Source organism: Flavobacterium sp. RNTU_13, from assembly GCF_046614455.1.
In the GTDB taxonomy this organism is placed as follows: Bacteria; Bacteroidota; Bacteroidia; order Flavobacteriales; family Flavobacteriaceae; genus Flavobacterium.
Map to the genome: position 1 here is coordinate 1,036,388 of NZ_JBKJHB010000001.1, position 57,468 is coordinate 1,093,855.

The window sequence follows — 57,468 nt, forward strand, 5'->3', positions numbered from 1 at the left end:
GCTATTTTAGCGCGGTCTTCCTCGTACGACGCCAGTATCTTTTTTTCTTCGCCGCTTATATTCAGGCGATCTATGTTAGCCTTTTTAAGGGCGTCTATTTCCTCCTGGGTAAACTTTTTTACCTTCATCATTTTCTCAGCGTAGGCAGCACCTTGGGCTTGCAGTTGGTCTAACTCTGTTTTGCTGAGGCCTTTGCCCAGTGCGGCACTGGTTACCGCATTATTGTATGCGTCCTGGCTTAGTTTTTTACGCTCCTGCAGGTTTGCCGTTTCTAGTTTATGGGCGTCGTCAAGGGCTTTAAGGCGTTCCTGTTCTGTTTTGGTTTGGTCTTTAGCCACCTTCATTAACTCATCTATGCTTTGTTTTGCCTTTAGGTTGCGTTCTTCCTGAACGCTCATGGCAGCACTTAACTTTTCTTCGCTATTTTTAAGCGCCTCTTTGTCTTTAGCCAATTGTTGTGCGGCGCGGCCTGCTTCGGTGCTGGAGCCTACAAAATCAGCAAAGCCTTCTATAACCCACGCAATGCCTTTTGCCAGCAGCTGCATGGGCATGGTTACAATATCTATTACCGGGCCCAGTGCTGCCATGGCCTTTTCTACTGCCTGGGTTACGGGCGGAAAACTCATAAGTTTTTGTATTAGCGGGCCCAGCACGCTCAGCAAAATCCCCAGGGGATTAGCGGCTATGGCCTTGCCTACACCCGCTATACCGGTTTTCATTAACGAAAAAGAATCAGAGAGCAAATTACCCACGCCCCCTGCCGCCTGGGCACGACTTATAAAACCACTGATGCCGCCGTTAAATACGTTAATGCTATCAAAGGCTTCGGTTACCTTGTCTTTGTAGTAGCCCATGGTAAGCGTACCATTAGTTTGCAGCTCGTTAGCCTCGGCTATTTTTTCGTTGTTTTGTTCTATCTGTGCGCGTATGCGCTCCAGGTTGTCAAGGTAGTTATCGTCTGTAGCCCGAAGCTTTTCGCGAATGCGTATCAGGTCTTCGTTTTGGTTTTGGTAACTGCGCTGCGAATTAAGGTTGTCGTTCAGCGTTTTTTCCAACTCCTTATTAGTATTGATGCTTTTTTTGTGGGCATCTTCCAGGTTATCCAGCTCTTTTTTGTAGTCTGATACGGCTTCTTTTTGCTCTTTTAATTCGGCTTTTAGATTTTTATACTCATCGGTATTTTTTTTATTTTCGTCCTTTAACTCTGCCATTCGGTCTTTCAGTTCCTTTACGGCGGCCTGGCTTTGCTTAAGGTTTTCGTTAGCTTCCCGTGCATCGGCACTTACTTTTAATAAAATTTCTTGTTTACTGCTCATGGTCAGGGTATTGGCAAATATTGGCGCAAGCTAAAACTCAGGCTACCCGTACCATCTCGCAGGTTGTGGGTTTTCCGGGTACGTAGTTGGTTATCTTATTCATAACAAAATTGCCTCCCAGCTGGGCTATATAGTATTTCTTTTTAAAATCGAAATTAGCCACATCGGCTTCAGACAGCCAAAGTTGCGCGCTTACCACAATAGTTTTTTCCAGTATGCGTTGCAGCGGTGCATAGTAGGTTTGCAAAATCTGGCTAAACGGAAGCCCCGTATAATCTTCGGTAAGGTAGCTTGTACAGGTGCCGTTTTGCTGCGGGTTAGCGTTACTTTTTACAAAAACCGACGTGTTTTTTCGCTCGGCACGCATAAGGTAATAGCGCTTATCCAGCGGCTTGTATTTAATAGGAGCTTCGCCCTCTGCCGGGTTTTCTTTAATCTCTTTATCCCACAGTTTGTACACGTTAGTAGTGCGCCCCAGGTAGGTTACGGTTTGTTTTTCGGGGCTGTATATCCTTGATTTAAATAAATCGGTGCTATCGTTAAGGTTGGCATTCAGTACGGTAAGGTAGCCATCGTTATGCGATTGCTCTTTGTCGTTATACGCATACCTAAACCAGTTTTGCTGGGCATAATTGCCGGTTACATACTCTTCCTGAAGTTTTTTTACAAACTTGCTGCTCCAGTCTGCCACGGTACCGGTTTCCAGCAGCTCGTGCAGGGTAAGAAATTCGTAATGGTTTTCATACCTGCGCTTGTACATGGTAAGCCCAAAGCGCTGCACAATCTCGGTAAGGAAATCGCGGATGGAAAAATCAGCAAACGCCTGCGAAAAGTCGATCTGAGACGGATCTCTCTTGGTAATTTTTAGCGTAACTATACTGTTGTTATTGTTTATGTAATACGCGTTTTGCGAATAATTTGGCGCGCCAAATACCACTGTAAGCGTGGTGCCTGCCGGCAAATCCATTTCCTGGGCAAAGATAAATGCGTTTGGGACATTTGGTTTCGGGTTAAGGCTTATACCGTACGGTATATTTTGTACCGGTTGGTTTTGTACATTTAAAGCCAGGAACACATTAGTAGCCGAAACCGGTGAGTGGTAAAAGTCGCTGCCCTGAGAGGCATTTACCGTAGCCGAGATTTCTATGTAGTAGCGCCCTGCCTGGTTAATTTTTATGTAGCTGGGGCTGCTGGCGTTTATAATATCATTCGGGTCAGGGTCCGGGTCTGTGCGGGTATCGGCAAACGCGCCCAGCCAGCGGTGTGGCACGGTGTTAGGACCCTGCACAAACCAGCCGTGAGGCGCATCAAACAACACAGGGTTTTGGTCAGAAAGGTTTGGTACCCCTTTCGGAAACGTGAGCCACAGGTTTTTAAAGTCATCCGAATTAAACACGCTGCCCGACCAGCTAAAGCCGTAAGTGCCAAATATTTTCTCCCAAAGGTAGCTTACCTTAACGGCCGGCACCAGGTAGTCAAAATTTACACTTAGCCCCGTTGCGGGCGGATTTGCTACGGTATTATCGCCATTATAGTCGGCCAGTATGTAGGCGTATTTGTTGGTGTTTTCAAGGCTGGTATCCCAGGAGTCTTTTATGGCGGCAAAGGTTTTTTTATGGGTAAGATCGTCTAGCCCCAGTGCCGAAAGGTTTTTGTTTTCCACGGCCTTGTACAGGTCTATAATACCATCGTAAATAACCACGTCGTAGCTGTCGCCACCATCGGTAACCACCGCCCAGCCGTTGAATACAAAGCATTCGCCTGTAGTGCTGTACAGGCTGCATTCGTTTTTTTGATAAGGTATGTTGCTGGTGTTTCCGGTAAGGGTAAGGTAGTTCATTATCCGCACGTTGTTAGCGGTTTTGGGCAGGCTAAACTTGTTGGTATAACTTGCCTGGCGGTCGTCTAAGCTGTTAAGGTCGTTTACCTGCCGGGTTTGTGCTATTACGGTATTGGGCGACAAATCAGCCACCGAACCGTTTATGTAGAGGATTAAAGACAAATGTTTTTAGGGTTTTAGCAGAAATATTTTTTGTCGGAGGTCGGAGGTCCGATGAAGGGTATGAGTAAGCATTCCCCTCCTGCGGAGGGGTGCCCGCAGGGCGGGGTGGGTGTACGGTTTTCAGTCTCAGTTTTCAGGTCGGATGTCGGATGTCCGAAGTCCGATGATGGATATGAGTGAGTAACTTTGCACGAGGCGTAAGCCGAACTGGCGCAGCAAACCACAAACCACCAACCATCCACCGTTCTGTCATGGCGAGCGGAGGTACGGAGAGCGGCCATCTCATTAGTTTTCAGTCTCAGTCTCAGTTCGGAGTAAGCAACTGAAAACTGTGACTGCGACTGTAAACTATTTTCTTGTCAGCTTTGCATACGCTGCTTCCACTTCGTTTTGGGCTTTTATCTGTGCCAGCAGGCTAAAGATTTCGCCGTAGGGTTTTCTGCCCAAATCGTAAGGGTATTGCCCAAAGGTTTTACCCAGCTGAATCAGGGGCAGGGTATCGCTAAAAACGTTTAGCTTATCGGCACCCGCCATGTGCCACAGGTGGCTGTCGGTGCTCAGGGTGTGCAGCAGCTTGGTTTCGGTGGCTATGAGACATTTAAACTCTGAAATCAAAAACTTGCGCGCGGCAAAGTACTCCGCCACCCGAACGTTGTAAAACTGCCTTTGGGTTACGCCAAAGCACACGCTAAAGAGCTCCTGCACTTGTGGCCAACTGTTTAGTTTACCCAGCAGGCGGATGCAGTACTTTACATTGGCATAAGGCATTTGCTGCAGGTTCAGGGTTTTGCCGGCAAAGGTGTTTTTGGGCGGGAGCGTTTCCAGCCAGGCATCGTACAGGGTGGTATCGGGCAGGCGTGCGTAGTATTTTATGCGGATGTTTTTCATGTTTTTAAATTGAAAAATTTAAAGATTGAAGCAATGAAAGATTAGGCATCTTTGCGAGGGATTTGTAACACAGAGGTGCAAGGAGAAGGCACAGAGACGCACGGAGTTTCTTTGAGGTGTTGTAGCCCGAAGATTCTCAAAGCAAACGCAGAGATTCCCAAAGTTTTTGTTCTGGGGTAAGCACGCAAAGCATTCCTTCGGAATGTAAAGAGATCGCGGAGGCTGGATGTCGTATGTCCGATGATGGATAAGAGTAAGCATTCCCCTCCTGCGGAGGGGTGCCCGTAGGGCGGGGTGGGTTTTCAGTTTTCAGTCACAGTCTCAGTTGTCCGTTCCGCCTGTCATGGCGAGCGGAGGCACGGAGCGCGGCCATCTCATTAGTTTTAGGTTACTATTTTGTGTACTTTGTACATTCCGCAGGAATGCTTTGTGTGCTTTGTGGTAAAATCTCTGAGCATCTTTGTGTTACAAAAATGAGATAGCTTCGTACCTCGCCATCTGGCGCAAGGGGGAGACTGAGACTCCGTGTACTTTGTACATTCCGCAGGAATGCTTTGTGTGCTGTAAAGAGTAGTTTTCTTAGGGTTACTTTGTGAAAAAACTTTGAGTGCTTTGTGGTAAAATCTCTGTGCATCTCCTTGTTACAAAAATGAGATAGCTTCGTACCTCGTCATGACAGGCAAACTATAAACCACAAACCATAAACTACAAACCCACCCGCACCCTTGCCGAATAATCTTTCCTAAGCGCAAACCAGTAGCGCATCATAATGCTGTCCCATTCATCCGGACTGCGGCCTATGAGTTCCTTAACACGGTCTTTGGGGATAATGCCCTGCTTGCCGTCGCGGTCTATGTCCTTTAGTTTTACCTGTTCCATTTCTTCGGTAACGGTTTGCATAAGGGTGGGGTCGTGGCACAGTTCGCCTGCGTGGCGATTAGTTATCATCTCGGCCATTTTAATGCTGCACTGGCTTTTAAGGTTGTCAAAGTTGGGTTTTACGTAAGTGTCGCCCTGGCGCATTTCCAGCGGAGCCGAATTGTTTACAAAACCCTTGCACCGCAAAAAATCGACTACCCCGCCGCCCACCCCGTCTTCGTCGGCTAGAATGTTGCTCAGCGCAATGCCGTATTTGGATTGCAAAATTTTGGCCCTGCCCACCACTTCATCCAATCCCGAACGGGCTATGGCATAGCGGGCAATACACACCCAGCCGTGCCATACGCGAAACACGGTTTTATCCCTGCCCTTGCGCGCCACGTCTATGGTCATGTACTTAACGCCTTGAGGGGTAAGGTGCGCGGGGTTAAAATAATCGGTTATGGCATCGTGGTCTATAAGCGTTGCAGGATCGTCGTCGTACTCCCAGTTGCCGTAATACAGGCGCTCCCTGCTGTTTTTATCGAGCCGTAAAAGCGACTGTAAGTAGCTGTGGTGCAGGTGCGGGTTATCTGCCGGAAGGCTTTGTATAAACCTGCGGTAGGCGGGGAGCTTGCCCTCGCGCCAGTGCTTGTAAAACTCCTTGTACGCCCAGTTTTTTACAGGGTTACAACTGCCCAAAAGTTTGGGTATCAAGCCAAATTCGGTGAGTTTGTAGCGGATGCGGCTCTTTACAATTTGCCATGCCTGATAGGCCACCTGGCTGCATTCGTCTATAAAAGCACCGGTAATTTCGAGCGAACCCAGGCTGTCAAAATTTGGGTCAGATGGGTAATGGAACAGGTCTTTCAGCAATATCTGGCTGCCGTTTTTCCAGTAAATAATGTTTTCGGTGGGTTTGTAATGAAACTGCGGACTCAGCTTAAGCATGGTGGCCAGCTCAAAGAAGGTATTAAGCGTAGTTTCCTTCAGGGTTTTGAGCTTGCTGCGGCCCATAAGCCAGCGCGAACCGGGGTATTTTTGGCACATTTCCATAAGCCAAAGGCAGCCCAGGGCGCTTTTGCCGCCGCCTGCCGCCCCGCCGTACAGGAGTTCTTCGGTAACGGAATCTTTAAGGTACCAAATGGCGTGTTGTTGTTTAGGCAGTAGCTTCATCATCCTGCAACGGATTGTGGCCCTCGCCCAAATTAAGCGTTACCCCGCGTGGGATGTCGTAGGTATCGTCGCACTTTTCGTTCCACTGCTTGGGGTTGCGGTTGCGCAGCCAAAACTGCTGGCTCCTAAAATCGGCCGGAATGTGTTTTTCTACCTCCACTATTTCCACGCGTTCTTTTTCTACGCGTTTGCCGTTTTCGTCGTAATACACCTCCTTGCATTTTATGGCTTGCTTTACGGTAATGATCCGGTCTAGCGTGGCCTGGTAGAGGGATGCCGCCACTTCTATATCGGCGGTTTTTTTGCCGCGCACAAGGGCATCTTTAAACTCGGGGTACTGCTTTTTCCAGTTGAGTACGGTATCCCGGCTTACGCCAAAACACGCCGCCAGTGTGGCATCGGTAGCGCCCAGCAGGCAGAGTTTTTGGGCCTTATCGGCATACTCGGGTTTGTATAGGGTGTTCTTGGTTTTCCTGGGTACCGAAGCAGGGGTTACTGCTTTCATGGTGGTGTGGTTAGGGGAATATTAGGGGATTTATTTCAATAAGTAAAATAAATAATTACAAAGCAAGTAATAGCAAAAAATAATGTTGAGTAAAAACTTCCTCTAATGTCATTTTTCATTATCTTAATTTTTAAACGTTTTTCGGAGTTAGATTTCTCAATTTCAACTTTTTCTGTGGGATTTATATCCTCTGTAATAGGCTTAAAAATTTTATTATAAATAATTAATCTCAAAATACTTGATGTTGTTACTGATATGCCTATAATGGTAAAGCATATCAATAACTTTAGAGCAATTCTAGAAAGAAGGTTATAATCCAATAAAATACTGCTAGGATCCCACCAAGTATAAAACCAAAGGCTAAATAGTAGAACTACAGATATAAAATCTATTGTTGTGGTGTCTTCATCTAGGTAGGAGTATCTGAAATTTATATTATTTATATTTGAGTTGGGGATTTTAAAAACAGTACTGTGGATCTCTTTAAATTTCTTTTGTGTTTGATCATATATTTGAGTTTCTGTTAACACTATATAGTCAAGATTCCCGTTGTGATCCAAATCATAAGAAGTCAAAATACCACTATATAAATTATTTCCGTCTTTTTCAGACTTTACAAGAACATCAACAGTTGTAGCATTACATTTTCCTTTCTCTAAAGAGAAATCTTTAAAATCTTTTATTTCGCCTTTAAAATAATAGTGCCAATTATTTGAAAATCTTAAGGGTGCAAAATATCTGTCTAATTTAAAGTTTCTTACAACTTCATAAATGAACCAACCTAAAAATATTGAAACAAAATATAATATAGCCAAGTATTTGTAAACACTTTCAATGCTAAAAAGATTTAAATCCTTTTTTTCGATTTTTTCTTTTGTAAGTGAATTATAAAAACTTAGACAGTATGGATAATTTATCTTTTGAAAAAGATATTCATAGCAATAGAATCCAGCAAAATTGATGAGTATTCCAAATAATGCACTATAAAAAATTGAGTGTGACCATGATTTAGAATCAAATTGTTGTGAGAAAGGTCCTTGAAAATAGACTCTTCTAAAAAGAAACCCTGGCACTAAAATAAAAATTATTAATACCAGGGTTTTTAATGCTATGTCCATATTATTTTTAGGAGAATTTGACCAATGTTATCTTTTCACCATTTTGTTTTGTGAAAGTTTTTTCGACCTTCATTTGAGTATGCGTTTCAGACCTTTTTCCATCTGAATCGATTCCTGTAGTAAACTCAATGAAATCTTCTCGAGTTGTGGGATCATTAAGAAGGTCAACAGCCTGTTTGCTCATCAAAGTATTTCGAGTAAAAAATACTGATTCTATCTTCGAAAACATTAAACTAATCATAGATAGAATTCCCATAAATAGATTATTTGTTCTCATTTTTTCTAGCTTTATATAAAAGTAAACAAATTTTATTCCACTTGTATCTAAATTACCTTTTTTTTTAGATACTGAAAAAGGAGTGCAAACTTATAAATTACGTTCTTATTTTGCAACATAAATATTCTCACATACAGCACCTCCTGCATCAGCATTAACAGCTAATGCAGGAGCTACCATATAAAATTTTCCAGTATGTCAAAGAACACGAGTAGTCTTAAAGTCGAAGGTCAAAAGTCATAAAGCCAACAACCAGCAACCATCAACTGTTATTCCACTTCCTGCGCAGGTTGTTGCTTACGTTAAACTCACCCCTACACATAAAATCATCGTGGCGCCGGCGGCTTTCGTCTGCTGCGGCAAGGCAGCGTTCTTCAAAGTAATCGCGAAAAAAACTCAGCACCTTAGGTATGCTCAGGCTTTCGTAAAACTCCCCGTACTGCCCCGCTATTATACGGCGAAACAGGTAGGTGAGGTCGCTCATTTTTAACGATGGGTATAGCGTAATAACCTCCTGGGCACACAGGTCTATCTGGTCTTCGGTCATGGGTTTGTTAAGGTTCAGCAGGTCGTTTAGGTACACCAGCCAACCCATAACCAGCGCTTGCGAAAACCCCCTGCCCTTCTCCCGGCTTATGGCCGCCAGGGTAGGGGCGGTGGTGTTCATGGCGGTGGTAATATCGGGTAGCTTACCGGCGTGCTTAAGGCAGTTTGCCGGTCCGTAAACGCTCAGCAATTTTTCGTTTGAAAGCGTCGCTATACTGTACCCTGCTTTGTCCGGCAGGTGGTTTGTTTCCATGCTCTGGAGTTAATGCAAATAGCCCTTTCCAGCCCTTGCCCATGCTTTGGTGCAGTATGGCTATGGCGGTGGTTTGGCAGGCATTGCTTAGGGTGGCCAGTTCCAGCAGGGCTGCCTGTTCGCTCTCCGGGCTGCGGTAGGTGCGGTGGTGTTCGGTTTGGCGGTAGCGTTTCCAGGCGGTCCACTGGGTGGCAAACTCTGGTCCGGCAAACGGTGGCACCACATGGCCGATAGCCACAGCAACGTCGGGTTTTTCTCCCATACCCTCTTTTCCGTTTTCATGTTCATTTATATTTTCATTTTCATATTCACTTTCATTTTCTAAAGGCTTTTTCTGGGTTAGGTTTTGGGTTTTTATTGGGTTTTCTTCTTTTATTTCTGTTTGATGGTTATTAGATGTATTATCTTGTTTGTTACCAGTGGTTTTACCCTTTGGCCTGCCGCCTTTTTTACCGTTCTCGGTTTGTTTACGTTTGTAATCGGCACGGCGGCTGCGTTCTTCTTCCAGGCGGACGTTGGTTAAAAAACCCGTTTCAGATTCTATAAACTTAATAGCCACGGCCTGCCAAAGAGTTTCCCAACCCGAACCCAAAATTAACCCAAGCCTGTCTTTTGGGATTTTTCCGTGTGCCCACTGATAACTCAGCAGCGTAATGTATATACCCCGTTCGGCCATGGTAAGGTGCATTACCCCGGTTAAGAAGTCTTGTGCGTAAAACGGAAATGCAGGATCTTTCATTGGGTTGGTATTTGGTTATAGGGTTATGTGGTTATTCGGTTATAGGGTTATGCGTTATGTCCGGGCTTCGGGTTGCTGATTGCCAAATAACCAAATCCACAAATAACCGAATAACCCTAAAACTACACCCTCACCAGGTTATCTATAATTACGTTGTTGTACGTGCCTTTGCTGCCGCTAATGTGAAATTCCAGCTCGGCTACATCGCCGGGAAGCAGTTCCTGCAGCAGGTCTATCTTGGTGCCCAGTGCCGAAGGATAAAACATACGTCCGTTTTCCTGCTCAAAATGCAGTTGCTGCACCGCAGTGCCCAGTTTGGTGGTTTTTACATCGCCTATGGCGGTTATAATGCCTTTTATTTTGTAATTCATTTCTTTTAAGGTTATTTGGTTATTGTCTCAGTTTTCAGGTCGGATGTCCGAAGTCCGAAGTCCGATGATGGGTACGGGTAAGCATTCCCCTCCTGCGGAGGGGTGCCCGTAGGACGGGGTGGGTTTTAGTTTTTTAGTCTCAGTTTTCAGGTCGGATGTCCGAAGTCCGAAGTCCGATGATGGGTACGAGTAAGCCAACTTTGCACGAGGAGTAAGCCAACTTTAAACCTGAAACCTGAAACTTTAAACTTTAAACTAAAACCTACACCGCTCTTACTGCAAAGGCCACGAGGTTGTTGTACTGTATGCCGCTGTTTTTGCTTATTTTTCCTTCCAGCGACACGTCTACCGAAATTTCGTCGTGTTCCTTGTAGGCGGCGAGTTCGTCCATGCGGCGGCCTCTAAACTCTACAAACGCACGCTGGCGATGGTCTGGCACCAGGGTTACTACTTTCTTTTCATGGCCGGCTGTGTTGCGGTATTCTATGCTTTCTATGGTTCCTGTAATAGTCATTTTGATGAATTTTAAAATTTAAAGATTGAATGATTTAAAAATTTTGTTTCGGGAAGATGCGTGCGGTGGGTTTTCGAATAACCCAATAACAGCATAAACACTTACTCAGTAATGGTAAACCGCCTGTCGGCGTTAAAGAGCATTATCGCTTCCATTTGTATGGCAGCCGCCCGTGTTTGGGCATCGTGGGTTGGGGTGGTTTTGCCCTCTTGCGGGTTGGTTTTGCTTTCGTTTTGCGTCATTATTTCATGGTGTGCAAATCTTTTTTTGGTGCAAATCTTGGCCTTACGTTGGTTTTGTAAGTTGGGTTTTTGTGGTATATTACACTTTTTAGACGGTAGTTCAACACCTTATGTCGGGTTAATTAAAGCTAAGGTTGTGAATAAATTCACTATTTAGCTAATTAGGTGTTGTTTATTTCGCTTTATGTTGTACCTTTGTTCCAACTACAATGCAAAATTAAGTGGAATATTCCACACAACAAAATAAATTAGATGAAAATTTTCTACATTTGGTTTAAAATTTTCTCGATATATCCGTAAAGTGTTGATTATGGAAGGATTGGAAATAAAACAGCGTCGGGAAGCTTTGGGTTTAACCCAAAAGGAACTGGGCGACCGTATTGGCGCAAGCCGTGAAACGATTATTAATTACGAAAAAGGAAAGCCGATACCCAAAAGTAAAAGCGAAATATTACACAAGGTGCTTTTGGATAACGCTGTGGCCGATAAAAAGGTAGTGGGTGCCGAGGAAATAAAGTTTGCCCACCCGTTTGAAAATAAAAACGGCAACCAGTTTATAGAATTGCCAAACGGCAAGTTTTATATGCTTATGCCGCTGGCCGACTTTAACGTACAGGCGGGTTTTCTGGATAATTACCAGGACAGCGATTTTCTTATGGACCTAAGCCAGCATGGCATTATGGTAGATAAGCCGGTGCACGGGCGCTATGTGGCATTTCGTATAAACGGCGATAGTATGGACGATGGCAGCAACCAGGCCATAAGCCGAAACAGTATTGTAAGCACCCGCGAGCTGCAACGCCAGCACTGGGTAAACAAGCTGCGCTACCGCGATTTTCCGTACTGGGTGATTTATACCACCCAAAGCAAGCTGCCGCTGCTAAAGGAAATTATAGAACACAATACCGAGGAGGGCTACATTACCTGCCATTCGCTTAACGATAGCCCGGAGTTTACTGATTTCAGGTTGTATATAAACGATATTCAGGCGCTATTTTATGTAATAGACGTAAACAGAAGCGTGAGTAAAAAGGTGGTGTATTAGTCTAAAGTCTAAAGCCGGAGGTCTCAGTTTTCAGTCTCAGTTTTCAGTCTCAGTTTTCAGTCTCAGTCTCAGTTTTCAGGTTCGAGTAAGCAACTTTAAACCTTACGGTTGGGTTGTGCGTTTGTAAATTGTACCGTCGGTTTTAGGGAGAAAGATAGTAAACTCTTTAAAAATCGTATCGTAGCGGGTTATGTCTATTAGCTCATTTGGCTTTACAAGAAGCGTATGCATAACGGTAAGCATGGTCGAATCTTTTTGTGTTATTTCACGCTGTAGTAAACCATCACTTTTGTTTTGTAATTCGTATTTAGGGTACAGGTACAGGGTGTCGTGCGCTTGTTTCCATTCCCCTATAATACTGGTGTACAGGAGGGGGCTATACATTTCATAAGACTTAGCCGGGTTTTTTAAAATAATGTATGTTGCGGGTATATTGGGGCTTTCATCTGATTTAAATACAGCTACATACGGCCATAACGACACTTTTTTTGCACCACAAGACCACAATAACCACAAGGCTGTAAGTAGTAAAAACGGGTTTTTCATAAGTATTGGTTGTAATGGGGTTCAGTCTCAGTTTTTCAGTCACAGTTTTCAGTTGCAGTCCCATTTTTCAGTTCCCAGTCTCAGTTTTTTAGGTTCGAGTAAGCAACTTTGCACGAGGTGTAAGCCGAACTGGCGAACCAAACCTTAAACCCTAAACCACAAACTATAAACCGAAACCCGCCTCGTCATGGCGAGCGGAGGCACGGAGCGCGGCCATCTTTACAGTCGCAGTTTTCACCACAAAGGCACCACGTTTTTCACGAAGCTTTTTGTAGCCCAAAGATTCCCAAAGCCAGCGCAGAGATTCCCAAAGTTTTCAGTTTTTGTAACGTCCTCAAAGCATTCCTCTGGAATGAGCAAAGCACACAAAGCTACCGGCAGAGTGGTATTCCCCTCCTGCGGAGGGGTGGCCGTAGGGCGGGGTGGGTTTTCAGTCCCAGTTTTCAGTCCCAGTCTTCAGGTTTGAGTAAGCAACTTTAAACTTTAAACCTTAAACTCGAAACCACAAACCATAAACGATAAACAACTTACTGCTGCGTTTTAATCGGGATTCCGTTTATAATACGGTCCAGGCTTAGGTTGCCTATGCCCAGGTAAGACGACAGCAAATCCGTGCTAATGCGCTCTGCAACGCCCGGGCGGGCATTTATAAAATCGCAATAACGCTCCTCATCGCTTTGTATCATGTTGTTGGCTATGCGTTTTCGGGCAGCCTCCATGTTGTTTTGTATCAGCTGCTCGCACACCTCGTTTAGCAAGGGCACCTCTATACGCACGCGTTCAAAATCTTCCATGTTAATGCAGGCTATGGTGGTGTCTTCCAGTGCGGTGGCGGTATAGGCTACAGGCATGCCGGTAAGCGAGCTGCTACGGTCGCCCACCCAGTAATGTTCGCTGCAAAAAGCCGTAACTTTTTGCTCCCCATTAAGGTCTTGGGTATATTTATACAGCAGGCCTCTGCACACTATGCCGTCATACGGCCATAAGCCGCCTTCGTTATATAGGTTTTCGCCTTTTTTTAGGTGGATAAACTGCACGTGCTTTAATATATGCGCCATATCGGTGGCACAAAAAGCAGCTTTGCTGTTCAGGTAGGCTTCAAATACTTCAGTCATTAGGGGATTTTTGGTTTTTGTCAATTCAAAATTACAACTTTTCCGGCAGTATGTTAACGTATTATGTTAATAAAAGTGAATCTTAAGAATACGCTACCAATAACGTTTCCAGTACTTTAACGTCCATATCAAGGAAAGACGCTATACAGGCTGTACTGGTTCTTGCCGGCACGGTGGGGTATTTTTGTAAAAACTGCTGCACCTTTTCGGCATCGCTTAGTGCAGGCATAAAAATATAGTTTTGGCGAGAAGCAAGATTTCGCTGCACCAGGTTGCTCATAAACTCGCTAAACGGTGCCAGGGTTACACACAGCGTGTTGTAGTCATCCTGGGTAATAAGGATAAAATCAGCATCAGTTTCGGCTACTACGCACATTTCTGCGGGTTCTCCGGTAAGCAGGCTCTCCCTGTCTCCGGTCCAGTAGTTCTCCGGGGCAAAAACCGTTGTTTTTTCATTGCCAAAAACATCCGTTTGATACCCCCTCGCCAGTCCCCGGCATACAAAGGCATGGTGCTGCCATACCGTGCCGCGCTCCAAAAGCTTTTCGCCTTTAGCAAGGCTCAGGTACGTGCACCGTTTTTCTACCTCCTTAAAATCGGCAGGCGTAAAGTTGGCTTTGGTTTCCAGGTATGCTTTCAGGTGGTTAAACATTTAGTTGGCCTTTTTGTTTCCTCTAATTTAACGATTTTTTTAACGCCGCGTAACGGTGGGGTGCACAAATGTAACGCGCTGTTAAACTTTCGGTAAAAAACCAATGCTTCAAATATAAGCAAAATAAAATCGCCGTAAATTTATAAGACAAAAATTTCAAAACATAAATACCAATAACTATGTTACTAAAAGATAAAGTGGCAGTGGTTTCGGGTGCCGGTAGCGGCATAGGCCGTGCCATAGCCGAGGCGTATGCCAAAGAAGGTGCCAAAGTAGTGGTAACCGATATAAACGAAGCACACGGACAGCAAACCGTAAACACCATAACCAGTGCCGGGGGCGAGGCATTTTTTGTACACGCCGACAGCAGTAAGGCAGAGGGTAACAAAAACCTGGTGGCTGCCATTGTACAAAAATACGGCAGGCTGGATATAGCCTGTAACAATGCCGGTATAGGCGGCCCTGCTGCCCCTACGGGAGAATACCCTGTAGAAGGGTGGGATAAGGTAATTGCCGTAAACCTGAGCGGTGTATTTTATGCCTGCCGCTATCAGCTGGAGCAAATGGAAAAAAACGGCGGAGGCAGCATTGTAAACATAGCCAGCATACACGGTACTGTGGCGGCACCCATGAGCCCTGCCTACACCGCCAGCAAGCACGGCGTGGTGGGCCTTACCAAAAACATAGCGGCCGAGTACGGCCAAAAAAACATTCGCTGTAATGCAGTAGGCCCGGGCTATATAGCTACGCCGCTGCTGGATGATAACCTTACCGATGATATGAAGAAGGGCATTGCTGCCAAGGCAAGCATGAACAGGCTGGGTACGCCGCAGGAAGTGGCAGACCTGGTGGTGTTTTTAAGTTCAGATAAGTCGTCGTTTACTACGGGGTCGTATTTTATAACCGATGGTGGTTATACGGCGGTATAAAAATAGCTGAAGAAAAATATTTGGCAAACGGCACAATAAAAAAAAGGAGGCTTACGTTACCACTCGTACAGCCTCCTGTCGTTTAAAATAGCACTACTTATTTTAAATCTTGGCGGGGTACCTTTCATTTGCGTGATGGGTACCCCATTTAATTGTTTTTACCTAAACGATTGTTACCGTAAACGTAATGAATTTTTTTTTAATACGCACTTTTTTTGTTAAAAAATATAGTATTCGTAATTGTATTTTTTATTATGAAAGTGTAATATTTATAAAAAAAGCACATTTGCCTTTAATAATGCAACATTTGTAAGAAAAACCAACGCAGGTAGCCTGCCGGTTATTTTGGCGGGCTACCTGCGCAGGGTAGTGGTTATGTGTAAGGCGTGATTTACGGCCTTAATTCCTTTATGGTAATATCGGTATCAAATGCGTTGTGTACCTTTTCGGCTATGATTTCTTTAGCCACGGTAAATGTGGTGGTTTTGCGCACATCCTGGCTCGATGCCGCTGCCTTAACGGTGTATAATCCCGGTTCGGCTACCCATGCGCTTTTACCATCCTGAAACGAGGCTATGTCTTTCGCGCTAAGCGTAAAGGTAAGCACTTCGGTTTCGCCCGGTTGCAACAGTTTTGTTTTGCCAAAGGCTTTTAGCTCCTGCTTAGGCTTGTGCATGCTTTTGCCAGGTGCGCTCACGTAGAGCTGAACCACCTCTTTGCCGGCGGTTTTACCCGAGTTTTTTACTGTAACGGCTATGGTAATGTTATCGGTAAGTGTTTTTGCCGATGCTTTTATAGCGGTATACTCAAACGTGGTGTACGATGCCCCGTAACCAAACGGGTACGATGTTTTTACCCCAAAGGTATTGTAGTAGCGGTAGCCCACATAAATCCCTTCGGCATACGTAACCTCCTTCGGGTTATCTTTAGGCGTGCCCGGGAAGTTTTTTGCCGAAGGCACATCGTCATACTTTACCGGGAAACTCATGGTAAGCTTGCCGCTTGGGTTTACTTTGCCACTAAGCACATCTGCTACGGCATTGCCCGCTTCCTGCCCCGGTTGCCACGCTACCAGTATGGCATCGGCTTTGGCTTTCCAGCTTTCGGTTTCTACCACACCGCCCACGTTTAGCAGCACTACTACCTTTTTCTTTTGCGCCCTAAACGCCACACTAACATCGTTTATCAGTTTCAGCTCGTCGGCAGCCAAGTTAAAGTCGTTGTCTACCGTACGGTCGTGCTGTTCGCCACTGTTGCGGCCTATGGTTATTACCGCATAGTCATTTTGCAGCGCAGCATCGTTTATATCGGCAGAGGTAAGGTTAAGTTCGGGCAGGCGTTTCGGCTGTCCCAGTATACCGCCCTCTTTTTCGCGGCGGGCTATTTCATCGGCCTGAGCCTTGGCGGCAAAGGGTATGTATTTAGCCGTTAGCTTTGTATCGGCTTTAAAATTGGCCAACTGCAGCGCATCGGGTAACGATACGGTGTATGCCTCGTTAACATCGCCACTGCCCGTACCACCCGAAATAAACTGGTACGACGTAACCCCAAACAGTGCTACCTTTTTCTTAGCAGCCATGGGCAGTGCGCCCTCAGCGTTTTTAAGCAGCACCATACCTTCGGCTGCCGCAGCGCGACTAATTTCTGCATTGCCGCTAAGGTTTGGCTTATTACTATACTGGTACTTTTGCATGGTGGGCGATTTTAATACCAGCTCCAGTATGCGGCCCACGTTTTGGTCTATGATTTCTTTTTTAATGCTGCCGTTTTTCATGGCCTGCAACAGGGCGGCCACCTGTTCTTTCATGCCTGGCATAAGCAGGTCGTTACCGGCGTTTTCCTGCGCTACCACGTTGCTGGCCTTTCCACCGGCAATAGACTCAAAGCCTGCATATCCGCCAAACCAGTCGGTCATAACAATACCCTTGTAGCCCCACTCGGTGCGTAGTATATCGGTCAGCAGGTCTTTTCGTGCCGAGGTATAGGTGCCGTTTACCAGGTTGTAGCTGCTCATTACCGTCCACGGGTCAGATTCCCGCACGGCGATTTCAAAGTTGCGCAGGTAAATTTCGCGCATGGCACGCTCGCTTATATGTTCGTTAATGCTAAGGCGATTGGTTTCCTGGTTGTTAGCGGCAAAGTGTTTTATGCTGGTACCCACACCATTTGTTTGTATACCGTTTACCATGGCTGCGGCTATTTTGCCCGAAACCACAGGATCTTCAGAATAGTACTCAAAATTACGGCCGCACAACGGGTTACGGTGAATGTTTAGCGCCGGTGCCAGCAGCACATCTACGCCGTATTCTTTAACCTCGTTGCCCATAGCCATGCCCACCTGTGTAACCAGTGTGGTGTTCCAGCTGCTGGCAAGCGCCGTGCCTACCGGAAACGCTGTACAGTAATAGGTGTTAGTATCGCCCTCGCGTTTTGGCTGTATGCGCAGCCCCGCAGGGCCATCGGCAAGTATAATGGCGGGTATGCCCAGGCGGTCTATGGCGTAGGTGGTGCCTGCAGCGCCCGGTACACGGCCTTGCACCGCGCCGGCTACGGGTGTTATACCATCAAACCCCGGCATGCCCGTACCGCAAAGGAAGTGTGCTTTTTCGTCGTCGGTCATCTGGCTTACCAGGTCGTTTATGCGCTGCTGTAGGGGCAGGCGGTAGTCTTCGTAAACATCGAGCCTGTTGTTACCGTTAAAGTCAGTAAACGTAAACCCGTTTATGGTTATTTGCCTGGGTTGTGGCACGGTATGTGCCTTTACTTGTACAGTAACGGCTGCAAAGGGGAGAAGCCAAAGTGTTTTAGCGTACTTTAATTTGTGTGTCATTGTAGGTTTTGGTTATTGCTTCAAAAAGAAGCTATTTAATGCTAAAGTACAAAAAAATGTAGCTAAAAATTTCGTTATCAATAAAAAAACTTTTTCCTTTGAGTACCCGAAAATAAACCAATTATGAGTTTTAAAGATTTAATAATAGCCCGTAGTGATGCGGCGTATGAAAAGTTTTTGCCCCACATATCTGTAGATTGTGTGGTATTTGGTTTTCATGATGCCACACTAAAGGTGCTGCTTACCAAACTAAAGGATAGCGACGCGTGGCTGCTGCCCGGCGGCTACATGGGCAAGGAGGAGGAGCTAAATGATGCTGCAAACCGCCTGCTGTACGAGCGTACGGGTGTTAGTAACATTTACCTGCAACAGTTTAAGGTATTTAGCGAAATAAAGCGTAGTGAGCCTTTTTTTAGCGATTATCCGGATACGCTTTGGCACAAAATGCGTTTTTTAACCGTGGGCTTTTATGCCCTGGTGGATTATACCAAGGTGCAGGCCGTGCCCGATGAGTTTTCCAGCGATATAGCGTGGCATGATGTGGCAAAATTACCCAACATGGGGATGGACCATGCACACATTACCGCAAAGGCGTTAATAAAACTAAGGCGTGAGCTTAATTATAAGCCGGTAGGCTATAACCTGCTGCCCGAAATTTTTACCATGCCCGAACTGCAACGCCTGTATGAAGCCATACTGAACAAGCCACTGAACCGGGGTAACTTTTACCGCAAAATGATGGCCTACGACATACTGGATAAAATGCCGGAAACCCGTAAGGGTGGTGCGCACAAGGCGCCTAACCTTTACAGGTTTAACCTGGAGCGCTACACCGCCGCCCTGAAAGACGGACTGAAGGAAGGCTGGTAAACGCGCAAAACCTAACACATAAACAACCGTAACAACACCGCATAAAAAAGGGCACCATAATGGCGCCCTTTATTTTTTCAGTAAGATGGGGTTATTTCCAAAGGTCGGCCAGTACGGCAGGCAGGGCAGAAAGTGCCAGGTTTAGCACTATGGCCACACCCGCTACCGCAGTGTACACCCATGGTAATTTTTTAGGTTCTGTTTCGGCGTCAGCTTCTTTGTTATACATGGCTATGATAACTTTAAAGTAGTAGCCCACGCTTATAATAGAACTTATTACAGCAAGCAGTACCAGTGTAAGTACGGCTGTTTTTGTCTGAGGGATAAATTTACCTTTTTCCAGCACCTGGCTAAACAGCATCATTTTTCCGAAGAAACCTGCAAATACCGGTATACCCGCCATAGACAGCAATGAGCCTGATAGTATAGCAGCCAGTACAGGGTGGGTTTTGCCCAGGCCGTTAAAGGCGCTTATCTGTTCTGATTGTTTGGCTTCGTTTACGGCTATTATAACGCCAAAGGCAGCAATACCCGCAAGGGCGTAAGCCGCAGCGTAGTAAAACAGGTTGCTTTCAGCTTCGGTTACGGATACAAACTGGAAAGCAAGCAGCATGTAACCCGCGTGCGATATACCCGAAAACGCCAGCATACGCTTAACGCTGGTTTGCCTTAGGGCAATAAGGTTACCCACCAGCATACTAAGCACCGCTACCACGTTTATGGTAGTAAGGTAGCCTTTCATAACCGGGTTTAGCATAATTACCAGCTTAAAGAACGCCGCTACGGCAGCTACTTTAGCCAGTGTACTCATAGTTGCTGTAGTAAGTGCAGGCGATCCTTCGTACACATCCGGAGCCCAGAAGTGGAACGGCACGGCAGCTACCTTAAACATAAGGCCTATGGTAATCAGTACCACACCTATGTTAAACCACCACGGCATTATTTCGCGGTTTATGGTACCAATAAATGTTAGGTCAAAAGAACCGGTGGCACCGTATATTAGTGCAATACCAAACAGTATGAATCCCGAGGCGAAAGATCCCATAAGGAAATACTTCATACCGGCTTCGTTACTGCGCAGGTTTTTCGGCTCGCTGGCAGCAAGCACGTATAAGGCTATAGATAGTATTTCTATACCCAGGAAGAACATAGAAAGGTTACCAAAACTTACCAGTGCTATGGCACCCGTAAGCAGGAACAGCTTTGTGGCTACAAAGTCGGACAGCTTAGCTTTGTGGTCTTTTTGAAACTGTGGTGTAAGTGCTATAAGCAGCAACGCCAGCAGTACAAACAGCCCTGTAAAGGCAAGGCCAAACTTAGTGGTTATAAACATATTGTTCATAGACGCCTCGTCTATGCCAAACCCGGGGAACAGCTCTGCCGATTTCCCGGTAATTTTTAAGCCTACATAAACCAGTGTGGCAAGGAGGCCTGCTATAGTAACGGGTACTATGGCTTTCCTCAGGTTAAATATTTCTGCTATAAGGCACAGTATGCCTAATCCTGCAACAGCTATTAAAATCTCCATTATAATTTATATCGGTTTATGTAAACTAACATATTCTGTATCTCAGGCAGTATAAAGTCGGCTATTGGTTTCGGGTGAAGACCAAAGAACAACAATACCGCTATAAGGATTACAAACACAGTACCCTCTGCAAAGGTAACATCGGCAAAAGGCCTGGCGTTTGTTTCGCCCAGCATAGCCTTCTGGAACATCTTTAGCATGTAAAACGCGCCAAGGATAATTGTGGTACCTCCCAGTACGGCAAATGCCATGTGGGTTTGCGCAAGGCTGTACAGCAACTCAAATTCGCCCACAAAACCAAAGGTGCCCGGCAGCGCTACCGATGCCATAACCAGGATAAGGAACATAGAGGCAAACTTAGGCGCCTGAGGGCGTATGCCACCCATTTCGCTTATGTTTTGTGTGCCGTAGCGGCGCTCTATAACTTCGGCTGCAAAGAACAGGCCTACAACCGTAAAGCCGTGAGCAATCATTTGTATAAACGCACCACGTATACCATCCAGCGTAAGCGTGTAAGCACCGGCGGCTATAAGCCCCACGTGTGCCAAAGATGAGTAGGCAAGTAGTTTTTTAATGTTGTCTTGTTTTAGTGCCAGGATGCTACCGTATACTACACCGGCAAGGCACAGGCCTATAACAATGTACTTGTACTGGTCTGCCGCAAACGGAGTAAGCGGTAACTGCCAGCGCACTATGCTGAACAAAGCCATTTTTAGCATAATACCGCTTAGTAGCATGGTACCCGCCGCAGGGGCTTTTTGGTACGTATTAGCCTGCCATGTGTGGAACGGTATTATTGGGGTTTTTATGGCGTATGCCAAAAAGAACGCCCAGTAAATCCAGCGCTGCTCTATAGGGTTAAGGTACTGCGCGTACAGCTGCAGGTTAAGGAACGTGTTTGCTTTAAGGTATACGTATATAAACGCCACCAGCATAAACAACGACCCTGCAAAGGTGTATATAAAGAACTTAACAATAGCTTTTTTACGTTCTTCGGCATCGCCTCCACCCCAGCTTAGCGCTATAAAGTAGATAGGGATAAGGGCAAGCTCCCAGAATACGTAGTACACCAAAGCGTCTACGGCAAGGAATGAACCCACCATGGCAAACGCCATAAGCAGTATAAGCGCGTAGAAGTTACGGGTACGCGGAAACAAATTCCCGAAAGAAGAATATACAATAACCGGGGTTAAGGCTGTGGTAAGAGCCGCCATGGTAAGCGATAGCCCATCGGCCTGCAGCGCGAAGATAACCAGTGGTTTTTTAATCCATAAAAAGTGCATGCTTACCACATCGCCCTGCGTAAACAGGTAAATTACGTATGCGGTAACCGCAAAAGCAGCCGTGCTGAAGAACAGTGCCGTTTTAGAGGCCCATTTGTCGCCTGCAAGCCAGGTAGCAACTGCCCCTAATAGTAAGGTAATCAGAATAAATGATACGTCCATCAGTATAAATTATTTTGCCAGAAATATATAGCCTATTATTGAACAAATACCCAGTACAAATACCAGCAGGTAAAAACCTATGCTGCCGTTTTGCAGTGCCCTTCCGCCGTTACCCAGCATATTTGCACCTTTGCCCAGGCCGAACACCAGCGCCGATATGGCTTCTTCTACAATGTTTTTAAAGAAGCTGCCTATGGCGTAAATCGGTTTTACGATAATGGCCATATAAAACTCGTCTACATACAGTTTGTTGTACAGCACCTTGCTAAGTCCGGTAAACCCGGCATCGGCAGGTGGCACTTCGCCTTTGCTGTTGTATTTAGTGTACGCTATGGCTATACCTATAAGCGCGCCTATAACCGCTACACCCATAAGGGCGTACTCTGTAGTACCCAGCTCGTGGTGTGCCGCAGGGTGTGCCATAACAGGGGCAAGGTAGTGGTTTAGCCAGCTGTTACCCGGTAGGCTAAGCGCACCGCCCACTGCTGCAAGCAGGGCAAGTACTATAAGCGGGAAGGTAATCAGTGCAGGCGACTCATGCAGGTGGTGTTTTTGTTCCTCTGTACCACGGAAATCTTTATAGAACGTAAGGTATACCAGGCGGAACATATAAAACGCTGTCATTATAGAGGCTAACGAACCTATACCCCACAGCACAGGGTTGTGGTGGAAGGCCGTCATTAATATTTCGTCTTTAGAGAAAAAGCCCGAGAACGGTGGCAAGCCCGAAATGGCAAGGGTAGAAACCAGGAAGGTAGCAAAGGTAACCTTCATTACCTTGCGCAGTCCGCCCATGTTTCGCATATCCTGTTCGCCGTGCAGCGCGTGGATAACCGAACCTGAACCCAGGAACAAACACGCCTTAAAGAATGCGTGCGTTATAACGTGGAATACTGCCACCTCATAAGCACCGCAGCCCAGTGCAAGGAACATAAGCCCCAGCTGAGACACGGTAGAGTAGGCAAGTACCTTTTTAATATCGGTTTGTACAAGGCCTATGGCAGCTGCTACCAGTGCCGTAATGGCGCCTACTATAGCTATAACTTCCAGTACCTCAGGGGTTAGGTTAAACAAAAAGTTTAGCCTTGTAATCATAAATATACCGGCAGTAACCATGGTAGCCGCGTGTATAAGTGCAGATACCGGGGTGGGGCCCGCCATAGCGTCTGGTAACCATGTGTATAGCGGTAGCTGTGCACTTTTACCACACGCACCTATAAACAGGCACAGGGTGGCTATGCCCAGCAGGCTTTGGTTTACCTGCCATCCGTTAGCCAGCTCGGTTTGCATAAGGCTGTACTCTGTAGTATGGAACAGGTAAGCAAGGATAAAAATACCTATAAGGAAACCAAGGTCGCCTATACGGTTCATAATGAAAGCCTTTTTAGCGGCATCATTATACTCCTGGTTTTTGTGCCAAAAGCCGATAAGCAGGTAAGAGCAAAGCCCCACGCCTTCCCAGCCAATGAACATTATAAGCAGGTTGCTGCCCATAACCAGGGTTATCATAAAGAAAACAAACAGGTTAAGGTAAGCAAAGAATTTGTGTACGTTTTCGTCGTCATGCATGTAGCTTACAGAGTACATGTGGATTAGCGTACCTATACCGGTAACAAACATAAGCCACAGCAGCGAAAGCTGGTCCAGCTGAAAACTAAAATCAACCGTAAAGTTGGTTAACGTAAGCCATGGGGCCACGTTTATCATAACGGGTTTACCGGTGTTTAGTACCTGCAAAAAGAAGGTAAGGGTTACCCCAAAGGCGGCCGCTATGGCAGCAGTGCCTATCCATCCTGGAGCGTTATGCCCAAGTTTTTTCCCGAAGAAAATGTTGATGAGAAACCCTGTAAAGGGTATGATTAAGAGTAGTAAGGCCAAATTATTATCCATCAGGCGTTATCCTTTTAAGTTCTTAAGGTTATCAATGTCGATGTTTTTCAGGTTGCGGTATATGGCTACCAGAATGGCAAGCCCCACAGCTACCTCGGCAGCAGCTACTGCCATAGAGAAGAATACAAACACCTGTCCGCTGGCATCATGGTGTAATGCAGAAAAAGCCACCAGCAGCAGGTTTACTGCATTTAGCATAATCTCTATAGACATGAACATAACGATGGCATTTCTTCTGAAAAGTACCCCAAAAGCACCAATGCAAAAAAGCACTGCGCTTAAGTACAGGTAATTATCTATGCCTACTTGCTGTAATATATTTTCCATATTAGCTGTTGATGTGTTCTTTTTTACTTAACAATACTGCACCTATCATAGATACAAGCAGCAGTACCGATGCAAATTCAAACGGTACCATGTACTCTGTAAGGAGTACCTTGCCCAGTACCTTTATACTTTGGTAATCTTCGGTGCCGTTTTTTATACCCGGTACCAGCCCGCTGTTTGCCTTTACAAAAGCGGCAATAAGCACAAGGCCTAAAAGCCCGGCCGAACCTACCGCAGCAAAGCGCGAAAGCAGGGGTTTATGCTGCTCGTCTTCCTTGTTAAGGTTCATAAGCATTATGGTAAACAGCATCAAAATCATAATCGCGCCAGAGTATACTATAATGTGTACCATGCCAAGGAAATCAGCATTAAACATAAAATAGTGTCCGGCTATGGAAAAGAAGCACAGTACAAGGTAAATCGCGCTGTGAATAGGGTTTTTGCTAAGGATGGTAAGCAGGGCCGTAGCAAGGGTAAACGCCGATAGTATGTAAAATAACGTTATCATCTTAGCTTGCAGTCTGTGTTTGAGTGTTTCTAATAGCCGCTTCCAGTGGCATTACCAGTTTGTCTTTGCCAAAGATAAAATCTTCCCTGTGGCTTTCAGACGGTACCCATGTATGGCTCTTGGTAAGGTATATGGCCTGTTTAGGGCAGGCTTCCTCACACAATCCGCAGAAAATACAGCGCAGCATGTTTATTTCGTATATCTCGGCATATTTTTCTTCCCTGTACAGGTGTTTTTCGTCGGCTTTGCGTTCTGCCGCCTTCATGGTTATGGCTTCGGCAGGGCAGCTTAGTGCACACAATCCGCAGGCGGTACAGCGTTCGCGGCCTTCGTCGTCGCGCATTAGCGTGTGGCGTCCGCGGTATACGGGGCTAAGCTCACGTTTTTGTTCAGGGTATTTAATAGTAACCTTACGGGTAAAAAGGTGGCTCAGGGTTATCTTAAGGCCTTTGGCAATAGCCACAAGGTAAAGGCTTTCCCAGAAGTTCATCTTTTTGTTTGAAACCTCTTTCTTGCGTCCCGATAATGATAGCGTTTCTATTGACATCTCTATTTATCTTTTGTTGCCCTGTGGGCGTGTCTTTCTTTTTATTACTTACAGCTTTCCGTCGGCAAAAAGCGTTACAATAGCAGTAACCACTATGTTTACTATAGCCAGCGGGATTAGCATTTGCCAGCCCAGCCTCATAAGCTGGTCATAACGGAAGCGTGGTATAGTCCAGCGCACCCACATGTAGAAGAATATGAAGAAACATATTTTTCCGAAAAGTACGGCAACACCTATAAGGTTAGCTATGTTTTCGCCCAGCGCGCTTGCAGCCTCATCCATAAACGGATAGTTGTAGGCACCAAAGTAAATGGTGGCAAGTATGGTAGAGCTAATAAACATAGAGGCATATTCGGCAAACAGGTAAAAGCCCATTTTCATAGACGAATACTCGGTATGGTAACCACCTATAAGCTCGGCCTCACACTCGGCAAGGTCAAACGGGGTACGGTTGGTTTCGGCAAACGAACATACCAGGAAAATAAGGAAGCCTACCGGCTGGTAAAACACATTCCACTTCATGCCGTGCTGGCCTTCGGCAATGTGGCGTATGCTTAAAGAGCCATCCATCATTACCAGGGCTATAAGGGCAAGGCCCATGGCTACCTCATACGATATCATTTGAGATGACGCGCGCATGGCACCCATAAGCGAGAATTTGTTGTTAGACGCCCATCCGCCTATCATTATACCATATACACCTACAGACAGTACGCCAAATACGTATAGCATGGCTATGTCTATATCTGTAGCCTGCAGCTGCACCTGGCGGCCCAGTATGGTAAGGCTTTTGCCCCATGGTATTACCGCGCTGGTCATAAGCGCTGTACTCATAGAAATCGCAGGCCCTACAATAAACAGGAATTTGTTTGGCGTATTAGGGAAAAATTCTTCCTTGGCAAACAGCTTAAGTCCGTCGGCAAGGGGTTGCAGTATACCGCCTTTACCTGCACGGTTAGGGCCTATACGGTCCTGGAACCATGCCGCGATTTTACGCTCGGCAAGTGTTTCGTACATGGCAAAAAGCATGGTTATGGCAAAAATTACCACAATAAATACGCTCTTTTCTATAATGATAGCACTATCCATTTATTTTGTTTAAAGTTTAAGGTTTCAGGTTAAGCCTGTTGTTAACTGCTTAATAGTTCCCTTTTTTTAATACTTGTTCTTCTTCGGGTTTTAGCGGTACCTGGGTCATACTGATTTTTTGGCGGTCTTTATCGCGGCCAAGCAGTATTTGGTTTTCGGTACCTATTTTTACCGGCTCTACCTTGCGGGTATAGTTGTTTTGGTTAATAACCGAATCTTTCTCAAACTTACGCGGGCCTTCTATCGTCCAGTCGGCTACGTCTTTGTGGTCAAAACGGCATTCGTTACAAATAAACTCCTCTACCTCGTGGAATTCGTCTTTACGGGCAGTAACCCTTTGTATTTCGTTACCAAACATCCACAGGGTAGTTTTACCGCAGCACTTGTCGCAATCGCGGTGTGCGTTATAAGGCTTGTTAAACCATACCCTTTGCTTAAAGCGGAAGGTTTTATCGGTCAGTGCACCCACAGGGCACACATCTATCATATTACCCGAAAACTCGTTTGTAACCGCCTTGCTTATGTAGGTAGAAATCTGGGCGTGGTCGCCACGGTTCAGCACACCATGTACACGTGTATCTGTAAGCTGGTCTGCTGTCATTACACAACGGTAGCACAGTATACAGCGGTTCATGTGCAGCTGAATGTTCGGGCCTATGTTTTCTGGCTCAAAGGTACGTTTGTCTTCAATAAAGCGCGTTTTGGCAGCACCGTGCTTAAAGCTAAGGTTTTGCAGGTCGCACTCACCGGCCTGGTCGCACACGGGGCAATCCAGCGGGTGGTTTATAAGGAGGAATTCGGTAACGCTCTTACGCGCATCCAGCACCCTTTCAGAGGTGATGCTTTTTACCTCCATACCGTCCATACAACCGGTAACGCAAGAGGCTACCAGTTTAGGCATAGGGCGTGGGTCGGCATCGCTACCCTTGCTTACCTCTACAAGGCAGCAACGGCATTTACCACCGCTTCCTTTTAGTTTAGAATAATAGCACATGGCTGGCGGAACACTTTCGCCGCCTATTTTGCGCGCAGCCTGCAGGATGGTGGTTCCTGGTTCTACGTCTATTTCCTGGCCGTCTACTGTTACTTTCATCAGAATTTTGGTTTGAAAGTTTCATGTTTCATGTTTCAGGTTTCCCATCGGCACGTACACTACAACCTATATTTTTTTGAAATCCTTAGCCTTTACGACTTTCAGACTCCCGACTTTATGACTTAATTATACTGTTTGTTTTGCCACAAGGTGCCTTACCTTCTCAAAAGGTTCGTGTACAAAGTGGTCTTTATCTTTTATCTTTTCAGGGAAACGCACGTGGTATTCAAACTCCTCCCTAAAGTGGCGTATGGCAGCAGCTACAGGCCATGCAGCAGCATCGCCAAGCGGGCAAATGGTGTTACCCTCTATCTTACGCTGAATGTCCCACAACAGGTCGATATCTTCCTCGCGGCCGTGGCCTGTTTCTATTCGGTGCAGTACCTTTTCCATCCACCCGGTACCCTCACGGCATGGTGAACACTGTCCGCAGCTTTCGTGGTGGTAAAAACGGCTAAAGTTCCAGGTATTGCGTACCACACAGGTAGTATCGTTATATACAATGAAGCCGCCCGAACCCAGCATAGAACCGCTTGCAAAACCACCTTCAGAAAGTGATTCGTAGCTCATAAGCCTGTCGCCGCCTTCGGCATTTTTAAAGATAAGGTGTGCAGGTAAGATAGGCACCGAAGATCCGCCAGGGATAAGTGCCTTAAGCGGACGGTCGTCCATCATACCGCCCAGGTATTCGTCTGAGTTCATAAACTCATCTACGCTTAGGCCAAGCTCAATTTCGTAAACGCCCGGGTTTTTACAGTGGCCCGATGCCGAAATTAGCTTAGTACCTGTACTGCGGCCAATACCTATTTTAGCGTATTCTGCCCCGGTATTGTTTACAATCCATGGCACTACGGCTATAGATTCTACGTTGTTTACTACGGTAGGGTTTTGCCACAAACCGCTAATAGCAGGGAATGGTGGCTTAATGCGCGGGTTACCACGCTTGCCTTCCAGCGATTCTATAAGAGCGGTTTCTTCACCGCAAATGTAGGCACCGCCACCGCAGTGTACGGCAAGGTCCAGGTCGTAACCTGTGCCCAGTATGTTTTTACCTAGCCAACCGGCTGCGTAAGCTTCTTTAATAGCAGTTTCAAGGATGCGGTAAACCCACATGTATTCGCCACGGATGTAAATGTAACTTTGGTTACAGCCCAGCGCGTAGCTACTGGTTATCATACCCTCAATAAGTAGGTGAGGGATGTACTCCATAAGGTAACGGTCTTTAAACGTTCCCGGTTCAGACTCGTCTGCATTACACACCAGGTGGCGTGGCTTGCCTGATTTCTTGTCTATAAAGCTCCATTTCATTCCGGTAGGGAAACCCGCTCCACCACGGCCGCGAAGGCCACTGGTTTTTACTTCTTCCACCACCTCGTCTGGCGTCATGCTCTTAAGCGCTTTTTCTACCGAGCGGTACCCACCATGCTGGCGGTACACCTCATAGGTTTTTATACCCGGTACGTTAGCGTGCTCTAATAATATCTTTTGTCCCATTGTTATTGCGAAATGGAAAGTTTATGTAAATCTATTTTGCCCGCGCGGCAGTCTTCAATCAGCTGGTCCATTTTAGCGGCATCCAGCTTTTCGTAGTAATGGTCGCCCAGCTGAAGCATAGGAGCATAACCACAGGCACCTAAACATTCTACACCTACTACGGTAAACATACCATCGGGCGTGGTTTCGCCCACCTTAATACCCAACTTTTGGCAGGTATAGTCCATAAGGTTTTCGGCACCGCGAATCATACAGCACGATGTGCGGCAAAACTCAAACATGTACTTACCTATAGGCTTTTGATTAAACATGGTATAAAACGTAACCACCTCATACACCTCTATGGGTTTTATGCCAAGAATTTCGGCTACTTTATCCTGTAGTGGTACGCTAAGCCAGTTGTCGTGCTTGTCTTGTACCTCATGCAGTACCGGCAGCAGGGCGCTTTTCCTTTTTTCGGCAGGGTAGTGGCTGCATAGCTCCTCTATCCGTGCAGACAGCTCGGGCGTTATGTTTATGTCCTGATGTATGTGACTAACTTCCATACTCCTTTTTTCTATTTTAAATTTTGAATTATAAATTTTAAATGACTTTAAAACCCTAAATCAAAACGTTCTTTTTATTTCAAACCCCGAATCATAAATTTCGAACGAACATCACCCGATAATTTATAATTCAAAATTCATCATTTATAATAAATCAAATTTAAGCGTCCAGCTCTCCTGCAATTACGTTAAGGCTACTTAGTGTAGCAATAGCGTCAGACAGCATTTGGCCCTGTACCATATCGTTAAACGCCTGGTAGTAAATAAAGCACGGCCTGCGGAAGTGCAGCCTGTATGCCGTACGGCTACCATCGGTTATCAGGTAAAAGCCCAGCTCGCCGTTACCGCCTTCTACCGCGTGGTATACTTCGGTTTTTGGCACCGGCACTTCGCCCATTACAATTTTAAAGTGGTATATAAGTGCCTCCATGTTATGGTACACATCTTCCTTAGGCGGAAGGTAGTAATCAGGCACATTAGCGTGGTACACTTTTTCTGGTATGGCATTGATTTTATCAATAGCCTGGCGGATGATTTTAAGGCTTTCCCAAACTTCGGCATTACGTACACAAAAACGGTCATACGTATCGCCTGATTTGCCTACAGGCACATCAAAATCAAACTCCTCGTAAGAGCTGTACGGCTGCATTACACGGATATCATAATCGATACCCGCTGCCCTAAGGTTAGGGCCTGTAAAGCCGTAGCTCATGGCTTTTTCTGCCGATATAGGGCCTACGTTTATGGTACGATCCATAAAAATACGGTTACGCACCAGTAGGTTTTCAAACTCCTGCCATACACCCGGAAACTCGGTTAAAAAGTCGTTTATTTTTTTAAATGCGGCATCGCTCCAGTCCCTTTCAAACCCGCCTATACGGCCCATGTTTGTGGTAAGGCGTGCGCCACATATTTCTTCGTAGATTTCGTAGATTTTTTCCCTGTATTGAAACACGTATAGGAATCCCGTAAGGGCTCCTGTATCTACACCCAGTACAGAGTTACATATAATATGGTCTGCAATACGTGCCAGCTCCATAATTACTATCCTCATGTACTGTACCCTTTTTGGCACCTCTATGTCAAGGGTTTTTTCAAGGGTCATCCACCAGCCCATGTTGTTTATGGGCGACGAGCAGTAGTTAAGCCTGTCTGTAAGTGGTGTTATTTGATAAAACGGCCTGTTTTCGGCTATTTTTTCAAAAGCGCGGTGTATGTACCCTACGGTTCCTTCGCCATCTATAATGCGTTCCCCGTCCATAAGCAGTATGTTCTGAAAAATACCGTGTGTGGCAGGGTGGGTAGGGCCCAGGTTTAGTACAGAGAGTTCGCTGCCGTCGTCGTTGTGCTTGCGTGCCTCAATGATTTTGGCGTAGCGGTCTTCCGGAGATAATAACAGGTCTGACATGTTTTTTATATAAACTTATTGCCGGTTAGTAATTTAATGCGTTATCAGTACTGCGACCAAAGAAGCGGTCGTCCTTATCGGTACGGCCGGCGTCTTCCATAGGAAACTCCTTGCGCATAGGGAACACCTGCATTTCATCCATATTAAGGATGCGCTTAAGCTGCGGGTGGCCTTTAAACACTATGCCATAAAAGTCATAGGTTTCGCGTTCCTGCCAGTTAGCTCCCAGGAACAGGTTTGTTACAGTATCTATTTCAGGGTTGTCGCCGTTTAGGTAACATTTTATGCGGATGCGCACATTATCAAGCCAGTTGTGCATGTGGTATACCACGGCAAACTGCCTTTCTTTTTCGTTATCAGGGTAGTGTATACCGCACACATCGGTAAGGAAATTAAAACGAAGCGTGGCGTCTTCCTTAAGGAAACGTATGGCATCGTTACTTACCTCCGGGGCTACTTCAAACGAAAATATGTCTTTTATCTGTGCAAAACCGAAAACCCTGTCGCCAAATTTATCGGTTAGTTTATCTTGTATTACAGTGGTTTCTAATGCCATTATGATATGTTGTAAGAAGCCATTAATTCTTTATATTCAGGCGAGTTGCGGCGGCGCAGTGATTCGTTTTTCACTATGTCCTGCAGTTTCATTATACCATCCAGTATTTGTTCCGGCCTTGGCGGGCATCCTGGTACGTATACGTCTACGGGGATTACCTTGTCTATACCCTGTAGTACAGAGTACGTATCAAATATACCGCCCGATGATGCGCATGCGCCTACGGCAATAACCCAGCGCGGTTCGCTCATCTGCTCGTATACCTGGCGAAGTATAGGTGCCATTTTTTTAGCTATGGTACCCATAACCAGCAGCATATCGGCCTGGCGTGGCGAAAAGCTCATACGCTCAGAACCGAAACGGGCCACGTCATACGTAGAGGCCATGGTAGCCATAAATTCTATACCGCAGCACGATGTGGCAAAGGGCAATGGCCAAAGCGAATTGGCACGGGCAAGCCCCACTACATCGGCAAGTTTTGTGGCAAAAAAGCCTTCGCCCTGAAATCCTTCAGGGGCATCGGCCACTTTTATGTTTGATGAATCGCTCATACTAAATGTTGTTTTTTGATGATCAGGTTACTAATGCAAAAAGCATGCGCCCGATGTTACTCCCATTCCAGTCCTTTTTTCTTAATCACGTAGAAAAAGCCCACTACAAGCAGGAACATAAATATGCCCATTTTTATAAGGCCGTCTACACCCATTTCGCGGAAGTTAACCGCCCATGGGTACATAAAAATAACTTCTACGTCAAAAAGTACAAAGAGGATTGCTACAAGGAAATACTTAACAGAAAACGGTATACGGGCGTTACCTACAGACTCAATACCGCACTCAAAGTTTTTGTCTTTGCTTGCCGAATGGCGCTTTGGCCCCAGCATGTTAGATATTGCTATTGTACCCGCTACAAAGCCTATGGCAAGCCCCATTTGCATTAAAATGGGAATCAGTTGTCCCTGACCTGTTTCCATAATTAGTGTGTATATATGTAAATCAATTCACAAATATACATTTGATTACACTACTTATTCAAGGTTTTTTAAAGAGATAGAAGATAAGGTGTGTAATTTTTAATGGTTCTAAATAAGTTAATAATGCAGCAAAAACCTATGGGTTGTGTGTAGTTGTTAACAAACCAATGGCTCTGTTAAGAATATCTTAAACAACGTGTAAATAAACTGCATATATTGTGTTTTATCCATAAAAAAAGCCACCCGAAGGTGGCTTTGTGATACTAGGTAATCGTACTAATTATATATTACTTATATAGCTACTACGTTAGCGGCTACTTTACCTTTTTTTCCGTCTTGTTCAACGTAACTTACTTTATCACCTTCGTTAAGGTTACCACCTTTAAGGCCGGTAATGTGTACAAAGATGTCTTTGCCTGTTTCGTCGTCTGTAATGAATCCAAAACCTTTAGATTCGATGAAAAATTTAACTTTGCCTGTGCGCATTTTGCAATAAAATAAATTAATAATGCGTAAAGGTAGGCTTATTTCTTTTCTATGCAAGAAAAAATGTTAAAAAATTTATTCATTATTATTCAGGTACTAATTTTTTTTAAAATGTTTCAAATTTTGTTACAGTTGGCGCGTTTTGGCAAATACGGCGTTAATAAAGCACTAATGCTGCAAAAGCCTACGCTTGTAAAGATTGTGTTTTAACAAATTTTGCGGAAAACACGCAACAAAGTTTTGATAAGCCTTTGTATTTTCGTAACTGTAAAAATGAAGTTTTTCGGCACGGGATGCCAAAAACGAATACCAACTGTTTTCTTTCGATTTCTATTTTAATTTGAGTGTAGTTTAGTTTAGGTAGTTACGTGATGTTTTTTTTCCGAAAAACACACATACAAGAAATTAAAGAATAGAAAAAAACAGTGGCTTAACGGCCAAAAATGTTTAGGTGTACCGGAAACGGTACGTAGTTTAATGGTGCAAAAATGCCTGCTGAAAAGCAGGCATTTTTATTTTTACAGTGCAAGCTGGTAGTTAACCACCAGTGCTATGGTGTGGGTTTTGTAATTATCAGAGTTTTTAAACATACCGGTAAGCCCCAGGTTATCGCGCAGTTCAAAGTTAAGCTCGTTTCTGCCGTCTATTTTCCAGCGGTAACCGCCGCCAAATACCGCGCCCATGTTAGTGCTTTCTGTACCGCGTTTTGTATTTAATAAAGTGTCTGTGCCGTCTTTGTAAACACCGCGTAAGAAAAACGATGCATAACCCCCGGCCATAACGTAAACGCTGCTTTCTTTTGTAAAAAATGCTTTTACCGTTAGCGGAACCGTTATAAAATGGTTTCGGAATTCTACATCGTACGTGTCGTAGTATACATTAGGGTCAAAGCTCACAGATTCGTAATTTGTACGGAAGTTGCGCTGCTCATAGTACACGCCAGAACTTAGCGAAAAATGAGGGTGTATGGCCTTTTCTGCCGTAATGCCTATGGTTTTTCCTACCCAGGGGTCGTAGGTGTTAAACGTGTCGTTTCGCATAAACGAAAGGTTAGTCCCGGTAGATACACCTACTTTAAACGGATTTTGCTTAGTGGCGGTTTCCTGCGCGGTGGCAAATAATGGCAGCGTTACGGCTGCCAGCAGTAATAACTTGTTTTTCATACGTGGTTGGTTTTTTATAATTCCGGGGTAAATATAGTGTAGTTTTATTATTCCATGGATTTTAAAATGGCTTCTTCTGCGGCGGTTAACAGCAGGGCGTTGCTGTTTTTCCAAAACTCTGTAGTGTAGTGGTTGCCGGCATTGTACAGGTTTTTGCCTTTGTAGCGTTTGGCTTTGTCCGGGGTTTCTTCGGTTTCTTTATGGTTGTTTACAACCATGTCGTTTAAAAACTCCAGATTATCGTCTATCTTATCGCGGAATTTTATGTAAACACCTACGCGGCCTTTGTTGTAGCTTACTATGTACTTGTCTTTATCCAGCACAAAGCTGGTGTGTTTTTCTATGGCGGTAATGCGCAGGTAAATGCCAAATATTTTTATGTCAGGGGCATTGCTTATAAACGCAGGATCTATTTGTATATCGGTATCCAGTATAAGGCTAGTGGCAGTATCGTAGGTTACGGTACCCATATACAGCCCTTTGCCGCCGGCTTTAGGCTTTATGGAAACAATTTGCAGGTTGCGCCCGTTTTTATCCTGGCGGGTTTTAAGGGTAAGGTCGTACAGGTCTGCATTTGAAACTATTTTGTTAACCAGCCCAAAGTTATAGCTCGTTTCTATGGCATCGTCTAGTTTATACACGCCTATGCTTTCTATGGTATTCATGTCAGCCTGAGTAATAGAATCGCTGCCATGGGTCATAATTTTGGTGTCGCCCACCTTTACCAGCTTGCGGGTGCGGCTTTGGTTTACATACACATCGGCAGCACCGCTTTTGCGTTTTACGTAAAAATCCACCAGCCCATCGGCAAAGCGTACGTAGCGGCCGTTAATTTTTACAAACTCACGGTAATAGGTATTTAGCAGCAGCGATTTTTCCATCTTCTTTTTAGATGCCTTTACCGCCCCGCGCAGCAGCCCGTCTACCGGCTGGTTCGTTACAACCACTTCCTCCAGGGTAAAAATGCTGGGTTCCAGGTTTATTTCTTCTGATGCCTGTGCCACGCTTACGGTGTACGGCCTGTAATTAAGGTGGCTTATGCTTAGCTGGGTTACGTTTGCGGGCACGGTTATCCTAAAGCTACCTTCGGCGTTGCTTACGGTACTTATAGAGGTGCCTTCGGCGGTAATGGTAGCCATTTCTACGGGTTCGCCCGTGGCCATGTCTTTAATTTTGCTCTGAATGGTTTTTTGGGCGAAAGCAGAAACACCGGCACACAGCACCAGTAAAAGGATGTAGATTTTTTTCATTTGGTTACAGGATTTATGCCGCAAGATAACGGTTTATGGCGTAGTGTGGAAATCCTGTTAAAAAAATACCCCGAAACAAATGCTTCGGGGTAGGGTATGCTGTTGTGCAGTAGCTTACTGCGGTTTTACGCTTATAAAAAGCTCATCGAGCTGTTTGTTGTCTATGGCGCTTGGGGCGTCTATCATAACATCGCGGCCGCTGTTGTTTTTAGGGAAGGCAATGAAATCACGAATGGTTTCCTGTCCGCCCAAGATAGCCGTAAGCCTGTCCATACCAAAGGCAAGGCCTCCGTGTGGCGGCGCACCGTACTGAAACGCATCCATAAGGAAACCAAACTGGTTTTTAGCTTCTTCTTCGCTAAAGCCAAGGTATTTAAACATAAGGCTTTGTGTAGCCTTATCGTGTATACGGATAGAGCCTCCGCCTATTTCGTTACCGTTTAGTACAAGGTCATACGCATTAGCACGTACGGCACCCGGATTGGTTTCCAGTAGTGCCATATCCTCCGGTTTAGGTGAGGTGAACGGGTGGTGCATAGCGTGGAAACGCTCGCTTTCCTCGTCCCACTCCAGCAGCGGGAAGTCTACTACCCACAGCGGAGCAAATACCTCGGGGTTACGCAGCCCAAGGCGTGTGGCTACTTCCATACGCAGGGCACTAAGGCGTGTGCGTGTTTTGTGCGCATCGCCACTTAGTACAAGGATAAGGTCGCCTGGTTGTGCGCCGGTAACTTCGGCCCATTTTTTAAGGTCGTCCTGATCGTAAAATTTATCTACAGATGATTTAAGCGAACCATCAAGCTCATATTTGGCATATACCATACCGGTAGCACCTACCTGAGGGCGTTTTACCCACTCTATAAGCTCGTCTATTTGTTTACGGGTATAGCTTGCAGCCCCCGGAACGGCAATACCCACCACCAGTTCGCTGTTGTTAAACACGGCAAACTCTTTGTGCTGGGCTACGGCGTTTAGCTCGCCAAACTCCATACCGAAACGGATGTCTGGCTTATCGTTACCGTACTTACGCATGGCCTCGTCATAAGTCATACGAGGGAACTTGCCGGTATCTATACCCTTAAGCTCTTTAAGGAGGTGGCTGGCAAGGCCTTCAAACATATTAATAATATCTTCCTGCTCTACAAAGCTCATTTCGCAGTCTATTTGTGTAAACTCCGGCTGGCGGTCGGCACGTAGGTCTTCGTCGCGGAAACACTTCACAATCTGGAAATACTTATCCATACCGCCCACCATAAGCAGCTGCTTAAAGGTTTGTGGCGATTGTGGCAGGGCGTAGAACTGCCCCGGGTTCATGCGGCTTGGTACTACAAAGTCGCGTGCGCCCTCCGGTGTACTTTTAATAAGCACCGGGGTTTCCACTTCTATAAAGCCTTGCCCAGATAGGTAATTGCGCACTTCCATGGCCACTTTGTGGCGGAAAAGCAGGCTGTTTTTTACCGGGTTACGGCGTATATCAAGGTAGCGGTATTTCATACGGATATCTTCGCCACCATCGGTTTCGTCTTCTATGGTAAACGGCGGCAGCTGGGCCGCGTTTAGTATATTAAGTTCTTTTACCAGGATTTCTATATCTCCGGTAGCCATGTTAGGGTTTTTGCTTTCGCGCTCTATTACGGTACCTTTTACCTGAATAACAAATTCGCGCCCCAGTGTGGCAGCCAGGTCCTGTACGGCTTTTTCTGTACGCTGTTCGTCAAAAATAAGCTGTGTAATGCCGTAACGGTCGCGTAGGTCTACCCAAATCATAAACCCTTTGTTGCGCACCTTTTGTACCCATCCGGCTAGTGTTACTTCCTGGTTAATGTGGCTGGCAGTAAGCTCCCCACAGTTATGGCTTCTGTACATTATTATATATGTGTTGAAATTTCGGTTGCAAATTTAGAAAAATGTTTCCGGTTTGTGGTTTATAGTTTTGGGTTTGTTGTACGCCTGTGGCAAAATACATATTTTTGGCACAACCAATCCCATTTTTATGAAATCAAAACTCTTGTGCATCCTGCTGTTTTTTGTGTATGTATTTCCGGCTTTTGCCCAGCCCGATGACCTGGACCTTACCGTAAACATAGAAGGCGAAACAAACGAGCCTCTTGCCCTATTGTCCGGGCTTAACATTAAGGGCATAAAGAAAGTAGCCGACGGGAAGTACAATTTAAGAATCCCTATTTCTAAAGGTTTTTACCATGTTTTTTTAGGATCGCAGCGTATGCGTGTGTACCTGGAACCCGGCAAAAGCACTACCATAAGCTTTAACCAGGAAAATATGCTGGGTACGGTAGTGTTTACTGATGCCCTGGCCGCCGAAAACAAACTGATGCGCAGCATGGCTCAGTTTGACCACGCTATAGACCTGAAGCTAACCGAGTGTAATGATAATGTAGACTGTATGCAGGCTCTTTTAACCAAACGCAACCACGACCTGGAGGCAAAATTGAAAAACAACGCGCTCGATGAAGATTTTAGGGCGTATATGCTTGCCGATATACGTTCGGATGGGGAAACAATGCAGTACCGTATAAATAACCTGAAAAAAGCCGGACGCATGAAAGGTAAACCCATGCCTAAGGTAACCTTGTATAATGCTGCCGGCGAAAAGGTGAGCATGGAAACCCTTAAAGGCAAATATGTTTATATAGATGTATGGGCTACCTGGTGTGGGCCCTGCCTGTATGAAGCGCCTTATTTTACCCAACTTGCCGAAACCTACAAGGACAAAAACATAGCTTTTGTAAAGGTGTGTATAAACGAAGAACGCCAGCTAAACGACTGGAAAGAACATATACAGGACGACCCTGCCACGGTTATAAACCTTGCTGGCAATAAAGGAAGTGACAGCGATATTATATCTAAATTTTCCTCTGGCCGAAAGGGCATACCGTTTTATGTGCTTCTGGCACCCGATGGCAGTATTATAAATGCCAATGCCCCGCGCCCTTCTGAACCGGAAGCGGCACAGCTTTTGCAATCACTCTAAACGGTATAGCCCAACATCGGACTTCGGACTTCGGACCTCCGACTTTCTGCTTTCGACTTTTTAACAAACATTCCTTACAGAGTTATGCATTTCTCGCTTACATTTACACCCTATATACAACGACACTAAAACTTATGAAAAAACTCCTTGCCTTTATGCTTATGGCTTCTGCCGCAATGTACGCGCAGGCCGATAAGGTAAAATTTACAGCCAGCATTAAAAACCCTAACAGCGACTCGCTGGTTATAAAGACCCAAACCTTTAAAAAGGTACTTAAGGCCTCTAAAAAAGGCGCTTTTGCCGATAGCTTTGCCGTACCTACCGACGGGTTTTATACCCTTACCGATGGTAAAGAATATGCTACCCTGTTCCTTAAAAACGGCTACAACCTTACTATGAACATGGACGCCGCTCAGTTTGACGAAACCTTAGCCTTTAAAGGTGCCGGCGAAAAAGAAAACAACTTTATAGCCAAGCTGAACATAAGCGTGGAAAACCTTACCGAAGGCCAGGCAAACCTGCCTCTAGAGGAACAAACCAAAAACATTAACGCTAAAATGGACGAGTTTGCTACCCTGCTTAAAGACCCTGCGCTGGATAAAAACTTCGTAAGCAACATGAGTCCGCAAATTATGGGCCTTAAGGAACAGCTTGCCATGATGGTGGCACAGGCGGCTGAGGCTAATAAAATGAAGGGTAAGCCATCGGCACCGTTTAGCTACGAAAACCACAAAGGCGGTACTACAACCCTTGCCGAACTAAAAGGTAAATATGTATACATAGACGTGTGGGCTACATGGTGTGGGCCATGCCGCCAGGAAATCCCATACCTGAAAAAGGTAGAGGAGCACTTCCACGGTAAAAATATAGCTTTTGTAAGTATCTCAGTAGACGTGGCGAAAGACCATGACAAGTGGAAAAAATTTGTAACCGATAAGGCACTGGGCGGTATTCAGCTGTTTGCAGACAAAGACTGGAAAAGCGACTTTATACAAGCCTACGGCATTAACTCTATTCCGCGCTTTATACTTATAGACCCTAAGGGTAATGTGGTAGAGGCCGATGCAAAACGCCCAAGCGACCCGGCACTTACAGCACAGCTGGAAAGCCTGCTGAAGTAATACATTTTTACAATATATTTGCGTACCCTGTGCTATTTGTACAGGGTACTTTTTTTTTAACCAATACACCGTTTTTACCATGAAACCAATTTTAGCCTTGTTGCTGCTTGTTACCACAACCGCCGTGCACGCACAAGATGCCCCTACCAACTTTAAAGGAGAAATTAAAAACAACAAAGCCGACTCGTTAATTGTACAGAGCATGCGCGGTAAATTCCGTAAGGCGCTGGCGTTAGATAAAACCGGACACTTCCAGGGGCTTATACAACAGGGAGTAGGGATGTTTATTATTCGGGTAGGCCAGGAGGAAACACCCGTGTTCCTGTCTAACGACATTAACCTTACCATAACGGCAGACGCCGCAGACCTTTATGGTACTATTACCTTTAGTGGTGATGGTGCCAAAGAAAACCAGATTTTAAGGCAGGTACAACAAGAAGCAGAAGCCTTTAGTGAAAGTGCCGAGAAGCAAAACAACCCGGAGGTGCTTAAAGCCCGTGCCGCGCAGCTGTCGGAATCGTGGGATGCGCTGCTCAAGGAGGCAAATTTATCCTTTGCCAGCCAAACCGTGGTGCGTACAATGTGTAGTCAGCAAAAGTTTCTTATTAACAGCACAGTGGAATCAGCCGAAGACAAACTTACATTTACCGGCAAGCCTGCGCCGCAGTTTAGCTATAAAGATGTAAAAGGTAAAACGGTAAGCCTTTCGGACTTTAAGGGTAAGTATGTGTATATAGATGTATGGGCTACCTGGTGCAAGCCGTGCATGATGGAAATCCCTGATCTTTTAGCGTTGCAAAAAACATTAAAAGATAAAAACATAGCCTTTATAAGCGTAAGCATAGACAAGCCCGAAGATGCCACAAAATGGAAAAAGGTAGTTGCCGAAAAACACCTGGGCGGCACGCAGCTTATTGCCGAAAACGCGTGGGATAGCAGCATGGTACGGGATTATAAAATAGAGTCGGTACCACGGTTTATACTAATTGATCCTCAGGGTAAAATTGTTGACTTTGACGCGAAACGCCCCAGTAACGAGGAGCTTTTAAACGAGCTAAACACTTTGCTGAAGTAATTTTTTTTCACAATATATTTGTGTAGACTGTAGCTACTGCTACGAGTGCTATTATGTTTTAAACCAACCATATTTTTATTCATGAAATACTACAGCGTTAGGTCTTCGTTGTCAAGAAAAGTAACCGGGCACTATCCGCAAGTTAAAGGGATTAAATACTCCTGCGATGTTTGGGACGAACCCCGATTTATAGAACACGTATATTTTACGCCTGTACTGGATTTTGAACCCATAACGGCTAATGCTGTTTTATACGCTAAATCTAAGTCAACAGACTTGATTAATGTTACCGGTATGGGATTTACTAAAAAGCCGCTGGTAAGCACCAAGCTTAAGGATATCCTTCAACAATTTAGAAAGACAGGGATGCAATTTTTTAAGTCGCCTGTAATTAAAAATGGCATTGTAAATGAAGATTATTGGGTGCTCAATTTTTTTGAGGTGAACATGAACTTCATTGATTATACAAAATCTAAAGTTTACCTTACCGAAAACACGTTTGACCTGGTAAGGCCTTTAGATATTTTCGATTATAATGCGTATATAAATACGAAAGAAGTAATAGATGAACAGGGTTCGCCTGCCGGAATTTTGGTAGACTCAATTAATATACTGCCTGGAGTCGATAAAGACTTTTTTGTACTAACCGAAGTAGAAGGTGGTGTAAAATACGTTGCATCCGAAAAATTAAAAGCCTTTATAGAGCAACAAAACTGCTCAGGAATTGAATTTATGCCTCTTGAACTCAGTTTTAATGAGTGGGTAGAAAAAGGAGGGGTTAGAGAGACCGTCTATGGAAAAGTATAAACGGCTTCGGTACATTTATATGTAGCGTTTGCTTTTGAGCAGGATATTTTTTTCAGGCAAAACAATCCCCGTTTTAAAACCCAACTACCAGCGCAGCAAATGCCGCTAAAAGCATAACTATCACCGCAACCGGCACAAGATAGTTGTTGCGGGTTTCAGCCGCAGGTATGCCATTCCACTGTTTAGCGGTAGTAAACATCTGCGCAAAGACAGCAATGGCAAAGAATAGAACTACACAGCCGTACCGTACATACGGAAACCATGTTTCGGTTTTATAATCGGTAAGCAGCAGGTTTGGTATAGCGAATAACGGAAACAGCAGCAGTAAAAAAAACAGGCTTCTGTTGGGTTCGGTTTTAAATTGGTACGTAACGTGGTACTTTGGCTCGGTTAAAATTAGTAACAATACCGCGATTTTACCCATTTTTCGGGATAAAAAATTTTGGCAATCGTGGTTAATGCACGTTTTTTGGTTAGAGTAGGTAACATTGTTTTACGGTACACAATGTGGCTAAAACCCCAGTGTTTGCTGAAGCTTTGCGTTGGTTGAGATTTATTTTGGGAAAATACCAATGTTAAGTTTTACTCAATGTTACCAAATTGTTAAGCGAATATGTTTTTAATGTAAATTAAATTTTTATATTTGTTTTAAACAATACGTATAACCTTAAAACACAGAGCAGATGAAAAAGAGTTTTGTTGCCGGATTCCTGCTGTTAGCAGGTGTGTTATCAGCCCAAAGCGTTACACCTACACACGAAATAGAAAACAACGTTATTAAAACCACGTACTATTATGATAATGGTGCTGTAAAGCAAACCGGATTTTATAAAGACGGTAAACTTACCGGTGCATGGGTAGCTTATAACGAAGATGGTTCTAAACAAAGCATGGGTACGTATGATAACGGTAAAAAAGTGGGCAAATGGTTTTTTTGGACCGGGGCTAACCTTACCGAGGTAGACTATGCCGACAGCCGCGTAGCCGCTGTAAAAAAATGGAGCAAAGACGCCGTAGCAGTAAATAAATAGTACCGTATAAGTACTACTAACCACATAACTATGCATTGCAAAAATCCCCGGAGCTAAATGGCTTACGGGGATTTTTTATAAATAACAGAGAGAGAAAATTCGCGGTTTAGGCAACGGCGGGTTTTTTGGCCTTTTTGTTATTGCGCCCGCGCCATATAAGGAAACCCGTAACCGGCAGGGCAGAGCATATAAGGCTTACCGTAAAGGCCAGTATTTTGCCCGGCAGCCCCAGTATGGCACCTACGTGTATGTCGTAATTGGCACCAATTACCTTTTCGCCCATATTAGCATCCTTGTAGTTTTCTTCGGCAACAAATTTACCCGTATACTGGTCGTAGTACGCGTGGTGGTGTTTGTAATACGTACCCGGAACCAGGTTTATGTGCATGCCTATGGCGGCAGTACTATCGGTAGGGCGGCCTACGCTGTAGTAGTCGGCTTCAGGGTAGCGTTTTTTAGCATCGGTTATGGCAGTGTTAAACGCGGCGTCTTTATTACTGGTTTTAACCGGAGCCGATTTTGCCACCACAGGTACCGGAGGCGTTATGCTAAGGCTGGATACTACGTATACCGTTTTTTGAAACCACGTAAACGCCCACACCATACCGGTAAACGCCAGTACCAATGCTACAGACGATACATAAAACCCAAAAATGTTGTGCAGGTCGTAGTTTTTACGACGCCACTTGGTCGTTTCTTTCCACTGAAACCACAGGCGTTGCTTGCGTGCCGCCTTGTTTTTTGGCCACCATAGTATAATGCCGCTTATAAGCATTATTACAAAAATAAAGGTAGCCCACCCTATAATCTGCTGGCCTATGGGGTGGCTTATAAGCAGGCTCCAGTGCAGCATTTTTACAATATTAAAAAAGCTGTGGCCTTCGTTGTACACGCCCAGCACTTCGCCGGTGTAGGGGTTGGTGTATACTATGTAGTAATACTCCAGGTTGTCTAAATACCAAAACTTACCTTCGTTAAATTTATAGGCGTAAGACAGCGCTGCCTTGTTTGGGTTGTTATAAATGCCCAGGCTGTTAAGGGGCATTTTTGGCCCCAGTGCCTTTTGGGTTTTTTCCCAAAGTACGGCTGCCGGCAGGTGTTGCTGCCCCGGGGTGGGGGTTACGTATATATCATCATGGCGCAGTGCAGTGGTAATTTCTTCCTGAAACGCGTAGATGCACCCGGTAACGGCCAGCAGCAGTACTACCAGCCCAGAGGTAAGCCCCAGCCACAGGTGCGCCTTGCCCACCCAGTGCTTAAAATCTTTCTTTTTATTTTTTGGTTGTTTAGACATTGCCTGCGCCTGTTCTGTTTTAGCTAAAAAAGCATCCTCCCACGATAGCGGAAGGACGCGTTTTTATGTAATTTTTATAGTGGACAACTTAGAAGCTATACGAAAGGCTTGCTGAAATTACCCTTGGTTTTTGTGCACTTATGGTACTCCAGCCTTTGTAGTAATCCTTATTGGTAAGGTTATCTAACTTAAGGGTAAGGGTAACATCGCTTATGTTGTAGAAAGCCGAAGCATTTAGTATTGTGTATTCCGGCAGTGTAAAGGTACCGGCTTTGTTACGGTTAAATATTTTGTTTTCGCTGGCATAGTTACCACCAAAACCAAGTCCGAAACCTTCAAGAGCGCCGTTTAGCACGGTGTTACTAAATCTGTAGCTAGCCCATAGGTTCACCATATTTTGCGCTCCGGCACTTTCCGGTCTTTTGCCGATAAAATCTTCATCGCCTGCTACCAGTTTGCTGTCGTTGTAGCTGTAGCCCGCTATTACGTTAAGCCCGCTTACAGGGTTAGCGGTAAGGAAAGCTTCAAAGCCCTGGCTACGTTGTTTACCATCTTGGAAGTTTATGATATTTGGCATTACCGGTGCTCCGGTTACAGGATCCGGATCGTTAGCTATTTGCTTAGAGTATACCATATCGTTTACTTCTATGTAGTAGTAGCTAAGGGTTGCAGAGAGTTTGTCGCCAAGCAAGTTTAGTTTTGTACCGCCTTCAAGCTGTTTTGCGTGTTCCGGATCAAAGCTTCTTGCTATGCTGGCACCCAGCACCTGATCCTGGGTAGGTGCTACGTTGCTAAAACCATCCATATAGTTAGCAAAAACCGAAACCTTATCAAGTATTGGCTGGTATACAATACCAAACTTAGGCGAATACGCGGTTTGGTTAAAGTTAGTCGATTTGTTGATAAAACGGTCGGCACGGAGGCTTAGCATTACTGATAGTGCCGGGGTAATGTTCAGTACATCTGATGCGTAAGCGCTGTATATTTCTTCCTTTGTAGAAGATGGAGTTACACTGCTGTTAGCTAAAATGGCATTCATACCTGCCTGGGTAAGTACACCGGTATCATCTGTGCCGGTAGGCTGACCCATGGCAGCTGCCACAGCGTCAAACTTAGACTGGTTTTTACCTATATAAATGTAGCCGTTTAGCGGGTAGTCTGTACTGTTGTTTTGTACGTTACGGTTAAAATAGTCTAAACCTACAACCATGCGGTTTCTTAGTGACCCCAGTTTAAAGTCGCCAATAAAATTCTGCTGTATGTCTGTAGCGTAGGTGGAAGAGTTTTGTTTACTCATGTAGCGTGCAAACAGTAAACCTTCCAGGTTACGATCAGGCAAAAGGGCTTCTGCTGTAGTGGTTCCTTCGTAGATATAAGAGTAAAACCCGTCTGACTTAGCCGATGATCTTGAAAGCACGGTTTGAGAAGTCCACTGGTCGTTAATCTTGTAGTTCATTTGTCCCTGTACATTAAAGGTAGGGGTGTCTATATACAGGTCGTTACTGGTGTAAGAACGCTTGTTGCTGTAGCCAAAAGCTTTAAGCTGGTCTATGTTGTTTACATGCAGGGGAGAAAAGCGGTCTAGAAACAGCATGGCAGTGTTAGTGCTGCGGCCGTTAAAAATTTCGGTATTTACAAAAAAGCTTAGTTTATCATTAACGTTATAAACTATAGATGGTGCTACAAAAAATGATTTTTTAAACCCTGCATCCTGAAAGCTGCCTTCGCTGTGGTAGGCCGCGTTTATACGTACGGCACCTTTTTCGGCATTGGCAAACGGGGTATTTATATCGGCTGTAAAACGGTTAAGGTCGTACGTACCGCCTATGTAGTTAATGTTACCTTTAAAGGTATCAAAAGGTTTTTTAGTAGTAATGTTTATTAAACCACCGTAGCTGATAAGGCTGCTGCCAAAAAGCGTACCCGATGGGCCTTTTATTACTTCTATACGCTCTATGTTTTGTGGGTCTGCGCTACCGTTGCTTAGCGCCGGTAAGCCGTTTACCATGGTAGGTTGTACAGGGAAACCCCTAAGGCTGAAATAGCCCGCGCCATCGCCACCACGTCCTGTAGACTCCCAAAGCCTATCTAAGCCCGGAACGTTTTTGTAAGCGTCGTCTACCTGGGTAATTACCTGCTCCTTTAGCAGTTCTGCCGTAATGGTGTTATATACTTGTGGATTTTCTATGTCTTTAAGCGGCATTTTACTCACCACAGTACTTGTAGAACGGGTAAACTTGTTTATACCCCCGTTTATGATTACTTCGTTTAGTTGTTCTGCGCTTTCGTTAAGCGAAACATTGGCAGTAGTAACCTGCCCGGCATTTACCGTTATGCTTTGCTCTACCGTTTTTATACCTACCGATGCTGCGCGTAGGGTATAGGTGCCCGGTTTTACGTTCTTTATTTCGTAGGTACCTTTAGTGTTAGTTACGGCGCTGTACACGGTGCCTTTTAGTACTACGGTAATGTTTTCTGCCGGGGTATTGTCATTTAGTACCACGGTTCCGTTTACACTTCCTTTGTCCTGCGCGTATAGGGTAATGCCCAGCAGCAGGGTGATTAGTGTAAGGGCTGATCTGAAAATAGACGTTTTCATGTTTTTGTTTGTGTTTTAATAACGGCGCAAAGTTAAACCCAAAACGCACATGAAACAATACTATTTTTAATTATTCTAAATAAATACAGATGATGTTCGTTACTTTTACGGATGTGTTTGTAAAAGCGATTTTATTTTTATTAATTCTAAATTAATGTTTTAAAATACTGGATTTCTTTCAGGGATTTACATAAAAAAATACCCTGCCGTGTGGCAGGGTACCCATCTATAAGATGAAAACATAAATCAATGCTTCGGTGAAAAGCCATCTTCACTTAGTTCGCGGTGCTCATAATCAGCTACCATTTCTGCGGCGTAGTCTGTTTTCTCCTTTTTAGAGAAACGACGGATAAGGCCATCAAAAATAGAATACACTACCGGAACTATAATAAGTGTAAGGAACAGGGAACTTATAAGACCACCAATGATTACCCATGCAAGTCCGTTATTCATTTCCGCGGCACCACCTTTGGCAAGTGCAATAGGAATCATACCGAAAACCATGGCTATAGTGGTCATAAGGATAGGACGAAGACGGGCATGGTTAGCCTGTACAAGCGCGTTAAACGTGCTTTCGCCCTGTTCTTTACGATGGTTGGTAAAGTCTACAAGTAGGATGGCGTTTTTACACACCAAACCAATAAGCATAATAATACCTAATATGGTAAATATATTAAGCGAGTTGTTTGTTAATGCAAGTGCCAGTAGCGCCCCGATAAACGACAGCGGTACAGAGAACAGTACCACAAACGGATACACAAAACTGTCGTACAGCGCTACCATAACAAGGTATACCAAGATAATCGCGGCAAGCAAGGCTATACCCAGCGTACCAAAACCTTCGCTCTGGTTTTCCTCATCACCACCCCATACGTAGCCAATGCCTTGTTTTTTCTCAAGTTTTTCAAGTTTTACCTTTAGGTCTGCTACAACACTACCTACCGGCCTACCTACACTTTGGCCTTGTACCGTTACAGATGTACTCTTGTCACGGCGTTCCAGCAAGCTGGGGCCTGATCCTTCGCTAATGGCGGCAAACTGGCTCAGTTTTACTTCCTGGTTAGCGTTGTTAATAAACGTTATGTTGCGTACATCGTCTATGTTCATGCGGTTGTACTCGCCGTAGCGAATGTTAATGTCGTACTCGTATTGGCCGGCGCGGAATTTACCATCGGTATTGCCGTTAAAGGCCGTTTGCATGGTTAAACCTACCGTTTGCAGGTCTAAGCCCAGGGCAGCCATTTTATCGCGGTCTACTTTTACGTCAATCTCCGGCGAACCTGCCTCTGAAGTCAGTTTCACTTCCGATGCTCCCGGTATCTTGCGCAGCTCGTTTGCCGCTTTCTGAGCAAATTCGTAAGCACTATCAAAATCGTTTCCGGTTATAGTAAGTGCTATAGGCGCTTCGTCTGCACCTCCAAGTATACTTACCGGTACGGTTTTTATCTTGGCACCTATAAGTACTTTTTGCAGTTCCAGCTTGGTTTTAGCGGCATATACAAACGAGTTGTCTGTACGCTGCTCTGCATCTACCAGGGTTACCGTGATTTCGCCTTTATAAGCCGTACTTTGCGCTCCGCCAAATCCTTCACTGGTTTGGCCCACGGTAGTAATAATACTCTTAATCTCCTTCTTTTTCTGAAGGAAATCCTCAGCCTTAAGCAGCATAAGGTTAGTGCTTTCCAGCGATGCATCTTTAGGAAGCTCTATCTGAACCATGAACTGGCCCCTGTCCAGCTTGGCAAAGAACTCACCACCCACGTATTTGCCTGTAATAAATATGGCACCAAAGAATAAACCTATGGCTACAAGTAAGCTGGCAATTTTAGTACCGCGGCTTTTAAGCGCCCATTTAAGGATACCGGTTACCCAGTGGGTAAAGTTATCCAGCCCTTTTTCGAACCCAAGGATTATTTTACCGAAGATGTTTTTACCGGTAATGTGCTCCAGTTTACCAAAGCGTGATGAAAGCCATGGTATAAGCGTAAATGATGACAGTAGCGACAGTAATGTAGCAATAACCACCACCACACAGAATTGTGTAATAATGTTACTTACAAGCCCCGTACTCATAGCTATAGGAAGGAACACCACCACAATAACCAGGGTAATGGCCGATACCGTAAAGCCAATTTCGGCAGTACCGTCAAACGCGGCGCGAACGCGGTTTTTACCCATTTCCATATGGCGGTAAATGTTTTCCAGTACCACAATGGCGTCGTCTACAAGAATACCTACCACCAGCGATAGGCCCAGTAAGCTCATAAGGTTAAGGGTATACCCCATAACAAACATACCTATGAAGGTAGCAATAAGCGATGCCGGTATAGACACCATTACAATAAGCGCGTTCCTAAGCGAGTGCAGGAAGAACAACATTACAAATGCTACCAGGAAAATAGCTATAAACAAGTCATGTATAACCGCTTCGGCAGCTACCAGGGTAAACTCAGAGGTGTCGTTTGCTACCTGTAGTTTAAGCCCCTGCTTAACATAATCTGTTTCGATTTTTGAGATGATTTTTTTAACGTCCTCGCTCACCTGTACCGCGTTAGCGTCGGTTTGCTTGGTTATTTGAATGGCAATTGCGCTTTTGCCGTTTACGCGGGCTATTTTTTCGGCCTCCTTTTGGCTGTCCTGCACATCGGCTACCTGTCCTAAACGTATTTGTACTCCGTTTTTGCTCGATATAACAAGGTTACGCATTTCCTCCACGCTGCGGTACTTACCCGAAAGGCGCACAAGCATACTGTTTTCACGCGTTTTTACGCTACCCGTAGGGAAATCCAGGTTACTGCCCAGCACAGTTTGCTGTACTTGCGGTATGCTAAGGCCAAAGCCTTTTAGTTTGTCTTCGTCCAGGTTTACCTGTATCTCACGCTCTTCGCCACCCACCAGGGTTACCTGCGCTACACCGTTTACACGGCTAAGTATGGGCTCTATTTTTTTGTCCAGAAGGTCGTAGAACGCCACCTCATCCAGTTTACTGGTTGCACCTAGTGTTACTACAGGCAGGTCGCTCAGTGAGAATTTTACCAGCGAGGGAGGATCAGCATCTTCCGGTAAGTCCTTTGCAATAGCGTTAATCTTACGCTGGGCATCGTTAAGGGAGTAATCGGCATTGGCTTCAGGCTGCAGCGTTACCATTACTACCGAAAGGCTTTCGTACGATTTTGATTCTACTTTTTTAACCAATTCTAAAGACGACACCGCATCTTCAATCTTCTTGGTAACGGTATTTTCTATTTCGCCCGGCGATGCACCAGGGTACACCGTGCTAATGGTAATAACGTTTGTTTCAAACTTAGGGATAAGCTCGTAGCTAAGGCTACTGTAGCTGTAAAGCCCACCCAAAGTAAGTATGGTAAACAACACTATAATAAGTGTTGGCCGTTTTATGGATATTTCTGCTATTTTCATTTTTATGTTTCAGGTTTAAAGTTTAAAGTTTCAGGTTACACAGCCTGTCCTTCAACACCCCCATAGTTCCCCTTTTTTTACGACAATTCGCTATTTTCCCCTTTCGGGGTAAGGGGCTTGTGGCTTTACTTAATAACTTCTACTTTGCTACCGTCGGTAAGGTTAATTTGTCCGCTGGTAACTACCACATCGCCTGCGGTAAGGCCTTGCAGCACTTCTACCGTTTCGCCAAAAATGCGTCCTGCCACCACCTTGGTAAGTTTAGCGGCACCCTCTTTAACCACAAATACCTGGTTGTTACCCACACCGCCCACAAATGCAGTACGCGGTACAGTAAGTACTTCGGCCTGTTTTGCTGAGGTACCAAAGGTTACACTACCATACATACCCGCCTTAAGCTCGTTGTTAGGGTTGTTAGCTATGGTAATTTCTACCGGGAAGTTAAGCGAAGCATCACCCTTAGGGGCAATAAACGTTACCTTACCATTAAAGGTTTTATCCGGGTATACGCTTGCCGATACCTTTACAGGCGCACCCACTTTAAGAGTAGCTACCTGGCTTTCCGGTACGTTTACTTTAAGCTTTAATGAGCTTACATCTACTAGTTCAAACAACACAGTACCCGGAGATACCACGCTGCCCGGTTCTATGTTACGCGCGTTTACAATACCGTTAATGCTGCTCTTTACGCTGGTGTCGCCCAGGTTTACGCGGGTTTGGTCATACTGCGCCTTAGCATTGGCCAAAGCCACTTTGGCGTTGTCTACCTGTTGTTTTGTAACACCGCCTGTAGCAAAGGCGCTTTCGTAGCGTTGTACATCGGCTTTGGCATTGTCATAGGCTGCCTTAGCGCTTTGTAGCATTATGCTTAGCTGTTCGCCTTTTATGGTGGCAAGCACCTGGCCTTTGTGTACACGGTCACCCTCGTCTACCAAAACCTTAAGCACACGGCCACTGTTTTCGGCAGGGAAGTTAAGCTGTTGCGCCGCCTCAAAGGTACCGTTTGCCTTATAAGCAAGGTCTGGCACGCCCTGTGTAGCGGTAGCCGTACGTACAGATACACTGCTGTTTTGCTGTGCTACTACTGCGGTTTCGGCATCGTTCTTTTCTTTGTTTTTATTTAGTATTAAATATCCGCCACCTATTACAGCTGCGATTACTACTATGTATATTACTTTTTTCATGGTTGTTACTTTTTAAGGGTTTCCAGTTCGCCTTTAGCCTTAATAAGCTGTACTTCGGCAAGTTTATAATCTAATAAAGCAGACGTATAATTGTTTTGTGCTTGTATGTACGAGTTTTCAGAATCTAATAAATCGGTGAGTGTGGCGAGCCCCTGCTTATAGTTGTTTTGAGTGTTTTCTAAAACTTCTTTGGCAAGCTTTGCATTTTCCTTTTGCAGGTCTATGGTGCTAAGGCTGTTCTGAATCTGTACTTTGGCATTTTGGTAGGCAAGGTCAAGGCTAAGCTTGGTATCCTTAATGTCCTCTTCGTTCTTTTTAAGCTCTATATCGGCCTGCCTTACTTTGGCACGGGTACCAAAACCCGTAAATATAGGCACGTGCAGGTTAAGGCTTATGCTGCTAAAATCACTCCAGTATACGTTATCGGCAGATTTTTTAAACCAGGGCATTTCCGGCCCCTGGCCTATATAGTTGTACCCTGCAGTAACCGAAAGGCTGGGGTAGTATGCTGCTTCCTGCGCTTTTTTGTTATAGTAATACAGCTGTTTTTGTTTTTGCAGCAACTGGTATTCGGCGCGGTTTGTTACATCCGGAGCTTCCTCTATAGCCAGTGGCTTTATGTTCATGTCTGTATCAGGCAGGGTAATAGGCGTATCTATAGGCATGCCCATGTAAAACTTCAGCGCGTTTTCCTGTAGCTCTACCGCATTTTTTAGCTGCGTGCGCTGGGTTTCTATATTGCGCAGGTTTACATTCATACGGTCCAGGTCTATTTTACGGGCAAGCCCGGCATCAAACTGGCCTTTAATAATGTTGCGCGTTTTTTCGGTATTCGCGTAGGTTTCGTTCAGCGTTTTCAGGTTTTCGCGCTGCACGTATACCTGGTAGTAGTTAGTGGCAACACGCTCTATAACCTGCTGCTCTGTAAGCTGGGCATTTACCTGGTAAAATTCGCGGGTGCTTTTTGCGGCCTTAAGTCCGGTAAACACACTTTGGTCAAAAATTTTCTGCGTAAGGCTTATCCCTGCCGTAGAATTCCATTTTTGTCCCAGTGGTGCCAGTATTACAGACCCTACCGGCCCGCCAAATACCTGCCCCGGTAATGCGCTTAACTGCAGGATAGGGTTGTAGGTAAGGCCACCGTTAGCCGAAATATTTGGCAGCGCCTGCGAGCGCACCTCTTGTATTTTGTACTCGCTGTTCTCCACATCCAGCTTTGCCTTAGCGGCATCGGCTTTGTTCTGGAGGGCGTAGTTAATGGCATCCTTTAGCGTTATGGTTTGCGCGGCAGGCCTGTTTTGCCCGCGCAGCCCCACAGCTGCCGAAAGTACCATTAAAAGGGCAAGGAGCCCCTTACGGGTGATTAAACTGTTCATTTTTTGTTGATATTTAGATTTAAAAGGGTGTTACAATTCGTCTTTGTTTATAAAAAGCATATCCAGTATTATTTGCTTGCGTTCTTCCAGCAGGCGGTCGTAGCTTTCCTGGCTAAAGCCCATGGTTTCCTGCAGCAGCGGCCTCATAGAAACCGGGAACGAGGTAAGCGAAATAAAGTTGAGTAAAAACTGCTCCGGCCTCATCTTGGCTATGTTGCCCTTATCCATTTCTATGGCTATTTGCAGGTAAAACTTATCCAGCATGCGGTTCATGGTTTCAGGGTCTTTGTACACGCAGCCCTGGTTCATTTGGGTAACCATATATATTTCAAGGTACGGGTAGTCTTTGCTTTGTTCCAGCATTATATCCAGGTACTGGGCTATTTTATCGCGCAGGGGCATATCGGCAAATACTATCATCTCAGTACGTTCGTGCTCTTTTGCCTGGGCTTCTTCAAACACTATATTAAACAGGTTATCGCGCGAGCGGAAATAATAATTTATAAGCGTGCGGTTTACACCGGCTGCATCGGCTATTTCCTGCGTGGTGGCATTAAACCTGCCTTCGCCAAAAAATATTTTCTTGGCGGTATCTTTTATCAGCTGTTCAGTATCAACTGCTACGGCTATCTCTTCGGTTCTTTTAGCTGACATTTTAGTTTAACTTTATTGTTTGACAATTTTGTCAATGCAAATGTATAACATTGCATCATTTTACAAAAATTAAAATTTTGTTAAGAATTTTCGTCCGTTTCCTGTAGGTGTTGGTGTAACAATACAAGGCCTTTTTCTGTGCCTATGGCGCGCAGGTGGTATTCCAGGTACTGCGTATGCAGTGTGTGGATGTTAAACTTATCCTCCGGAAAAATATTAGGGTCTTTAGTACCGGTAACCCCTGCAAAGTAAATGCGGGTAATAAATTCTAAATCCAACTCCGGGCGGTACAAGCCCATGTCTATGCCGCGTTTAAGGTTATCCATAACGCTATCGTGCATTTTACAAAACTGGTCTTGTTTTATCTTCTGCGAAATTTCAGGGTAAAACTTTTGCAATTGAAAAATAGGTAGCTGATACTTGCCTTCCAAGGTTTTACGCAGGTAGCTGCGTATGGCAAAAAGTTCTTCAACAGGGTTAAACTGACCCTGGCACAGGTTGTCTATTTCGTCCTTTATTTCCTGCAGCATATGTTTTGCCACCGCTTCTATAAGTTCGTTGCGGTTAGAAAAATGCTGGTAAATGGTTTTTTTACTTATGCTCATTTCCTGGGCAATATCGTCTAGCGTTACGCCCCTGAAGCCGAGCTTCATGTACATTTCCATTGCTTTTTCCTGTATGGCCTCTTTCATTGTTAGGATAAAATTACAGTGCAAATATATAAAGGAAACTTTTAAAACAAAAAAAGTTTCCAAAGTTTTTACAAATTTGTCAAAGGTTATCGTTTTCGTGGCGTATTTCCTGCTAATTGCAGCGGATTAAAACTTGGTTAAACACGCAATTTTGATGTTAAACGGACTTTAGGCCAAGGCATTTTAACCATTGTGCGCAAAAAACCGTTTGGCACAACCGCAATAAAAACTTACCTTTATCAAAAAAAAACAATTAATGCACCCTATAGCATATTACCAGCAGGTAGTGGCCGACTACTTTGCCCAGACTGCCGTAACTAAAGAACCAAAAAACCTATACGATCCTGTAAACTATATATTGTCGCTTGGCGGCAAACGCATACGCCCCGTGCTTACCCTTATGACGGCTGAGGTGTTTAACGCCGACTGCCGTGCCGCGCTTCCGGCTGCGGTGGCTGTAGAGGTGTTTCATAACTTTAGCCTGGTGCACGATGATATTATGGACGATGCCCCGCTGCGCCGCGGTAACCAAACCGTGCACGAAAAGTGGGACACCAACACCGCCATACTTAGTGGCGATGCCATGCTTATACTGGCCTATCAGCATTTTGAACAATACGAGCCGGCTACCTTTAGGGAGTTGGCAAAGCTGTTTAGCAAAACCGCCCTTGAGGTGTGCGAAGGCCAGCAGTGGGACGTAGACTTTGAAACCCGTAACGATGTTACTGAGCCGGAGTACCTTAAAATGATAGAGTATAAAACCGCCGTGCTGGTGGGTGCCGCCATGAAAATGGGTGCCATAGTAGCGGGTACTACTGCAGAAAATGCTAACCTTATTTACGATTTTGGCCGTTACCTGGGTATTGCGTTTCAGTTGCAGGACGATTACCTGGATGCCTTTGGCGATCCGCTTACCTTTGGCAAGCAGGTAGGGGGCGATATTATAGAGAACAAAAAAACATACCTGTACCTTAAGGCGCTTAAGCAGGCCAATGCCTACGACCGCGAACGCCTGCTGCAATGGTTTGCCGCCCAGCCCGAAGACCCGGCAGCCAAGGTAGAGGATGTAAAAAATATATTTACTGCCAGCCGTGCCGATGCGGTTACTAAAGAGGCCATAGAGGAGTATACCCTTAAAGCCTTTGATACGCTGGATAAAATGGATATAGCCGATGATAAAAAGGCGCTGCTGCGTGCCTTTGGCCAAAACCTTATGAAACGTACGGTGTGATTAACGCGGCAGCAACACATACCACCCCCGGTGTAAAGCCCGTGCAGCTGTGGCAGGCATGGCTGTTTCCGGTATTTGTGTGGGTGTCGTTAGGGCTTGATTCACCGTATTTCAGGGCGCATTATTTTGAGGGCAGGCCGCTTACCACCGTGCTTGCATTGCTCTATGTAGCGTTTATCTACAAAACCGCCGACGCGTACCTGCGCAGGCTGGTACTGGTTATTGTGCCGCTTACGTATGTAGGCGAACTCATTTTTTGTAAGCTGCTGCACATGTACGATTATGCGGGTGAGGCCATTCCGCTGTATGTGCCGGTGGGCCATGCCCTGGTGTACGCATCGGGGTTTATATTTGCCCACACCGCCTGGGCCATGCGGCATGATGCTGCCCTGAAACTGTTTTTCAAAATCTTCTTTATACTTCTTTTTGCGTTCAGCGCCCTGGTACTGCACGATTATTTTACGCTGCTTTTTGGTGGGTTATTCTTTTTGGTGCTCCGCAGGAAACGCTACGAAAACTTGTATTGTTTTGTGGCACTGAGCGTAATTTTTACCGAAGTTTCGGGGGTTATGCTAAACTGCTGGAACTGGCGCGGTACCATGCTTTGGGTTATACCATCGGGTAATCCGCCTATGGGTGCCGTATTTATTTATGCCGGGGGCGATGTGCTGCTGGCAAAAATTGTTGATATTTGGCAAAAGAAACGCAACCAAAAAACGTTAACCATACAGTAATGTATATTGCACCCGAAACCACCGACCTCCTGCTGAGCCAGGCCCAGAAAGAACAGCTGTACATAAAACTTATAGAGCAGCTTAATAAAGACTTTGCCCTGGCTAATGAACCGGTGGAGTTTGCCGGGGGTACATCGCCCTTTGAGCTGAAAATGGCGGTGCAGGACAAAATATTCAGGCTGATACACCATAAGTTTGCCGAATATCTTAACCTGCTCTACATTATAGACGTACCCGAACACGAGGTAAAAGCCCTTAACGGCGGCGATATTACCGAACTTGCCGAACAGGTTACCTTCCTTATCCTGAAAAGGGAATGGCAAAAGGTATGGTTCAGGAACCGGTATTAGTTTTTGTGGTTATGCGTGGATTTGTGGATGCGTTAATTGGGGAGTCCTGTTCCATAGCGCGGATTTGTAATCGTGCTTTACTTTTTTAACTGTGAATAGATTGAAAATCCAAAAGGTTTTGTAAAGACGTCTTGGTGGAATATATACATCTACAAAGAATAATGTGTAGATTAGAAATCAGCGCAATTCGTTTATCTATATTTAATAAGTAAAAATTATTATTTTTACTTATTAAATAGATTTTTGTTATTTTTGTAGTAAATGAAATGTGATGACTAAAACTATGCAAAAATTAATTGATGATATTACATGTATAATGCTTCAAGTAGAAAATATGAAAAGCTCTGATTATCTTGAGGTATATAAAATGTATAAGGATGTGTATGTTCGCTATGAGAACTTAGATGAGTCTGAATTTGCGGATTATAGATTTTATAATATACACTTGAGAAATATATCTCCTAAATATTCAGTAATATATGATCTTGACTTTGAAATGCTGCTAAGTGGTCATCCTGATTTTATTAATGACGGGTTCCCACAGGTGATTATTTCTCTTATCGGACTGCGAGATTCGGTCTATTCGATTGCTACAAATCAACAATGATGTATCAGTGGTTTTTATTAATTCGTTTACGGTAATATATTTTTAAATTGTTTATCTGAGGCATATCATCGAATGACCCCATCCCAAAATACCCCTATTAAAAATACACCCTTACAAAAGGCATCAGCGCATCGCCATAAATAAAATCGTTTTTATTGTACAGCACGTTGTACCTAAAGCCTATGGTGCCGCGGTCTATGCTATAGCCCACGCCCACAAAAAGTGCGGTGTTCCAAAAATCACGGGTAGTGTTATAGGTAGTAATGCCGGGCGGATAGATGCCCAGGTCGTTAATGTCAAACTTTTGGTTTACCCGCAGCTGCTGCAATTCGGCAGAGAGCTGAATGGCCGGCACGGGGTTTACCAGTACCACTGCCGATCCTCCGTAGAGCATGTTTTTGTACCAGTTGCGCTGGTAGGTGTAGCTAAATTGTAACGAGGGTCCCAGCGCCAGGTAGTCGTTTATGTGGTAAATAGCCCCGGGAGATACGTTTACATCGGTATAGCCGCTGCCAAAACCCACACCTAAACCGCCTCCAAATTGTACTTTTTTTAAAAAATCGTTCTCTTGTGCACCGGCACTGCCAAAAAATAAAAATAATGTAAGGGCAGATGTTAATTTTGTTAAAAAAATGATAAAGCTTTTAGGCATTTCGGGCGTAGTATATAATTACTGACCATAAATATATAAAAATCGTTGAAAGATTATTATAAATAGTGTACTTTTGCGTAAATTTTTTATAACCCACCGTCACAAAGACATAAGTATGGACAGGTTTTCCTTTTTAAATGCAGCGCATACTGCATTTTTTGCTGATTTATACGATCAATATATTGAGAACCCCGATAGCGTGGAGCCTTCTTGGAGGGCTTTTTTCCAGGGGTTTGACTTTGCTGCTTCTGATTACGGAAGCGGCGCTACCGAAGAGGTGGCATATACCGCCCCTGCACAGCACAGTGCCCCGGCCCAGGCCGCTGCCCCTGCTGCTGATTATTCCGGAATCCCAGAAAAACTACAAAAAGAATTTAAGGTACTAAACCTTATAGAGGGCTACCGTACCCGCGGCCACCTGTTTACCAAAACAAACCCGGTGCGCGAACGCCGTACGTTTACCCCTACGCTGGATCTTGAAAACTTCGGGCTTACCAGTGCCGATCTTGATACGGTGTTTGACGCTGCTAAAGAGGTGGGGCTTCAGCCAAGTAA

At 45.0% G+C, this 57,468-nt stretch carries 55 protein-coding genes (2 of these 55 only partly in view); 13 read left to right on the top strand and 42 right to left on the bottom strand.

Annotated elements, in window-relative coordinates:
* The 11 genes from ACLI08_RS04705 to ACLI08_RS04755 all read right to left on the bottom strand — a co-directional run.
* Positions 1–1,316, bottom strand: partial view of a hypothetical protein gene (locus ACLI08_RS04705; RefSeq protein ID WP_411427301.1) — the beginning only. The gene continues 1,477 nt to the left of window position 1, outside the view; 1,316 of the gene's 2,793 nt are visible here — the first part of the coding sequence; its start codon is at positions 1,314–1,316; the stop codon falls past the left edge of the window.
* A 37-nt stretch (positions 1,317–1,353) separates the two neighbouring features.
* A complete protein-coding gene (locus tag ACLI08_RS04710) occupies positions 1,354–3,318 on the bottom strand; it encodes a hypothetical protein (RefSeq protein ID WP_411427302.1) in 1,965 nt (654 codons plus the stop codon).
* 348 nt (positions 3,319–3,666) lie between these two features.
* Entirely contained in the window at positions 3,667–4,206 is a 540-nt protein-coding gene (locus tag ACLI08_RS04715; RefSeq protein ID WP_411427303.1) for a hypothetical protein, read from the bottom strand.
* Positions 4,207–4,911: 705 nt separating this feature from the next.
* A complete protein-coding gene (locus ACLI08_RS04720; RefSeq protein WP_411427304.1) occupies positions 4,912–6,243 on the bottom strand; it encodes a phage terminase large subunit in 1,332 nt (443 codons plus the stop codon).
* On the bottom strand, positions 6,224–6,745 hold the full coding sequence (locus ACLI08_RS04725; RefSeq protein ID WP_411427305.1) for a hypothetical protein: 522 nt from the start codon (positions 6,743–6,745) through the stop codon (positions 6,224–6,226). The genes ACLI08_RS04720 and ACLI08_RS04725 overlap by 20 nt, the downstream gene beginning before the upstream one ends.
* A 35-nt stretch (positions 6,746–6,780) precedes the next feature.
* Complete coding sequence (locus ACLI08_RS04730) at positions 6,781–7,863, bottom strand: hypothetical protein (protein WP_411427306.1); 1,083 nt, start codon at positions 7,861–7,863, stop codon at positions 6,781–6,783.
* Positions 7,864–8,402: 539 nt separating this feature from the next.
* A complete protein-coding gene (locus ACLI08_RS04735; RefSeq protein WP_411427307.1) occupies positions 8,403–8,939 on the bottom strand; it encodes a hypothetical protein in 537 nt (178 codons plus the stop codon).
* Entirely contained in the window at positions 8,842–9,678 is an 837-nt protein-coding gene (locus ACLI08_RS04740; RefSeq protein WP_411427308.1) for a DUF1376 domain-containing protein, read from the bottom strand. The genes ACLI08_RS04735 and ACLI08_RS04740 overlap by 98 nt, the downstream gene beginning before the upstream one ends.
* A gap of 122 nt (positions 9,679–9,800) precedes the next feature.
* On the bottom strand, positions 9,801–10,049 hold the full coding sequence (locus tag ACLI08_RS04745) for a hypothetical protein (protein WP_411409163.1): 249 nt from the start codon (positions 10,047–10,049) through the stop codon (positions 9,801–9,803).
* A 262-nt stretch (positions 10,050–10,311) separates the two neighbouring features.
* Positions 10,312–10,563, bottom strand: coding sequence for a hypothetical protein (locus ACLI08_RS04750; protein ID WP_411427309.1), 252 nt, complete (start codon positions 10,561–10,563; stop codon positions 10,312–10,314).
* 101 nt (positions 10,564–10,664) lie between these two features.
* Positions 10,665–10,805: a hypothetical protein gene (locus tag ACLI08_RS04755; RefSeq protein WP_411427310.1), complete on the bottom strand. Its 141-nt coding sequence runs from the start codon at positions 10,803–10,805 to the stop codon at positions 10,665–10,667.
* Positions 10,806–11,115: 310 nt separating this feature from the next.
* Here ACLI08_RS04755 and ACLI08_RS04760 point away from each other — a divergent pair, with 310 nt between their 5' ends.
* Positions 11,116–11,850 carry a helix-turn-helix transcriptional regulator gene (locus ACLI08_RS04760; protein ID WP_411427311.1) on the top strand — a complete coding sequence of 245 codons (735 nt, stop codon included), beginning with the start codon at positions 11,116–11,118 and terminating at the stop codon, positions 11,848–11,850.
* 102 nt (positions 11,851–11,952) lie between these two features.
* On the opposite strand, the gene ACLI08_RS04765 is transcribed toward ACLI08_RS04760, so the two are convergent.
* The 3 genes from ACLI08_RS04765 to ACLI08_RS04775 all read right to left on the bottom strand — a co-directional run bounded on the left by ACLI08_RS04765 (position 11,953) and on the right by ACLI08_RS04775 (position 14,163).
* The gene (locus tag ACLI08_RS04765; protein ID WP_411427312.1) at positions 11,953–12,396 is read right to left on the bottom strand and encodes a hypothetical protein; all 444 of its coding nucleotides are present in this window, start codon (positions 12,394–12,396) and stop codon (positions 11,953–11,955) included.
* Between the two features lie 527 nt (positions 12,397–12,923).
* Entirely contained in the window at positions 12,924–13,511 is a 588-nt protein-coding gene (locus tag ACLI08_RS04770; protein WP_411427313.1) for a Crp/Fnr family transcriptional regulator, read from the bottom strand.
* An 82-nt stretch (positions 13,512–13,593) separates the two neighbouring features.
* Positions 13,594–14,163: a Crp/Fnr family transcriptional regulator gene (locus ACLI08_RS04775; RefSeq protein ID WP_411427314.1), complete on the bottom strand. Its 570-nt coding sequence runs from the start codon at positions 14,161–14,163 to the stop codon at positions 13,594–13,596.
* A 179-nt stretch (positions 14,164–14,342) separates the two neighbouring features.
* Between ACLI08_RS04775 and ACLI08_RS04780 the strand changes: the two genes are divergently transcribed.
* Positions 14,343–15,092, top strand: coding sequence for an SDR family NAD(P)-dependent oxidoreductase (locus ACLI08_RS04780; protein WP_411427315.1), 750 nt, complete (start codon positions 14,343–14,345; stop codon positions 15,090–15,092).
* 391 nt (positions 15,093–15,483) lie between these two features.
* Here ACLI08_RS04780 and ACLI08_RS04785 read toward each other — a convergent pair whose 3' ends face one another.
* On the bottom strand, positions 15,484–17,922 hold the full coding sequence (locus tag ACLI08_RS04785) for a beta-glucosidase family protein (RefSeq protein WP_411427316.1): 2,439 nt from the start codon (positions 17,920–17,922) through the stop codon (positions 15,484–15,486).
* Positions 17,923–18,045: 123 nt separating this feature from the next.
* Here ACLI08_RS04785 and ACLI08_RS04790 point away from each other — a divergent pair, with 123 nt between their 5' ends.
* Positions 18,046–18,792 (top strand): NUDIX hydrolase, encoded by a 747-nt coding sequence (locus tag ACLI08_RS04790; RefSeq protein ID WP_411427317.1) that lies wholly within the window; start codon positions 18,046–18,048, stop codon positions 18,790–18,792.
* Between the two features lie 91 nt (positions 18,793–18,883).
* On the opposite strand, the gene ACLI08_RS04795 is transcribed toward ACLI08_RS04790, so the two are convergent.
* The 18 genes from ACLI08_RS04795 to aspS form a co-directional block, all read right to left on the bottom strand.
* On the bottom strand, positions 18,884–20,320 hold the full coding sequence (locus tag ACLI08_RS04795; RefSeq protein WP_411427318.1) for an NADH-quinone oxidoreductase subunit N: 1,437 nt from the start codon (positions 20,318–20,320) through the stop codon (positions 18,884–18,886).
* Positions 20,320–21,765 (bottom strand): complex I subunit 4 family protein, encoded by a 1,446-nt coding sequence (locus ACLI08_RS04800; protein WP_411427319.1) that lies wholly within the window; start codon positions 21,763–21,765, stop codon positions 20,320–20,322. The genes ACLI08_RS04795 and ACLI08_RS04800 overlap by 1 nt, the downstream gene beginning before the upstream one ends.
* A 9-nt stretch (positions 21,766–21,774) precedes the next feature.
* On the bottom strand, positions 21,775–23,655 hold the full coding sequence (gene nuoL, locus ACLI08_RS04805) for an NADH-quinone oxidoreductase subunit L (protein WP_411427320.1): 1,881 nt from the start codon (positions 23,653–23,655) through the stop codon (positions 21,775–21,777).
* A gap of 6 nt (positions 23,656–23,661) precedes the next feature.
* Positions 23,662–23,982, bottom strand: a complete 321-nt coding sequence (gene nuoK / locus ACLI08_RS04810) for an NADH-quinone oxidoreductase subunit NuoK (RefSeq protein WP_411427321.1) — start codon at positions 23,980–23,982, stop codon at positions 23,662–23,664.
* Position 23,983: 1 nt separating this feature from the next.
* The gene (locus ACLI08_RS04815; RefSeq protein WP_411427322.1) at positions 23,984–24,490 is read right to left on the bottom strand and encodes an NADH-quinone oxidoreductase subunit J; all 507 of its coding nucleotides are present in this window, start codon (positions 24,488–24,490) and stop codon (positions 23,984–23,986) included.
* Position 24,491: 1 nt separating this feature from the next.
* A complete protein-coding gene (locus tag ACLI08_RS04820; protein ID WP_411427323.1) occupies positions 24,492–25,037 on the bottom strand; it encodes a NuoI/complex I 23 kDa subunit family protein in 546 nt (181 codons plus the stop codon).
* Between the two features lie 48 nt (positions 25,038–25,085).
* Positions 25,086–26,126, bottom strand: coding sequence for an NADH-quinone oxidoreductase subunit NuoH (gene nuoH, locus ACLI08_RS04825; RefSeq protein WP_411427324.1), 1,041 nt, complete (start codon positions 26,124–26,126; stop codon positions 25,086–25,088).
* A gap of 49 nt (positions 26,127–26,175) precedes the next feature.
* The gene (locus ACLI08_RS04830; protein ID WP_411427325.1) at positions 26,176–27,219 is read right to left on the bottom strand and encodes a 2Fe-2S iron-sulfur cluster-binding protein; all 1,044 of its coding nucleotides are present in this window, start codon (positions 27,217–27,219) and stop codon (positions 26,176–26,178) included.
* A 126-nt stretch (positions 27,220–27,345) separates the two neighbouring features.
* The gene (nuoF, locus tag ACLI08_RS04835; protein WP_411427326.1) at positions 27,346–28,713 is read right to left on the bottom strand and encodes an NADH-quinone oxidoreductase subunit NuoF; all 1,368 of its coding nucleotides are present in this window, start codon (positions 28,711–28,713) and stop codon (positions 27,346–27,348) included.
* A gap of 2 nt (positions 28,714–28,715) precedes the next feature.
* Positions 28,716–29,258 (bottom strand): NADH-quinone oxidoreductase subunit NuoE, encoded by a 543-nt coding sequence (nuoE, locus tag ACLI08_RS04840; RefSeq protein WP_411427327.1) that lies wholly within the window; start codon positions 29,256–29,258, stop codon positions 28,716–28,718.
* Positions 29,259–29,418: 160 nt separating this feature from the next.
* Complete coding sequence (locus ACLI08_RS04845; RefSeq protein WP_411427328.1) at positions 29,419–30,666, bottom strand: NADH-quinone oxidoreductase subunit D; 1,248 nt, start codon at positions 30,664–30,666, stop codon at positions 29,419–29,421.
* A gap of 25 nt (positions 30,667–30,691) precedes the next feature.
* Entirely contained in the window at positions 30,692–31,222 is a 531-nt protein-coding gene (locus tag ACLI08_RS04850; protein WP_411427329.1) for an NADH-quinone oxidoreductase subunit C, read from the bottom strand.
* The gene (locus ACLI08_RS04855; protein ID WP_411427330.1) at positions 31,222–31,773 is read right to left on the bottom strand and encodes an NADH-quinone oxidoreductase subunit B; all 552 of its coding nucleotides are present in this window, start codon (positions 31,771–31,773) and stop codon (positions 31,222–31,224) included. Before ACLI08_RS04855 ends, ACLI08_RS04850 begins: the two co-directional genes overlap by 1 nt.
* A 56-nt stretch (positions 31,774–31,829) precedes the next feature.
* On the bottom strand, positions 31,830–32,195 hold the full coding sequence (locus ACLI08_RS04860) for an NADH-quinone oxidoreductase subunit A (RefSeq protein WP_411427331.1): 366 nt from the start codon (positions 32,193–32,195) through the stop codon (positions 31,830–31,832).
* A gap of 291 nt (positions 32,196–32,486) precedes the next feature.
* Positions 32,487–32,681: a cold-shock protein gene (locus ACLI08_RS04865; protein ID WP_411427332.1), complete on the bottom strand. Its 195-nt coding sequence runs from the start codon at positions 32,679–32,681 to the stop codon at positions 32,487–32,489.
* Positions 32,682–33,199: 518 nt separating this feature from the next.
* Positions 33,200–33,844: a porin family protein gene (locus tag ACLI08_RS04870; protein ID WP_411427333.1), complete on the bottom strand. Its 645-nt coding sequence runs from the start codon at positions 33,842–33,844 to the stop codon at positions 33,200–33,202.
* Positions 33,845–33,891: 47 nt separating this feature from the next.
* Positions 33,892–35,094, bottom strand: coding sequence for a carboxypeptidase-like regulatory domain-containing protein (locus ACLI08_RS04875; RefSeq protein ID WP_411427334.1), 1,203 nt, complete (start codon positions 35,092–35,094; stop codon positions 33,892–33,894).
* Between the two features lie 114 nt (positions 35,095–35,208).
* On the bottom strand, positions 35,209–36,960 hold the full coding sequence (gene aspS, locus ACLI08_RS04880) for an aspartate--tRNA ligase (protein ID WP_411427335.1): 1,752 nt from the start codon (positions 36,958–36,960) through the stop codon (positions 35,209–35,211).
* A gap of 127 nt (positions 36,961–37,087) precedes the next feature.
* On the opposite strand from aspS, the gene ACLI08_RS04885 reads away from it, so the two are divergent.
* From ACLI08_RS04885 to ACLI08_RS04900, 4 genes are all read left to right on the top strand, one after another.
* Positions 37,088–38,086 carry a TlpA family protein disulfide reductase gene (locus tag ACLI08_RS04885; RefSeq protein ID WP_411427336.1) on the top strand — a complete coding sequence of 333 codons (999 nt, stop codon included), beginning with the start codon at positions 37,088–37,090 and terminating at the stop codon, positions 38,084–38,086.
* Positions 38,087–38,220: 134 nt separating this feature from the next.
* Positions 38,221–39,207: a TlpA family protein disulfide reductase gene (locus ACLI08_RS04890; RefSeq protein WP_411427337.1), complete on the top strand. Its 987-nt coding sequence runs from the start codon at positions 38,221–38,223 to the stop codon at positions 39,205–39,207.
* Between the two features lie 79 nt (positions 39,208–39,286).
* On the top strand, positions 39,287–40,282 hold the full coding sequence (locus ACLI08_RS04895; protein ID WP_411427338.1) for a TlpA family protein disulfide reductase: 996 nt from the start codon (positions 39,287–39,289) through the stop codon (positions 40,280–40,282).
* Between the two features lie 81 nt (positions 40,283–40,363).
* The gene (locus ACLI08_RS04900; RefSeq protein WP_411427339.1) at positions 40,364–41,089 is read left to right on the top strand and encodes a hypothetical protein; all 726 of its coding nucleotides are present in this window, start codon (positions 40,364–40,366) and stop codon (positions 41,087–41,089) included.
* 73 nt (positions 41,090–41,162) lie between these two features.
* Here ACLI08_RS04900 and ACLI08_RS04905 read toward each other — a convergent pair whose 3' ends face one another.
* The gene (locus ACLI08_RS04905; protein ID WP_411427340.1) at positions 41,163–41,513 is read right to left on the bottom strand and encodes a hypothetical protein; all 351 of its coding nucleotides are present in this window, start codon (positions 41,511–41,513) and stop codon (positions 41,163–41,165) included.
* A gap of 259 nt (positions 41,514–41,772) precedes the next feature.
* Between ACLI08_RS04905 and ACLI08_RS04910 the strand changes: the two genes are divergently transcribed.
* Positions 41,773–42,120 (top strand): toxin-antitoxin system YwqK family antitoxin, encoded by a 348-nt coding sequence (locus tag ACLI08_RS04910; protein WP_411427341.1) that lies wholly within the window; start codon positions 41,773–41,775, stop codon positions 42,118–42,120.
* A gap of 106 nt (positions 42,121–42,226) precedes the next feature.
* On the opposite strand, the gene ACLI08_RS04915 is transcribed toward ACLI08_RS04910, so the two are convergent.
* The 7 genes from ACLI08_RS04915 to ACLI08_RS04945 all read right to left on the bottom strand — a co-directional run bounded on the left by ACLI08_RS04915 (position 42,227) and on the right by ACLI08_RS04945 (position 53,339).
* On the bottom strand, positions 42,227–43,414 hold the full coding sequence (locus ACLI08_RS04915; RefSeq protein ID WP_411427342.1) for a PepSY-associated TM helix domain-containing protein: 1,188 nt from the start codon (positions 43,412–43,414) through the stop codon (positions 42,227–42,229).
* A gap of 88 nt (positions 43,415–43,502) precedes the next feature.
* Positions 43,503–46,013 carry a TonB-dependent siderophore receptor gene (locus tag ACLI08_RS04920; RefSeq protein ID WP_411427343.1) on the bottom strand — a complete coding sequence of 837 codons (2,511 nt, stop codon included), beginning with the start codon at positions 46,011–46,013 and terminating at the stop codon, positions 43,503–43,505.
* A 246-nt stretch (positions 46,014–46,259) separates the two neighbouring features.
* Complete coding sequence (locus ACLI08_RS04925; protein ID WP_411427344.1) at positions 46,260–49,433, bottom strand: efflux RND transporter permease subunit; 3,174 nt, start codon at positions 49,431–49,433, stop codon at positions 46,260–46,262.
* A gap of 125 nt (positions 49,434–49,558) precedes the next feature.
* Entirely contained in the window at positions 49,559–50,617 is a 1,059-nt protein-coding gene (locus tag ACLI08_RS04930) for an efflux RND transporter periplasmic adaptor subunit (protein WP_411427345.1), read from the bottom strand.
* A 5-nt stretch (positions 50,618–50,622) separates the two neighbouring features.
* Positions 50,623–51,951 (bottom strand): TolC family protein, encoded by a 1,329-nt coding sequence (locus ACLI08_RS04935; protein ID WP_411427380.1) that lies wholly within the window; start codon positions 51,949–51,951, stop codon positions 50,623–50,625.
* Positions 51,952–52,023: 72 nt separating this feature from the next.
* A complete protein-coding gene (locus ACLI08_RS04940) occupies positions 52,024–52,647 on the bottom strand; it encodes a TetR/AcrR family transcriptional regulator (protein WP_411427346.1) in 624 nt (207 codons plus the stop codon).
* An 80-nt stretch (positions 52,648–52,727) separates the two neighbouring features.
* Positions 52,728–53,339, bottom strand: coding sequence for a TetR/AcrR family transcriptional regulator (locus ACLI08_RS04945; protein WP_411427347.1), 612 nt, complete (start codon positions 53,337–53,339; stop codon positions 52,728–52,730).
* Positions 53,340–53,595: 256 nt separating this feature from the next.
* Here ACLI08_RS04945 and ACLI08_RS04950 point away from each other — a divergent pair, with 256 nt between their 5' ends.
* The 4 genes from ACLI08_RS04950 (at position 53,596) to ACLI08_RS04965 (ending at position 56,261) form a co-directional block, all read left to right on the top strand.
* Complete coding sequence (locus tag ACLI08_RS04950; RefSeq protein WP_411427348.1) at positions 53,596–54,570, top strand: polyprenyl synthetase family protein; 975 nt, start codon at positions 53,596–53,598, stop codon at positions 54,568–54,570.
* A complete protein-coding gene (locus tag ACLI08_RS04955) occupies positions 54,567–55,304 on the top strand; it encodes a hypothetical protein (protein ID WP_411427349.1) in 738 nt (245 codons plus the stop codon). The genes ACLI08_RS04950 and ACLI08_RS04955 overlap by 4 nt, the downstream gene beginning before the upstream one ends.
* Positions 55,304–55,654, top strand: a complete 351-nt coding sequence (locus tag ACLI08_RS04960; protein ID WP_411427350.1) for a hypothetical protein — start codon at positions 55,304–55,306, stop codon at positions 55,652–55,654. Before ACLI08_RS04955 ends, ACLI08_RS04960 begins: the two co-directional genes overlap by 1 nt.
* Before the next feature lie 283 nt (positions 55,655–55,937).
* Complete coding sequence (locus tag ACLI08_RS04965; RefSeq protein ID WP_411427351.1) at positions 55,938–56,261, top strand: hypothetical protein; 324 nt, start codon at positions 55,938–55,940, stop codon at positions 56,259–56,261.
* Between the two features lie 97 nt (positions 56,262–56,358).
* Here ACLI08_RS04965 and ACLI08_RS04970 read toward each other — a convergent pair whose 3' ends face one another.
* Positions 56,359–56,913 (bottom strand): hypothetical protein, encoded by a 555-nt coding sequence (locus ACLI08_RS04970; protein ID WP_411427352.1) that lies wholly within the window; start codon positions 56,911–56,913, stop codon positions 56,359–56,361.
* Between the two features lie 115 nt (positions 56,914–57,028).
* On the opposite strand from ACLI08_RS04970, the gene ACLI08_RS04975 reads away from it, so the two are divergent.
* Positions 57,029–57,468: the 5' portion of a 2-oxoglutarate dehydrogenase E1 component gene (locus ACLI08_RS04975; protein ID WP_411427353.1), read on the top strand. The gene runs 2,368 nt beyond the window's last position; 440 of the gene's 2,808 nt are visible here — the first part of the coding sequence; the start codon lies at positions 57,029–57,031; the stop codon falls past the right edge of the window.

Excerpts from the sequence above, each read along its gene's own strand:
- ACLI08_RS04715 (WP_411427303.1), bottom strand. The coding sequence starts at position 4,206 with ATGAAAAACATCCGCATAAAATACTACGCACGCCTGCCCGATACCACC.
- ACLI08_RS04720 (WP_411427304.1), bottom strand. The coding sequence starts at position 6,243 with ATGATGAAGCTACTGCCTAAACAACAACACGCCATTTGGTACCTTAAA.
- ACLI08_RS04725 (WP_411427305.1), bottom strand. The coding sequence starts at position 6,745 with ATGAAAGCAGTAACCCCTGCTTCGGTACCCAGGAAAACCAAGAACACC.
- ACLI08_RS04730 (WP_411427306.1), bottom strand. The coding sequence starts at position 7,863 with ATGGACATAGCATTAAAAACCCTGGTATTAATAATTTTTATTTTAGTG.
- ACLI08_RS04735 (WP_411427307.1), bottom strand. The coding sequence starts at position 8,939 with ATGGAAACAAACCACCTGCCGGACAAAGCAGGGTACAGTATAGCGACG.
- ACLI08_RS04740 (WP_411427308.1), bottom strand. The coding sequence starts at position 9,678 with ATGAAAGATCCTGCATTTCCGTTTTACGCACAAGACTTCTTAACCGGG.
- ACLI08_RS04745 (WP_411409163.1), bottom strand. The coding sequence starts at position 10,049 with ATGAATTACAAAATAAAAGGCATTATAACCGCCATAGGCGATGTAAAA.
- ACLI08_RS04750 (WP_411427309.1), bottom strand. The coding sequence starts at position 10,563 with ATGACTATTACAGGAACCATAGAAAGCATAGAATACCGCAACACAGCC.
- ACLI08_RS04755 (WP_411427310.1), bottom strand. The coding sequence starts at position 10,805 with ATGACGCAAAACGAAAGCAAAACCAACCCGCAAGAGGGCAAAACCACC.
- ACLI08_RS04760 (WP_411427311.1), top strand. The coding sequence starts at position 11,116 with ATGGAAGGATTGGAAATAAAACAGCGTCGGGAAGCTTTGGGTTTAACC.
- ACLI08_RS04765 (WP_411427312.1), bottom strand. The coding sequence starts at position 12,396 with ATGAAAAACCCGTTTTTACTACTTACAGCCTTGTGGTTATTGTGGTCT.
- ACLI08_RS04770 (WP_411427313.1), bottom strand. The coding sequence starts at position 13,511 with ATGACTGAAGTATTTGAAGCCTACCTGAACAGCAAAGCTGCTTTTTGT.
- ACLI08_RS04775 (WP_411427314.1), bottom strand. The coding sequence starts at position 14,163 with ATGTTTAACCACCTGAAAGCATACCTGGAAACCAAAGCCAACTTTACG.
- ACLI08_RS04780 (WP_411427315.1), top strand. The coding sequence starts at position 14,343 with ATGTTACTAAAAGATAAAGTGGCAGTGGTTTCGGGTGCCGGTAGCGGC.
- ACLI08_RS04785 (WP_411427316.1), bottom strand. The coding sequence starts at position 17,922 with ATGACACACAAATTAAAGTACGCTAAAACACTTTGGCTTCTCCCCTTT.
- ACLI08_RS04790 (WP_411427317.1), top strand. The coding sequence starts at position 18,046 with ATGAGTTTTAAAGATTTAATAATAGCCCGTAGTGATGCGGCGTATGAA.
- ACLI08_RS04795 (WP_411427318.1), bottom strand. The coding sequence starts at position 20,320 with ATGGAGATTTTAATAGCTGTTGCAGGATTAGGCATACTGTGCCTTATA.
- ACLI08_RS04800 (WP_411427319.1), bottom strand. The coding sequence starts at position 21,765 with ATGGACGTATCATTTATTCTGATTACCTTACTATTAGGGGCAGTTGCT.
- nuoL (WP_411427320.1), bottom strand. The coding sequence starts at position 23,655 with ATGGATAATAATTTGGCCTTACTACTCTTAATCATACCCTTTACAGGG.
- nuoK (WP_411427321.1), bottom strand. The coding sequence starts at position 23,982 with ATGGAAAATATATTACAGCAAGTAGGCATAGATAATTACCTGTACTTA.
- ACLI08_RS04815 (WP_411427322.1), bottom strand. The coding sequence starts at position 24,490 with ATGATAACGTTATTTTACATACTATCGGCGTTTACCCTTGCTACGGCC.
- ACLI08_RS04820 (WP_411427323.1), bottom strand. The coding sequence starts at position 25,037 with ATGTCAATAGAAACGCTATCATTATCGGGACGCAAGAAAGAGGTTTCA.
- nuoH (WP_411427324.1), bottom strand. The coding sequence starts at position 26,126 with ATGGATAGTGCTATCATTATAGAAAAGAGCGTATTTATTGTGGTAATT.
- ACLI08_RS04830 (WP_411427325.1), bottom strand. The coding sequence starts at position 27,219 with ATGAAAGTAACAGTAGACGGCCAGGAAATAGACGTAGAACCAGGAACC.
- nuoF (WP_411427326.1), bottom strand. The coding sequence starts at position 28,713 with ATGGGACAAAAGATATTATTAGAGCACGCTAACGTACCGGGTATAAAA.
- nuoE (WP_411427327.1), bottom strand. The coding sequence starts at position 29,258 with ATGGAAGTTAGTCACATACATCAGGACATAAACATAACGCCCGAGCTG.
- ACLI08_RS04845 (WP_411427328.1), bottom strand. The coding sequence starts at position 30,666 with ATGTCAGACCTGTTATTATCTCCGGAAGACCGCTACGCCAAAATCATT.
- ACLI08_RS04850 (WP_411427329.1), bottom strand. The coding sequence starts at position 31,222 with ATGGCATTAGAAACCACTGTAATACAAGATAAACTAACCGATAAATTT.
- ACLI08_RS04855 (WP_411427330.1), bottom strand. The coding sequence starts at position 31,773 with ATGAGCGATTCATCAAACATAAAAGTGGCCGATGCCCCTGAAGGATTT.
- ACLI08_RS04860 (WP_411427331.1), bottom strand. The coding sequence starts at position 32,195 with ATGGAAACAGGTCAGGGACAACTGATTCCCATTTTAATGCAAATGGGG.
- ACLI08_RS04865 (WP_411427332.1), bottom strand. The coding sequence starts at position 32,681 with ATGCGCACAGGCAAAGTTAAATTTTTCATCGAATCTAAAGGTTTTGGA.
- ACLI08_RS04870 (WP_411427333.1), bottom strand. The coding sequence starts at position 33,844 with ATGAAAAACAAGTTATTACTGCTGGCAGCCGTAACGCTGCCATTATTT.
- ACLI08_RS04875 (WP_411427334.1), bottom strand. The coding sequence starts at position 35,094 with ATGAAAAAAATCTACATCCTTTTACTGGTGCTGTGTGCCGGTGTTTCT.
- aspS (WP_411427335.1), bottom strand. The coding sequence starts at position 36,960 with ATGTACAGAAGCCATAACTGTGGGGAGCTTACTGCCAGCCACATTAAC.
- ACLI08_RS04885 (WP_411427336.1), top strand. The coding sequence starts at position 37,088 with ATGAAATCAAAACTCTTGTGCATCCTGCTGTTTTTTGTGTATGTATTT.
- ACLI08_RS04890 (WP_411427337.1), top strand. The coding sequence starts at position 38,221 with ATGAAAAAACTCCTTGCCTTTATGCTTATGGCTTCTGCCGCAATGTAC.
- ACLI08_RS04895 (WP_411427338.1), top strand. The coding sequence starts at position 39,287 with ATGAAACCAATTTTAGCCTTGTTGCTGCTTGTTACCACAACCGCCGTG.
- ACLI08_RS04900 (WP_411427339.1), top strand. The coding sequence starts at position 40,364 with ATGAAATACTACAGCGTTAGGTCTTCGTTGTCAAGAAAAGTAACCGGG.
- ACLI08_RS04905 (WP_411427340.1), bottom strand. The coding sequence starts at position 41,513 with ATGGGTAAAATCGCGGTATTGTTACTAATTTTAACCGAGCCAAAGTAC.
- ACLI08_RS04910 (WP_411427341.1), top strand. The coding sequence starts at position 41,773 with ATGAAAAAGAGTTTTGTTGCCGGATTCCTGCTGTTAGCAGGTGTGTTA.
- ACLI08_RS04915 (WP_411427342.1), bottom strand. The coding sequence starts at position 43,414 with ATGTCTAAACAACCAAAAAATAAAAAGAAAGATTTTAAGCACTGGGTG.
- ACLI08_RS04920 (WP_411427343.1), bottom strand. The coding sequence starts at position 46,013 with ATGAAAACGTCTATTTTCAGATCAGCCCTTACACTAATCACCCTGCTG.
- ACLI08_RS04925 (WP_411427344.1), bottom strand. The coding sequence starts at position 49,433 with ATGAAAATAGCAGAAATATCCATAAAACGGCCAACACTTATTATAGTG.
- ACLI08_RS04930 (WP_411427345.1), bottom strand. The coding sequence starts at position 50,617 with ATGAAAAAAGTAATATACATAGTAGTAATCGCAGCTGTAATAGGTGGC.
- ACLI08_RS04935 (WP_411427380.1), bottom strand. The coding sequence starts at position 51,951 with ATGGTACTTTCGGCAGCTGTGGGGCTGCGCGGGCAAAACAGGCCTGCC.
- ACLI08_RS04940 (WP_411427346.1), bottom strand. The coding sequence starts at position 52,647 with ATGTCAGCTAAAAGAACCGAAGAGATAGCCGTAGCAGTTGATACTGAA.
- ACLI08_RS04945 (WP_411427347.1), bottom strand. The coding sequence starts at position 53,339 with ATGAAAGAGGCCATACAGGAAAAAGCAATGGAAATGTACATGAAGCTC.
- ACLI08_RS04950 (WP_411427348.1), top strand. The coding sequence starts at position 53,596 with ATGCACCCTATAGCATATTACCAGCAGGTAGTGGCCGACTACTTTGCC.
- ACLI08_RS04960 (WP_411427350.1), top strand. The coding sequence starts at position 55,304 with ATGTATATTGCACCCGAAACCACCGACCTCCTGCTGAGCCAGGCCCAG.
- ACLI08_RS04965 (WP_411427351.1), top strand. The coding sequence starts at position 55,938 with ATGCAAAAATTAATTGATGATATTACATGTATAATGCTTCAAGTAGAA.
- ACLI08_RS04970 (WP_411427352.1), bottom strand. The coding sequence starts at position 56,913 with ATGCCTAAAAGCTTTATCATTTTTTTAACAAAATTAACATCTGCCCTT.